Genomic DNA, 53,695 nt, shown 5'->3' on the forward strand with positions numbered 1-53,695 from the left:
ACCGCCACGACGAGTAACCACTTTTTTGCGGATAAGGCTATTAAGGGTTTCGGAACACTTACCCTCTGGCATGCCCGTCATCTCGCTTATGACGGATGCAGCGATCCAGTCTTCAGCTTTGTTCCAGCCATAAGTCATGCGCTCAATAACCCGGATGACGCGAGCCTCGCGACTTGTAAGAGGAGCGCGCATAAAAGCCTCTACGAGCGCATTGGCGGTTCGTGTGTATCCGTCTTCCACTTGGATACTCCTGCTCTCAGGCGCGGCTTGCTGCTGAGCCTGATAGCGTTCGTGGTCTGATATATGGGCTAGATTGCTCATGCCGAATCCTCCCTGCCGAAAAGCTCGGCCAGATCGACGCGATAGCACTCCATCCATGCCATAGCAGGCCAAGCCACCACCTCGCCATACCGTGGGCATGGAACCTTGTTCGGAACGATGTTGTTGGCCTTGCACCATTTTTTGAGCGGCTGGAAGCCTTGTTTGCCGTACTTGCAGCCCATCGCTTTCTCAACGGCAGTTACCGTTGCTTCTTCCGAATTTCGGCCTAGCTCACGCTCTAACTGTTTCATCTTGCGACTGGCAGCGGACAGCTTGCCCATTACCGAGGCTTCGCGGCTGCTGCTGATTTGCGCTTTAGTGGCAATGGCGTGTTCAATTTCGCGCTGCTGCTGCTCAATGCGCTCAGCTTGGTCGGCAGCAAGGCGTAGCGCTTCAGCCATTGAAGCGGGCAGGTGGTAGGGCTGCTCCTTGAGTTTCAGCTTTTCCAACACAGAGCGGCGGACGGCTTTTGACTCTCGCATTGACACCAATAGGCACTGATCGTGATTAAGTCGAAAACCTTGTGAAGGGCGGCCACCACTAGGCCCGGCAGGTATTACGAAAGTTTCGTAAAACTCCCCTTCCAGCTCATCAACGACGCGAGCATGAAAATCGTTGCGGCGAATAGCGCTTTGCTCATGCTCTTGGCGAGAAGCGTTAATCACATTGAGCAGATCGAGACTCGACATCGTTGGGCCGCTTAACACCATTGGCATATTCATGAGTCACCTCCCGCCCTACGGCATTGGCTTTCCAGACGGCGCAGCGCATTTCGCTCAATGCGACGAGCCTCAACAAAGGCCCTGTAGGCGTCGTCTGTTACTTCAAAAAAATCTGGCGCTTCTAGGGCGTCTTTCATCGATCGCCCGTAGTCGTTATCCGTAAGCCACTCATTGCGAAGCTCCACGTATCGCCGCCGCGCCTGTTTGCGCTCTAGCGCAGCATGGTGATACGCCATAGCGGCTTGACCGACGCTGACATAAGCGGCCATTAACTGGACGCTCGCCTGTGTTTCAGCTAACATTGCTTTACTCATCTGCAAGACCTCATCTGTATTTCAGATGGAAGAATCAACGCCCCGCGGTGCCAGCCGATCGGGGCGTTTTCTTTGGAAAAAGGACGGTAAATGACCATCCGAGCATGGTGGGCACGCCTCAAAGAGCGCTTTTGGGACAAAGAAATAGAAGAGATTGAACACCCACAAGTGGCGGGTTTCTTTGTTCGCACACCGCCGCTGCGCAGCGCATGGGAAAGCACCGCAAAATTGCTCCAGCGATGCCGAAGGTTTTGGCCGGATGTGCTGGTAGGTGTTCTGTCAGGCATTATCACTACCCTCCTGCTGCGCTGGGCGGGTCTCTAGCTCGTCAGCCATCTCCCGTAAGCACGCCACCTGCTCTGCACGCGACATGTCCGGCTTGAATAGAAAGCAAGGCAGCGGGTGAGCCCCCACGCCAGCACTTGACGTTTTGCTCGATGGCGCAGACAACCACCCCGCGATAAACGAGCCCGCTGCCACCCCGCCCATGGTCAGCAGCAATTCTGTTGTAATGCCGTCAATCATCATTGTTTAGCCACCGCCAAGCGAACGCCTGGATTCCGTCCCAGCACCTTCCGCTCAATCAGTGATCTCGTGCTCATTAGCGCTACGATCGCGTCGTCAATTTCCGTTAATGCCTCGTCAGCCATCGGCAGATCGTTAGGACTGAGCTTCTTGTCATGCAGCATGCGAGACATGACCGCCATCACGTCGCCCGTTTCACGGCTAATTGCGCCAAGGGCAGCAAAACCACATGCCATTTGATCGTCGCTGTCTGGACGCTTAACGCCCATGAAGCCGTGACGACGAACCAGCCCGACGCGAGCAAAATCGTCACCGAATGACTCAAGTGCGTCGCACCAGGGCTCTTCCAGCCACGACGGGAACTCCACCGCGCCGCTTGCCCACCGCTGAACCCGCTTTGCCCAGCTCATTACGGCGTGGTCGTACTCTTCGGAGACAGACGTGAAAGCGCCCAGGTTAGGCAGGTGCAGGGATTCCGCCTTGCTAGGGCATGAAGCAAACACCTGCCGATTCAATTCGCGAGCAAAGCGCTCGCATGCCACTCCCCGCTGTTCTTTGAGCTGGCCTAATGCATCGCGCAAGAGTGCGTCTCGGCTTGGGTGTCGGTAGCTGGACATAGAGATGTCTCCTACTGATATCTAAAGTGGTTGTTAGGCGGCGCTTAGGGGGAATACGTCATCAATAGAAACGTCGACGCCGCGGGCGCGTATTGCAGCAATAATCTTTTTCGCCACCTCAAAACTTGGAGTGCGAGTGCCAGATTCATAATTGGCAATTGCTGATTGGCCCAGGTCACAGGCTTCAGCGAGTTCCCGCTGTGTCATGTCGGCCTTGGCCCGGAGAATACGAATGTCCATGTCATCGCCTCAGGCTGTTTTAACCGAGAATATCACATTTTGTGGTTTCATCAATCACGAATCGTCGAGTGACTTAATCACGCAGCGTGTTAATAATGTGCGTTTAACGCACAAAGCAGCAGCGCAAGCAGAGCGCAAGCTTTATGAAAGGGGCTATGCAGTGGGGTCTATTGGCGAGCGCATAAAGGCTGCGAGGGTAAAGGCAGGCATGACCCAGCCAGATCTAGCTCGCGCCTGCGGCTGGGGAAGCCAAGGGCGTGTTTCTAATTATGAGCGCGGACTTAGAGAGCCAAAGAGCGGCGATGTCACGCTCCTGGCCAGGGCGCTTGGCGTTACAGAGGGCTATCTTTGGACGGGCGATCAGCTTAGCCATAATGAGCATTTGTCTAACTCAGGGGCGGAAGTCAATGTTGTCCCTGCAACCAATACAGCAGGAGCTTGCCCAGAAATCAGCTGGGTACAGGCTGGTGCGTGGTCAGAGGTTTGCCACGTTGAGAGAGACCCTGAGGCCATAACATGGCATCCACGGCCTACTGGCGCCTCAGAAACCACCTTTGTTTTGCGCGTAGTTGGTGAATCAATGGTGCCTGAATATATGCCTGGCACTCTTATTTATGTTGACCCCGAGCGCTCGGCGGAAAACGGCAAAGATGTAGTGGCGGTGCTAACAGAAACCGGCGAAGCGACTTTCAAGCGGTTTATTGAAGAGCCTGGTCACGGAAGAATGCTCAAGGCCCTAAATCCTGACTGGCACGAACCCTACATAAAGATTAATGGAAACTGTCGCGTAGTAGGCGTGGTAGTGGCCGATATGAGACTGCGCTAAAGGAGATCCACATGCCCTCGGATATTGAGCAGCTTAAGTCAGTCTGCGGGGATGCGCTGACAATCCCTAAAGACATCAAGGCGATACACCAACTGTTTTCCGAGGAAGGCATTCCCTGCTTAGAAGTAATTGAAACACCCAAGCTCAATGCTCATAGCCTTATCCATCCTAGAATTGATGCTGGTCTCGACATCATTGACCGCCTAAAGGGTTCGCCAGCTCAGAACATAAGCCTTGTGGTTATCGAGACGACCAAAACTTGCCCTGATGGATACGAAAATACCGCCATCGGCTACAATCCCGGCCACCATTTTAGCTTTTTCTTTGGCAATGACGCTCCAGAGAAGAGAGCTCGCGAAGAGCATCAGGCGTTAGCCAGCAAGCCATTAGGCATAGATATTTATCTGCTCTCTGCAAGCGGGCTTTGCTTCGCTTACAGGCGCTCTTCGTGGCAATCGCTTGTGCTCAGCCCAACCGATGAAGACCCTTTCATAGATGATGAATATGATGATCCGCTTTATGATGAGGCTGAAGAAGCGGCATACCAAGAACATCAAGAGAGAGTGGCGGATCTGGGGCAAGAGCTGGCCTACGCTTCAGGATGGGGATTGTGTAGCAATCATCAGCAACGTATTTATTTTGCAGGAAAATTCTTCATTGACCGCGACAGCGTCGAGCAAGACCATTTATATGGTGCAGTTGAGAGAGCAAAAATAATTTTTGATATGGAAGTTCTTCCCAAAAAAGTTGCTGACCTCCATCAGAACGGCAAGACCCCAAAGGAAATCGCCGCCGAAACGGGATGCAGCCAAGCCAAGGCAAAACGCATTATTGCATCAATGAAGGAAAGAGTTGACGGTTAGCGCCCTACTAGACAGGCCAGAAGCAACCATAAGCCACTACACCAACCCGCCAATCGGCGGGTTTTTTTGTGCGAGTAATTTAATGATTTTAAACACGTTTCGTTTTTTACATTCAAAATATCACGTATCGTGGTTGACAGATAAAACACAATGCGTGATATTTAACACACCGACGGGGCACACGGCTTCACCGGAAACGCTCTTTAAAAATCTATCACGCCCTCCCCTTGGCTTTGTAAGGGGGCACCTGTCCGGCCTCATGCCGGACAGGTGGGCACGCTGACCCTAGCGGGTCGTCGGGATAATCGCGGTGGAATGCCGTAGACCCTGGCGGGCGCCGGCAAGCGCGGAGGTAAGCGACTCCACAGCGTGCAATCAAGCTAAACGCGCTAACTGCGATAGTGAGATGAATGCCTGCCCGTTCGGCTTAGAATAGAGCGGGCATCCACGTAGCGACTGAGAAGATAGGGAAAGCCTGGCCGTAACCGCAAGGGCAGCCGCTACCTAGATGCGAAGATTCACGAATTGAGCGTGAGAACAATGAATGATTAAACGAACCTATTTCTATTCGGCAACACAGCGCACCAAAAGCGGTGCATACGCCTGGTGGCAAGGGACTTTGACGGTGACATCCTGGCTTCCCTTGCCCGCTGAAAATCTTGTTAAGCTAGCAAAGGAAGCGGCAATAGAAGGTCTTGATGGGGTTCGTGGCCCAGAAGATTGGCATGACGCCAGCCCTAGATTGGTTGCACTAAACAAGCTGTAAAAGGAACGCTTATGACCGACACACCCTACGAAGCGATTGGCCGCTGCAAAGTGTTACGCGAGCAAATCAATACACTGGAAGCCGAGCATTTTCGCCATATCGAAGCGCTGACCGCGTTGCTCGATAGCAGCAAGCGGCTAGCCAGCAATGTCGTTTACGAAATGGACACGGAGCGCGCGCACCAGTTATTGGCTAAAGCCGATGAAGCTAAAACCGCTGCGCTAGAGGCCGTTCGCGAGCTCAACCGCTGGGCATTGCAAGCAGGCGAAGCGCCTATTAAGGCAAAGCGACCCGGATAACGGGCAGCGCAGTAACTGATGACAAGCCACCCAAATGCGGTGGCTTTTTGTTGCCCGCCTGCTGCGGGCTTTTTTGGGCCTGTTATATGGCCAAGGAGATCGTATGGCGAAAAAAACAACTACCCCAGCTAAACCGGTCGGCGCGCTAAGTCAGCGAGAGCGTGAGCGGCAAATGGATGAGGGCGCTTCAGGTCGGTACCGGCTGCGGCTCGCGATTGATCAGTTCCGCGCCGATCTGACGCTACAACGGCAGCTTAAAGAGGTTTGGCATGAGTAAAGCTACCGGCGCAGCAATCGCAAGGGTCAAGGAAATCGACCCTCAAGAAGTTAGAAAGCAATTTAATTACAACGCCGAAACTGGCGAGCTTATATGGCGAGAAAGAGACGTTAACGCCAACCGGCACAATGCTAAGTGGAACAAAAGGTATGCCCATAAGCCTGCTGGCCACGTACGCGAATCCTCTTCAAGGTCATATATAAACGTCAGGTTCATGGGATCTGACTATGCAGCACATCGAATCATATGGGCATGGGTTACCGGTGAAAACCCGCCCTGGCAGATAGACCATGAAGACGGCGACTCGCTTAACAATGCGTGGATAAACCTAAGAGACGGAACCGGCTACATCAACAATAGAAACAGCAAGCTGCCCAAAAGCAACTCTTCCGGCTTTGTTGGGGTTGTATGGAGCAAGCAGTCTAATAAGTGGCACGCTCAAGCAAAAACAAACGGCAAGGTAAGGTTTTTGGGTGCCTTTAACGACATTAATGAAGCCGCTGCTGTATCTAAAAAATTTAGACTTGAAAATGATTTTAGCGAGCGTCACGGGGAACGGTCCTGATGCTCGCAGCACCTTCCACAAATACCAGAAGACCGCTTTTGCTTATGTGCAGACTGCGGTCTTTTTTATAGCACAAACCCATAGGTGAGCTGACATGCGAGTGAAAACACTTAGCGCTTTGGCCTTGGTGATTCTTGGCCTGGGCATGGTACTGGCGGCAAATCTAGGTGCTGCCGATAAAGAGAGCCTGCACCGGACGTATTGCGCCGAGGTAGCTGTTTGGGCTGCTGAGGAAGCGCGGGGCATTGGCCCTAACGACCGCACCGGTCATCCCGATTACCGTGGCATTGCTGAAGACCACTGCCCCGGCATGCGGTCAGCACCATGATGAAAGCGCGCATTGCAGGCATACCCTGCCAAGTCAGCGTTATCAACTATGAGCCCGCTACCCGTGGCGGCCCAGATGAGCCACCGAGTGGCCCTGAAATAGAGTACACGGTCTACGATCTTCGCAGCCGCAAGGCGGGTTGGCTGATGGCGAAAATCACCGACGAAGATGACCAAGCCATTCTTGAGCAATACGAAGCCAGCCTTCAGGCCAGTCGTGACGAAGCGTCCATTGACGCTTACATCGACTCACTAGAAGCCCGCGCCTGGGCATAAAAAAGGCCATTAATGATGATAGAAATAGATATCGAAATGGCCTCTCGCTGCCTTACATACAAGCCCAAAACAGGAGAGCTTGTGTGGAAAAAAAGGCCAGCATCACACTTCAAAACTCAACGCGCTGCATCTATCTGGAATGCACGGTTTCCGGGAAAGGTAGCCGGAAACAAAGAAAGAGCCGGAAGCACCTGGGTAATACGCGTAAAGCTAAATGGGCGGAGATACAAAGCCCACCGTATAGCCTGGGCTTTGAAGACCAAAAGTCAGCCGCCTGAAGAAATCGACCACGAAAACCGCGATGCAACAGACAACAGGTGGGTCAATTTAAGAGATGGCTCTTTGCTCAACCATGCCAATAAAAGCCTCCAGTCAAATAATACGTCTGGGGCTTGCGGGGTTAGGAGGAACAACAAAACCGGCAAGTGGGTGGCAAGAGCGACAAAAACGATAGATGGCAAGAAGCGTTATTTCTGGATAGGAGCCTTTGATACTCTGAATGAGGCAAAAAAAGCCTCTAAAGACTTCCGCAACTCCATTGGCTTTAGCTCAGGTCACGGCGAGCCACAGCCATACAAATAGGCCTCACTCCAGCGACAACTGAAGCGAGACCCCTACCACGATCCGTTACCCACGAATCAAAGAGAGAATACCCCATGACTACTACTGCTGAAAGCGCGGAGAGCATCGTCATTGACGAGCAAGCGCTACAGATTGCTGAGTACAAGCCCACTGCCGTCGCCCTGAAGAAGCTGGCAGACACATACGGCGGGCTGGTATTTGAAGTTACTACCACCAAGGGCATGAATGAAGCCAAGGCCGCCCGCAAAGAGGTGCGCGGGTACCGGACAGCGCTTGAAAACAAGCGCAAGGCGATTAAGGCCCCCGCCCTTCAGCGTTGCCGCGATATTGACGACGAGGCCAAAACGATCACCGCGGCCCTTCGTCAGCTTGAAGACCCGATCGACGAGCAAATCAAAGCGGAAGAACAGCGCAAGGAGCGTGAGAAAGAGGAGGCTGACCGCAAGGAGCGTGAGCGTGTCGAAAAGATTAAGGCCGGGATCGAGTACATCCGTTTAATGCCTGGCAAGTTGATCGGCGAATCAGTGTTAGAGATGACCGCTTCCGCCCACGCCTTGCGCACACATCCCATCGGTGAAGATCGCTTTGCCGAATTCACGCAAGAGGCATTAGCCGCTAAACAGCAGGCCATGCAGCAGTTGGGCAGCATGATCGACGCAGCCAAGGCTCAAGAAGAGCTTGCCGAAATGAAGCGTCAGCAGGCCGAAGCTGAAGCGACGCAAAAAGCGGAAGCCGCCAAGGCTGAGGAAGTAGAGATCCCGGCTCCCGCTGGTACTGAGGCAGAGCAGCCGGACATTGTCGAGCCGGTGACGGCACCTGCTAACCGTCCCATCGAAATGAGCCGTTTAAATGCCGCCGCAAGCGCTGGCGAGCGAAGCCGCACCGTCGTCAGTGTCGACATGGGCGCCCCAGGCGGCGACCAAACGGCCATCCAATCAACTCCCGCACCCAAAGCCGTCAGCCCTAGCGATGCGGTTGACGCTATTCGTGCCGACCTGATTAGCGAAGCCGATTTGTTTTCTTCAGCCGCTGATGCGGTTATCGCTGCCCTCTTAGCGGGTCGCATCCGTCACTTGATCATCCAGGAGTAACCACTATGTCAACGCTAACATTTGCAGACGCCCGCCAAGAGCTGATTGAAAACTACCGTGTTGCCACGCTGGGTATGCCTGAAGAGGTGTGGTTACAGCTTCGCGGGCTGGGTATCGGCGCGAGTGAAGCCGCCGCGGCTGTCGGTGCCAGCGAGCACCGCACCCCGTTCGAGATTGCCGAGCGCAAGCTTGGGCTTGCTGCTGACGATGCAGACGCCAACTATCGCCGCAAAATGAAGATGGCAATGGGCCATGTCATGGAGCCTGTCACGGCGTCACGCTTCGCTGAGTTCACAGGGCTCAATGTCCAGAACTTCAACTACATGCTCGCTCACCCCAAGCACCCCTTCATGATGGCCAACCTTGACCGCCGGATTGTGGGTGTCAGCGAAGCCCAGTACGCATGGATGGAGCTTCTATTCGGCAAGACAGTGAAAGGCCCCGGCGTTGCCGAGCTAAAGAACGTGGAGTTCTCGCAGGGCTGGGGCAAGCCGGACAACGTACACGGCACTGGTGGCCTATGTACAAGCGGCGAAGTGCCAGAAGACTACTTCATCCAAGTGCAACAGCAGCTAGCCGTTAGCGGTTACGAATGGGGCTTCCTTGTCGTCACCATCGCAGGCTGGGAAACACGCTGGTACCCAATCCTACGTGACGATGAGCTCATTGAAGACCTGATCGCGCTGGAGGGTGAGCTTTGGGACACCATCTGTCGCGGCGAAATGCCCGAGATTGATGTTGAGCATCCCAAGGCGATCGACTTGCTGAAGCGCCTTTACCCAGGCACTGATGGCCGCGTAGTTGAAATGAGCGACCTGGAGCACTGGAAGAAAGTGGAAGAGGACGCCAAGGCAGAAATCAAAGCGCTCGAAACCACCGCCAAAACTGCCCGTGCGCAGATCCTGAAGACCATGGGCAACGCCGCTGTTGCAGCTTTCGCTGATGGCAGTTGCTACCGCCGCAAGATCGTCAAGCGGGCTGGCTACGAGGTAGAGCCCACCAGCTACGTCGATTGTCGTGTAGCGAAGATCAGCAAGGCTGAGCGTGAGCAGCTTGAAGCCGATACCGAAAACCAAGGAGAAGCCGCATGAGCCAGCATCAGAACGTAGATCAATTCCAAGCCCCCTCGTCCTCCTCAGGTGGTGAGCCTGCCATTCAGACGCAGGAAGAAATGCAAAACCTTCTCTTCAACCATAACGCTATGAGCCAGCTTTATAACTTGGCTCAAGTAATGGCTAGCGGAAAATCAACGGTACCCAACCACCTACAGGGAAACGCAGGCGACTGTATGGCGGTAGTCATGCAGGCCGCGCAATGGCGCATGAACCCATTTGCAGTGGCTCAAAAAACGCACGTCGTTCAGGGCACGTTGGGTTATGAAGCGCAGCTTGTGAATGCTGTCATCACTACCATGGCCCCAACCACTGGTCGACTTGAGTACGAATGGTTTGGCGACTGGTCGCAAGTGATTGGCAAGTTTATCGATAAGCAGGGGCAGAAAGGCACGTACAAAGCACCTGGCTGGCAATCAAAAGATGAAGAAGGGCTTGGCGTTCGGGTATGGGCGACGATGAAAGGCGAAGAGTATCCGCGCGTGCTTGAGCTGCTGCTTACTCAGGCGCAGACGCGCAACTCCACCCTTTGGGCAAGTGATCCAAAGCAGCAGCTAGCCTATCTTGCCATCAAGCGCTGGGCGCGACTGTACTGCCCTGACGTGATTCTTGGGGTTTACACGAAGGATGAGCTGTCAGATCGCGGCGCAGAGGCTGGCGAGCGAGACGTAACGCCAAAGCCACAGTCAACGCCCGGTGCCCAGCCGCTGCCCAACACTGCCCAGGCGCGAACGCGTGCCAAGCTTGCAGAGAAGCGAGGAGGCAAGGCGCAGCCGAACGAAACCGCCGACCAGCTGCCCGATTCTGAGCAGCAGAGCGCAGGGCCTGGCGGTGAAATTACTTGCACCTACGTATGCGAGATAATCAAGAAAGCCAGCAGCGATGATGAGCTAGCCGAGGCCGCAGACATGGCGCGCCACCTACCCGAAAACGAGCAGCACATTGCCCGCGAAGCCTACAAGGGCCGATTGGCCGCACTGAAACAGCCTGCTCAGCAGCAATAACCCAATTGTAGTCGCACGCGATACCGCAGCGGATGGTCGGGGGTCGCGTGCCTGAAGGGGAATAACCACCGCAGTCTGCGCAGTGCCGGCCTTGTTGAGTACTACCCGGCGTTGGCGCGCCGGATGACTTGACCGCATAACGCGGGAGGGCTGTGAGCAGGCCGTATGCCCTACGAGACAGGGCTTCTAATTCATAAAGCTGACGCAGAGGTTGTCATGGAAATAGAAGCACGGCAGGCGTCACTCTCCACTATGGCAGTAACCATCAATGCGTTACACGTAAACGGCAAGCAGATGACGCTATCCGTTTTCAGACAACTTCCAATTGCACAGGAAGATGAGCATAGCGAAATATGGGGAGTGGTTAAGTATAAGATCAAGCACGAAGGAGAAATCTGGATTGTATTTTCTAAAGCAGGAATTTTAATGAGGCGAGCGCTCTCTTTTGAGTCCAGTAATGAATATTTCAATGAACACATAATAAAAACGGAAGACAAGATAAAGGATGCAAAGCGATCTTCAGCAATGGCGCTAAAAGCTGCCGAAATGATAGTAAACGCAAGAGCTGAGACTCCGAGCTCTTTTCCACCTAAGTGCGTCCTTTTGGCGTGCGGGGGGAGTGAAGAAAAGGCTCACCATGCCTGGGATGACTGGGTTGGCAAAGCATGGGAATCTTCAAAAAGACCTATGAGATGGCTGAGCAGACTGAGCAGTGAAAATCTCCCTCTTTGGGTTGAAGAAGAAAGAGATAGATATAGATCAGAACTTACACCGGATGAAGAAAAGCTAGCATCACACTTTGAGAAACTTTCTTCGCTTTATAAGTTAAAGCAAGAGTCTGCAGAGCGTCAGTTAGAAAAGATTATTTCTAACGAAGCTGATCGAAAAGCTCGCGAACATGAACTTGCCGCAATGCCACAGCTTTTCATCGCTGTTTAACCTACAGCACCTCCACAGCAACAGCGCCCCACCCCGGAGCCACCATCCATGATCGCCATTCACCACGGCACGCCGCAGGCCGTTGATGCGCGCCTGCGCGAAGCTTTTGTAGAGCACGTCTGTTTGGTCAATGACGAGCTGCTAACTGATAAAGAAGACCTGCTAGATGAGAAGGCTGCGCTAGCGGAAGAAAACGACGCGCTGGCAAAAGACAGCATCGCACTAAGACGCCTGAAGCATGAGGTTTACCAGTATGTCTTGGTTGAGCAGAAAGAAATGGCTCACCGCAGAAGAGGCGAAGAAAAACTAGCGCAGCTGAGGCCCCAAGCCGAAGCGCTGCACCGGATTGCAAGCTGCGTTGACGTGCCCGCCGGTGCTGACGTAACCACTGAAACCCTGCCTCGCGTAGCTGCCCACAAAGCCGACAGCGAAACGCTAGATCAAATCAACGCGATTGTTCACCGCTACCCAAGAAACTGTAACAGCGCTGCTCGGTTTGCCGAGATTCGCGCTGTGCTGCTGGGTTCGCACAACAAAAAGGAGTCCAGTAATGAGTGTTGCACTAATCAAGGCGCTTGAAGAGCGTCACCGCCAAGTCAACGAAAAAGGGTTCGACGCTGCCAACGATGATGCGTATGCACCAGGCGTTCTAGCGTCAGCCGCTGAAAGCTACGCCCGCGCCGCTTGCTGGACGCAGGTTCGCACCGATGAACTGCCCCCGCCGCCTACCATCTGGCCTTGGCACGACAGTACGTGGAAGCCCAGCGCTGACCCGAAGCGCAATATTGAGAAGTCGATCGCTCTATTGATGGCTGAGTACGAGCGCATCGTTCGCGCCGAAGCGGCAAGCAAGCCTGAAGAGGTAGACCAGGCAGTTGAAGTATGGGGATCTAACGAAAGCGACCCATTCAACACCTACGCGCTCAGCGAGCTTATCAATGAAAATGGCATTGAGGCTGGCAGCACTGTCTATGTAGGCACGCGCTCCGAGCCGCTTCACGGCAGCATCTACAGCACCGGCGCTTACGATGCCGTTACCGAGCAAATGCAGGCGGCGGCGGAAGGCGATGTTGGCGAGCTCGCAGAGGAATATCCCAACGTAACGCCAGCGCAAGGCGCCCTGCTGAAAGCGTTCATTGAGGCGTGGGCGGACGCTTACTGCAAGCCGAGCTTTTACCTGGTTGAAAACGTCCGAGAGTACGTCATCACCGCCAAAGACATTAGAGAAGCTGGCGACGGCGAATATGAAGCCAATGTGCTGCCCCTAGAAGGAAATCACCATGTCTAAAGAAATCCCTTACCAGCTATCGGTTAATCAGCTTGAAGATGCCCTTGACCACGTTATGCGCCTGGCCAAAGCGTCGCGCTCGCAGACAAAGCGCCTCAAAGTAATCGCCGCCCGGGCCGAAGCTGCGCTGAATGGCGAAGTATATGAAGGCAAAGACCTAAAGCTGTCCGAACCAGCCCGCACGCCAATCAGCTACGAAAATGAGATTCGCGTCACTAAGCGCGAGCTAATGGCCGCTTTGGAAAGAGAGCAGGCGCTGTCAGCAGAGTTAGCGGACATGCGGAATATATGGCTCTCCATAGACGACTGTGAGCAAGGTTCACACGAACAGGAGGTTCTTATAAGCCAAATGTTCACGCTGATTCGCGACAGCCATAACGACACCAGCCAATGCCTGGCCCGCCGCGATCTGCTGAAGCAAGCGGAAGCATTAGAAAGGCTGGTTGAACACCACATTTCAGACGCAGAGATGGCGGCAAAAATAGCCAGTGGAGCCGCTGAGCTACGCCGCCAAGCGGAAGGCGCGCAGCGGGAAGAGGATGCAGTCGCATGAGTATCACCCGCCTTACCGACCTACAGCAGCGCATTAACAATCACGCCACCAACGCCGGTTACCGCATGTACGAAGCCAGCGGCGGGCGCATGTGGTTCGCGCTGAAACACGCCCATCGCGTTGAGCATCGCTTTAGCACACGCGTTGCCGATCGCATGCACAGAATGGAGTTACTTAAATGACGGAAGGTTTTGTATGGCCTAGCGACATGGACCGGGCCGAAAACGAAGAGCTCAATCGCGTATGCGAAGAGCTTGAAGCGGTCGAGGATGAGCGAGCCTCGCTGCTTAGGCAGTTTATGCGCGCCTGCGAAGAGCTGACGGCGATGAAAGCAGAGCTCGTCAATGAAGGTGAAGATATTCCGATCGGCCCGTGCATTAGCCTGATTACCAGGCTCAAGTCGCAGCATGACGCCCTGGCAGCGTTTGCCCAAGAAGGCATTAGCGGCCTGTTTGAAAGCGGCATGGGCTGGGATGCTGATTGCATTGAAGAAAATGCACTCGCTTACGGCTTGATCTATGGCGAGTCCTATGACCCCGAAGGCAAGCACGCCAATAACCAGTGCGAAATAATCGAACCCGGCGATACGCTATTGCAAATGCAAGCCTGGTTAAGCGAAGCCGCGCAACGTGGAGAGCAGAATGAAACAACGCCCGATACTGTTTAACGCTGATATGGTTCGCGCGCTGCTTGATGGACGAAAAACGCAGACGCGGCGCCTAGTAAAGCCAGCCCCTGGAATGGTTACTAATAAAAGCATTGAGCCTTGGGAGGGTGACCCTAAAGCTCTTATGGCCTTGCTTGAGCGCAATAACCGCGGATGCCCTTACGGCAAACCCGGTGATCGGCTGTGGGTACGTGAAGCACATGCCTTGCTGCCGCGCACTGCTTATCGCGCAAGCGTTGGCACCGGGACTATCGAACAGGTTGAACATCCAACAGATGGTTACACCGCTGCTGTTTTTCGTGAAGGGTTCGACCGCTCTGGCGCGCCTAAATGGCGTCCATCTATCCACATGCCGCGCTGGGCTTCACGCATCACGCTAGAGGTCGTCAGCGTTCGCGTTGAGCGGCTGAATGATATTAGCGCAAAAGACGCACTGGAAGAGGGTATTGCGCTGTGTCAACAACCACAGGAAGCATTCCGGCAGCTCTGGGAATCTATCCACAGCCCTGAAGGTTGGAGCGCTAACCCATGGGTGTGGGTCGTTGAGTTCAAACGCCTGGAGGATACCGATGAACGATATCAGCGCATCGCCTCTTAGCTGGCCACCAGGAAAACCGCGAACGCCTGCGAAAGATCGCAAGCAAGGCCGCTTTGGGGTGCGTCGGCTGGCGGGTGTGTAGTTGGTAGTGCCAGCCACTACGCCAGGGCAGCCGGCAGGAGAAGAGCAGTGAAACCAATCCCTATCACAGCAGCCAAGCGCATCGCCCAGGAGTACGGCTACGACCAGGTGATCATCATCGCCCGCAAGGCTGGAAGCGACTCTGAGCCTCACGGCGAACACTGCACTACCTACGGCGTTACTAAGGGCCACTGTTCAGTCGCTGCGCACATAGGCGACTTCATTAAGCACAAGATCATGGGCTGGGCCCGCGAGGAGAGCGGCAGTTGAGTTCATCAGCTTGATCATCGTTGCGCGCAACAACGCCGCCGCCATTGAGCGGCTTTTTATTGCCCGGAGGGTTTATGTCACAACTCAGATTTACCAAAGGCACGCTTTACATTCGACGCTTCAAGGAAGGCGATCAGGCCGACTCTATCTTTGATGCTGTACGCATGGCAGCCAATCAACTGCTTAACAAGCGCAACGGTAAAGACCACTTCTACGTTGCTGTGCGTCGTGGGCATCCCGGCACTGTAGTGGCAACCGGGCGATGCAAGCGTGACATCCAGCGCCAGTTTATAGGGCGCTCCTGGCGAGGCACGCAGAAGTTCTTTCGTACGGCCAAGCGAGTGGAGTCATGACGCAGCAAGAACGCTTTGAGGCTGTTAATAACGTCATCTGTAAAAGCAACTGCCTGAACTGCGTTTATACGGCTGACGATCCTGACTTCTCCAACATGAGCGACCTGGAAGTGCCGCTTCTTGAAGAAGAGGAGGACGAATAGTCATGGGCACACCCAGCCCCAACAGCCCAAACGCTCTATGGGCCAAACATGGCTACGAGATTGAGCGAATCCCCCGCCGTGGCAGCGGTGGCCACCATCGTATTATTCGCGACCCTAGCGGTCGCGTTGTGCTTCAGGACGCTGCCCACGCGGACGAGCTGAAGTGGATCAACGATAACATTGAGACCATCCCTCTATGAACTACGGCAGTGTTTGCAGCGGCATCGAAGCGGCAAGCATCGCCTGGGAGCCACTGGGCTGGAAAGCTCAGTTCTTTTCAGAGATAGAGGCTTTCCCTTCAGCGGTGCTTAACCATCATTGGCCTGATACGCCAAACCTGGGCGATATGACCAAATTTAAGGAGTGGCCTGATGCAACTATCGATGTTCTCGTCGGAGGAACCCCGTGCCAATCATTCAGCGTCGCTGGACTTAGAAAAGGACTGGATGACCCGCGTGGTAACCTCGCCCTCACCTATCTTGCCATTACTGAGCGCCATCGCCCCCGCTGGCTGGTATGGGAAAACGTCCCCGGCGTCTTGTCCAGCAACAGGGGGGGGGATTTTGGAGCCTTCCTCGGGGGCTTGGGCAAACTCGGGTATGGGTGGGCCTACAGGATCCTTGACGCTCAGTACTTCGGAGTGGCCCAAAGACGCCGCCGTGTGTTCGTTGTCGGACACCTTGGAGACTGGCGACGTGCCGCAGCGGTACTTTTTGAGCGCCACAGCTTGTCGGGGGATTCTGCGCCGAGCCGAGACGCGAGGGAAAGCTTTGCCAGTAATGCTGGAGGCTGCATTAAGAGCCCAAGCCACTGGGAAGGTGGGCCCCATCCCACGCTAAGTCAGTCGCACAATGCGGGCGGAATTGGCGCAAGCAATCAGGAGTTGTTTAGCCAGCGCGGCGCGGGAATTGTTGGTCAGGCGATTGCGATACATCCCCATTGCATAGGAAGGGCTGCAACTTCCGGCCCTCAAGGTAAAGAGTATCTAGAAAGTGGAGCTGCTTACACCTGCGACGCGAGAGGCGTGTCCCAGGCAGTTGCCACGATTGCTTTTTCCTGCAAAGACGATGGCCGAGACTGCACTTCTGACCTTTCTCCGACACTTAGAGCCATGGCGGGCAAGCTACCTAACGGTGGTGGTCAATTGGCTGTAACCGTCGCTTTGCGTGGACGCGAAGGCGGTGCTACTGCAGAGGTAGGCGGCGAAGTGGCTACCGCGTTGCGCGCCTCTACTGGCGGTGGCGACAAACCTCATGTGCTGGCAACTCGCCAAGTTGCGCAGACCATAACGCAAAACTACGGCAAGCAGCCTGATAACAGCGATACAGCACTAGGGCCAAACTTGGCGCTTCATGACCTCGCCGTCCGCCGCCTAACCCCCATCGAATGTGAGCGCCTGCAAGGGTTTCCAGAAAACCACACATGCATCCCGTGGCGTAAAAAAAATGCCAAGGACTGCCCCGACGGGCCTCGCTATAAAGCTATAGGTAACAGCATGGCTGTACCTGTCATGCGCTGGATTGGCGAGAGAATTCAAGCCGTAGACTCAATATCAAACCCAAACGCCGCCCACTGAGGCGGTTTTTGTTTTCTGGAGAAATACTATGTGGTTCAAAAACATTCAACTCTACCGTCTACACGATCAGCAACTACTTAGCCCAGAGCAAATGGAGGTCATATTAGAAGAAGGCCGAGCCAAGCCACTGGGTGATGCCGATGCGCGCCGTATTGGATGGGCTGCCCCTGCTGGCCGTGTAGGAAGCGGTCAGATGATGCACGAAATACAAGGTCAGCGCCTTTTGAGCGCGCTACGTCAAGAGCGCCTGCTCCCCGCGCCGGTTGTGAAAGAAGAAGTTGAAGAGCGTGTAGCGGATATCGAGGCTGCCGAAGGCCGCAAAGTGACGCGGAAAGAAAAGACCGCATTGAAAGAGCAAGTGACTGAAGAGTTTATGCCGCGCGCTTTTGTACGTAGCCATAAAATTGACCTTTGGTGGGATACCAAGCGAGGCCTGATAGGTGTTGACGCCTCTAGCCGAAGCCGCGCTGAGGATGTGCTTGATCTACTGCGCGAAACCCTGGGGAGTCTCAAAGTTACGCCACTGGCTACGCAATCGCTGCCTATGCGAGCGATGACCACCTGGCTAAGTGATACCGCGTCACGGCCTGCCGATCTGCAACTTGGTGATAGCGTCGAGCTAAAAGCCAAAGGCGACGACGGCGTTGTAAAAGGCCGGCAAGTTGACCTAGACAGCGACGAAATGCAGCAGCTATTAGAAGGTGGGCGTCAGGCTAGCAAGCTAGCGCTCTCGCTTGAGGGCCAACTGTCCTTTGTCATGCACGACGATCTATCGCTGAAGTCGCTGCGCTTTGGCGACGCGCTGATTGAAGAGGCTGACCACTCTGACGATGGTGACGATGCCCTTGCTCGCTTGGAAACAGACTTCATCACTATGGCGGGGGCGCTGGGCAACTCAGTAGATCGGATCATTGAGTGGCTTGGTGGTGAAACAGTTAGAGCGGAAGCGTCAGACCCACAGTCCTCTCCGGACGACGCCGAAGATGCGCTGTACCCGCAAGCGGTAGCGTTTGTAACTAAGACCGGCAAGACCTCCATGGCAGCAATCCAGCGGCAGTTCAAAATTGGCTACAACCGCGCGGCGCGCCTGGTGGAAGCCATGGAGCAAAACGGGCTGATATCGCCGATGAATACCAGCGGCCAGCGTACTGTGCTTAAAGTCGCCTAGGGGAGCATCGCCCATGAGCACCAATCAAAACGAGCGCGCCACCCTAACCCTTACCATCGAGGGTGGCAGCTTTAACGACATGGACCTAGGTCGAACGGGTCAAATATTTGGCCTTCTCGGCAGTATTGCGGGCAAAGGTTCGACGCTTACCCAGTACGGCACGCACACCATTGTTGTTAAAGAGGGCTATCCAGGCAGCGCCTCAGAAATCAACGACGAGGAAGAGCCATGCAAGGAGGTCAATGATGCCTAGATACCAATGGCGGCAAAAGCCGCCAGCCCTCCAGGAAGTCATGGACGCAGGAGGCAGCGCCCACTACTGGGCGCGCGGCTGGAACTTCAACCGCCCTGTCATGGCTGAGGTGTCCGTCGCAACGCGCACCGTCCCGCTAGAAAACTACGTCAACGTGGTAACAGTCGGAGGTCAAGCCATCGACCAGCCGACTACTAGCCCGCGATTTACTAATCACGAAATGCTGCCCGGATGGGCGCCGCTGGAATGGGCAGGCCCTATCGCTAAGCCAAGTCCGCGCCGCTAAGCCTTACCGCCCTCATTGGCTACAAAAGGAAAACCGAAATAGCCGGGTAGGTAGATTCCAGTATAACAACCACTAGAGCTTACAAAGCCAACGGCCGCATTGTGCGGTTTTTTTGTGTCTGGAGAGAACCATGGGCGAAATGTTAATGAGCCGTGATGAGGCTGCTAAAGAACTTGCGTGCCACCCAGCAACCGTATCGCGCTGGGTTAAGGCGGGCACGTTGCCAGGGCTAAAGATCGGCGGCAAGACCTACGTCAACAAACAAGCACTCAAAGCGATGATTGCCGGAGATGCACCGGTAAGCGACACTACCGATGCACCCGGCGCGATAACGGGAGGAAAGCCATGCCGTATAAGCGCCCAGACTCGCCTTACTGGTGGGTCAAACTTACCCCGCCGGGAGGCGGCGAACAGGTTAGACGCTCTACTAGGACGACCGATAAGCAAGCCGCAGAGGCATTAGAAGGAAAATGGAAAGCTCAGCTTTACCGACAAGCCTACTGGAATGAAGCACCGGAACGCAGCTTTGCCGAAGTAGCAACAGAATACCTGCTAGCGAGTCAGGACAAGCGATCGCTCGCAGATATTCAAATGCGAACCGGCAAGCTCTACGACTTCCTTGGTGCCGACAAGGTGATGGGCACGTTAGAAGGCGCGGATGTCCGCGCCTTTATCGCTTTTCGGCAAAGTGAAGGCGTAGGACCCGCAACTATCAACAGGGAGCTGGCGATACTTGCGGCGATGATTACCCATGCAGTTACTCATATGGAGTGGCCACTACCCAACCCTGTGAAGGGTCGAATGCTAAAAGAGCCGCCTGGACGTGTTCGTTGGATCACGCGCAAGGAAGCGGACACGCTCATAGAAAAAGCCAAGTCGACGCGGGAAGGCGATCGCTTGGCTGACTTCATTGAGATGGCATTGAACACCGGTGCCAGGAAAGGCGAGCTATTAAAGTTGGAATGGCGGCGTGTGAATTGGGAGCACGCCTTAATAACCCTAGAGCCAGAGGATAGCAAAGGTGGCAAGCGAAGAACCATACCAATGAACGATTCCGCGATGGCGGCATTAACGCGTCGCCACCGATATTCACAAACCTACTGCGCCTCTTCGCCTTGGGTATTTTGCAAGCGAGACGGAAGTCGCTACGTCTACCCTAATCCAGTGTTTAAGAAGGCGTGCGGTTTGGCGGGCATCAAGGACTTCACCATTCACGACTTGCGGCATACCTGCGCAAGCTGGCTAGTGTCGGAAGGTGTGCCGCTGGCAGATGTAAAGGAGGTGTTGGGACATTCCACCATTAACATGACCGAGCGCTATGCGCATCTTGCGCCACACCGAGCAAGAGACGCGGTGGCCAAGCTCCAGTCACGTTCTGGTCACGCTAAAGAACCGGTGGATAGTATCGAGGCGTTACTAGGAAGAAAAAAGAAAGCCTAGAAACGAAAAAAGCCCCGTAAAAACAGGGCTTTATAAGCTTGGTGGCGGAGGGACAGGGATTCGAACCCTGGATAGGCTATTAACCTATGCCGGTTTTCAAGACCGGTGCATTCAACCGCTCTGCCATCCCTCCGGCTTATGGGTGCGTATAATAACAGCTTTCCCTTGGAAGTCAACGCCTTTAGTACAAACGTAACCCGACACGGGTAATTTTTCCGCCTTCCATATCGCTGACTACCCAATGAATACCGTGCCAGTCTACGTCATCCCCGACTACCGGGTGCCCACCCACGCGTAGGGCAATAAACTCAGCTAGGGTCATATTTTGCTCACCGGGGCTTAGTGTTAAGCCATAGGCCTGGGCGATATCCTGCATTTGCGCGCTGCCATCCAGGGTAAAGGTACCGAAGAAGGCACGCTCCTGCTTGAGCTTGGCATCGCCATTAAACAGCCGGTTAAGGGAGTACAGATCCTCTGAACGGCCGATAACGCAAATCACGTCACCAAGTTTTAAGCGCGTGCTGCCCTTGGGGTGAAGCATGGTGTGGTTGCGAAACAGCGCCGAAATCAGCGCCCCGGATGGGAAGCGGAGAAGCCGGATAGGCACGTCTTCCAAATCCTGGTTCTCTACGCCGTAAACAAATAGCTCAAAATCGTTTTCTGGCAAAATACCTAGCGGGCCGCGTCGGTTAGGCACGGTGCCTACCGGCACTTCTACCTTCAACCACTTGGCCATCAGCGTTAGCGAGCCGCCTTGAATCAGCAGCGACATCAATACCACGGCAAACGCGACGTTAAAGTAGAGCGAAGCGTTTTCGACGCCACCAATCACCGGGAAGATAGCCAGCACGATAGGTACCGCCCCTCTTAAGCCCACCCAGGCAATGAAGAAGGTTTCCCGCCAGCGGAACTTAAAGAACGGCTTAATGGTAATCAGCACGGCCAAGGGGCGCGCAATAAAGATAAGCGCCAGCGCCACCAAGCCGGCAGGCAATGCTACATCCCACAGCTCACTCGGCGTCACCAGCAGGCCGAGCACTAGGAACAGACCAATCTGGCTAAGCCATGCGAGGCCATCGTGAACAGGGAGGATAAAATTGAGATGGCGCCCCGGCTGATTACCAATCATCAAACCGGCCAAGTAGATGGCCAGGAAGCCGCTGCCACCCAGCACGCTGGTTAGGCCAAACACACTGAAGCCAAGCGCTAATGCCAACATCGCATATAGACCCGGCGCCAAGTCTAGCCAGCGCAACAGTTTAGCGCTTAGCCAGCCGCCGCCAAGGCCAACAATCAAACCAATACCAAACTGAGAAATGAAAAACAGCAGTGTTTCGGTAGGGCCACCAATATCGCCAACTAACAGCTCTACCAGCATTAAGGTGAGGAAAATCGCCATCGGGTCGTTGGTACCCGATTCAATTTCAAGCGTGGCCCCTACCCGCTCGTTAAGATTGACCCCGCGGCCACTGAGCATGGAGAACACCGCAGCGGCATCGGTAGAACCAACAATGGCGCCGACCAACAGGCCCTGCACAATGGTGAGATCAAAAATCCACATCGCGATTACGCCAACAATGGCGCTGGTGATAAAGACCCCAAAGGTCGCGAGAGAGAGCGCGGGCTTAAAACCAACCCGAAAGGTTTTGAGGCGGGTGCGTAAGCCACCGTCTAACAAAATCATGGCGAGCGCGAGATGGCCGATTGCAAAAGCCATGGAGTAGTCATCAAACACAACACCTAGCACGCCTTCTTCACCCGCTAGCATGCCTAGCCCAAGGAAGATCAGAAGTAGTGGCACACCCATCATTGACGATAAGCGGCTGGCCAAAATACTGAGCGCCATCAGTGAGCCGCCTACCAAAAAGAACATATAAATTGCGTCCATGACTCTCCGTCTCTACATCAATACAGCGCTATTATTACATGTAACTGTTGAATTTACTGTGTCTTCTCCGCGCGCCCTTGTGGTTAAAGGGCTAGTCAGAAGCTTTCCTAGGCGGCTACACTTCGCCGTTACAGCATTTGGAGTTACTGACTATGTTGCGCTGCCTGTCATGCTATTGGCCCCCTGTCCTGCTGAGCCTAATCTTTACGTTATTATTTTTTAATTCAGCTAGTTACGCAAATGAAGAGAGCGAAAAAAGCAGTCAAGAAACCGCCCCCCTAACGTTAGATGCCGACGTTGAGGTGCCGGATGGCCTATGGCGACCCGTTGAAAGTGATATCGAAGCAGCGCCCACAATGGCACTTGCCCCGGCCCCGCCTCTTGAGCCACCGCCGGTTAAACACCTGACGCTGATGCTGGATTGGTACCTAAGCCCACAGCACGCTGCCTTGGTGATTGCGAAAGAACGAGGTCTGTATATTAACCAAGGGCTTGAGGTAGAGATTCAGTCACCGGCCGACCCTTCCATCGCCATCAAACTGCTAACCGCAGGCGAGGTTGATCTAGCGTTAACGCGCCAGCCGCTGCTTCATCTACAAGCCCATAACGGTGCGCCGATTATCCGGATTGCGACACTGATTGAAACGTCGCTTACGGCGGTCATTGTGACGGGGGAAGAACAAGCGGAAACTGAAAATACCTTGGCAGGGTTACATTACGGTTATACCACTGGCGAAGGCCGCGACCTGAGTATTCCTCGGTTACTACCCCGCTCAGTTCAGCAAACCGATGATTTCGCAGCACCGGTCAACCTACACTTCGACCCAATACGAGCAATGCGGGAAGGCCAAATCGACGCAGTCTCGGATGGTTTTTATCACTACCTTCCTCAGCAGCTAGCAACGGAAGGGATTAACACCCACATCATTCGTTTCGATGAGCTGGATATTCCCCGTAGTGACGGCTTAGTAGTGCTGGCCAATAGCGATACCCTTGCCCGCCGCGCCGATACGTGGTCTCGCTTTGTGCTTGCCCTTGAGCAGGCGAGTCACTGGATCGTCGACAATCCTGATGCTGCCTGGGAGCTGCTCATTAGTACCCACCCGGTGCTCGATAATGATATTAATGCTGGGGCCTGGGAGGACATCCTGCGACGCATGGCGCTTAACCCAGCAGCACTAGATAGCCGACGGTATGCCGCCTTTGAAACTTTCTTGCAGCAAACGGGCATTACCAGCGATGTGTTGCCGGTATCGCGTTTAGCGGTAGATCCGCACACGTTATAACCACATACCGCTTATCATCCCATACCTATAGCTCTCTCACTACGTTGGCGACGCATGAGCGAAACAGCATTAATCTTTGTCGATGTTGAGACCACCGGCACCCGGGCAACCCGCGACCGAATTACCGAAATCGCCGCCCTGAAAGTTGTTAACGGTGAGCTGGTCGAGCGCTGGTCGAGCTTGATATACCCAGAATGCAAAGTGCCCGCGCAAATCACTCAGCTCACAGGGATTCGTGACGATATGCTGAGGGAGGCGCCACGGTTTACCCACATCGCCGAATCACTGCGTGAGTGGCTGGGCGACGGGCAACTGATTGCTCACAATGCGCGCTTTGACTACAGCTTTTTGCGCAATGAGTTTAAGCGCGCGGGGCAGGATTTTCGCGCCTCGTTGATATGCACGCTGCGTTTATCGCGGCGTATAGCGCCTCAGGAGCGTCAGCACAATCTGAAAGCGCTACTTAACCGCTACGGCATTTCACCTATCCGCCACCACCGAGCTGGTGATGATGTGGATGCCCTGTGGGCACTCTGGCAAACGTGGCAAGTTGAGCACAGTGAAGAAGCATGGCAGAACCTTCTAGGTGATGAGCGCCGCCATCGAACACTGCCCGCCCATTTAGACAGCGCTCAGCTTGAAGGGCTGCCCACCTGCCCTGGTGTGTACCTGTTTTACGGTCACAATCGGCTGCCGTTGTATGTGGGCAAAAGCGTCAATCTACGCAGCCGCGTACTAGGCCACTTTCAGCGTGATCACCAGGACGATAAAGAGATGCGCCTAGCTCAGCAGGTGCAACATATCGAATGGGAAGAAACCGCTGGCGACTTAGGCGCCCAGTTGCGTGAGGCGCAACTGGTGAAAACGTTAATGCCGATTATGAACCGGCAGCTACGCAAGCAGCGCAAGCTGACCACCTGGCACTGGGAGGCAGAAGCCGACCATCCGGAACTGCTCAGCGGAAGCGCCATGAGCCTGCCAATCAGTGGCACACTGTACGGTTTGTTCCGCAATTCACGAGAGGCTAAAAACACATTAATTGCTGTTGCTGAAGAGCAAAAGCTCTGCCCGCGAGTGCTGGGGCTTGAAAAAGGTAAGGGCCGCTGTTTTGCCAATCAGGTGGGTAAGTGCCTTGGGGCATGCAATGGACAGGAGTCGATAGCAGCACATACCCAGCGGGCACAGGAAGCACTCACCCAGCTACAGGTCAATGTGTGGCCCTGGCCGGGCAGTATTGCTATTGAGGAGAAGTCAGCGGGCGCTACAGCGTCTGCATGGCACGTGGTTCGCCAATGGTGCTACCTGGGCAGTGCGGCAAGCCTTAAAAAGGCCGAAACCCTGGCCGATGCGTCCGCAAGCTTTGATATAGATAGCTACCGTATATTGAACCGTTTTTTGCGCTCCCCGGAACAACATGGCCTAACGGTCATCCCGCTCGGTTAAGACTGCCCTATTGAGCGTCAATGAACGCCATGACGGCTTGCTGGAACGCTTCTGGCTGGTCAGCATGTAGCCAGTGACCGGCGTTCTTGAGCGTTACCACGCGGGCACGGGGCAGCACGTCGCGCAATGTAGGTAGCATATCGTCTGCCACGTAGTGAGAATCGCCACCCCGCAACACCAGCGTTGGACCTTCGTAGGGCTGCTCGCCATCCGGCACGCCAATAATGTCACTATAGCCCTGTTTGATATGATCCAGCCCAACGCGTAGCGCCATCACGTTGTCTTCATTGCGTATCAGGTTGGTGGCTAAAAACAAGCGTGTCGGTCGGGAATCGACATGTTCGCCCAGCAGGTCATCGGCTTCACGGCGATTTTTGGGCTGCCCTTGCCGCACGTTATCCAGCGCGGCAAACACATCATCGTGACCGTGCTCATAAGCCACCGGCGCAATATCGGCCACCATTAACGATGCCACTCGCTCAGGCGCCAAGCGCGCCAAACTGATCGCCACCTTGCCGCCCATGGAGTGGCCAAGCACATGCGCGCGCTCAATCGAGAGCTTATCCATTAGCGCAAGCACATCATCCACCATAGTGGCGTAACGCATTCCCTCGGCATGGGGTGAGCGGCCATGGTTACGTAGATCAAGCGCAATCACTCGGCGGCTACGCTGCCAGACTTTTAAATGCGAACGCCAATTATCGGCACTCCCCAGCAAGCCATGTATCACGACTAGCGGCGTGGCATCCGTCGCGGCATCGTCGGCGGGCATATCGATAAAGTGCAAATCAACAGTGGCAACGTTCATCATGCTTGCTCCTAAGCCTTGGCGATTATGGTGGGCTTTATACGATTAGGCCGTACGGGGTGCAGTATCCATTTGACCTGTCCAGACCACCAAACGGCGCGTCAGCCAGGCCAGCAACAAACCATACAGCGGCAGGAAGAACAGCAGACTAATGGCGAGTTTGATTGCATAGTCCACGGCAGCAATTTCCATCCAATTCGCGGCCATAAACGGGTCTGGGCTGTTATAGAACGCTGCCGAGAAGAATGCAAAGGTATCCGCCAGATTACCCAGCACTGTCGAACACACAGGCGCCACCCACCAGGCCCACTGGCGCAAGCGGTCAAACACCTGAACATCCAGTAATTGTCCAATCACATACGCCAAGAAGCTGGCGAGCGCGATGCGGGCGACAAACAGATTCCACTCCGAAAGCGCTTCAACCCCGGCAAAGCTGCCACGGGGGAATACCACCGACACCACATAGGAGACCAGCAACGCAGGTAGCATAACGCGCAGAATAATCGATCGAGCCGGCCCTTTACCAAACAGGCGAACCGTTAGGTCGGTGGCTAGAAAGATAAACGGGAAGCTAAACGCGCCCCAGGTGGTATGAAAGCCAAACAGCGTAAACGGCAGCTGAACAAGATAGTTACTGGCGGCAATAATGCCAATATGAAAAGCCACCATTACCAGGAGGCAACGGCGGTGCTGAGTCTCACTCAATGCAAACATGCGGATCGACCTTTTTTTAACAGATAAGAGGGGTTAGGGAACCCTCGAGGTAGTAAGCACATCGCTAGATCAGTTTTAACTAGCGAACGCTATTCTGGGGAGCGCATTATACGGCTTCTGCAGGGTATTAAAAGTCAGGCTATTAAAAGTCAGGTTATTAAAATTCAGAGCATAAAAAGGCCGAAAGATGAAAGCCGCCCTCACTATCGGGCGACTTGTGCTTATGAATCGTTAATCCAGCGGCGTGGCTTTGTCTGCAGCGCCTACCGAGCGTTCGCGCATGGCGGCATGAACATCCGCTAGGCTGGTGGGGTCATCAATAGTGGAAGGAATACCAAACTCTTTACCATCGGCAATCGTGCGCAACAGCTTACGCAAAATCTTGCCCGAACGGGTTTTGGGCAAGCGGTCGACCACTAATACCTGCTTGAAGCAGGCAATCGGACCAATATGCTCACGAACCCGCGCAATCAGTTCAGCCTCCAGTGTCGCTTCATCGCCATCAAAACCATCTTTAGGAATCACCAGGCCGATCGGCAGCTGCCCTTTCAAGTCATCATGAATCCCAATGACCGCGCACTCGGCAACGGCAGGATGAGCGCCGACTACTTCTTCCATTTCACCGGTCGAGAGTCTATGCCCTGCCACGTTAATGACATCATCGGTGCGGCCCATAATGAATAGATAGCCCTGCTTATCAAAATAACCGCCATCCCCGGTTAAATAATAGCCGGGGAATGCCGCCATATAAGCGCTATGGAAGCGCTTCGCGTCGCGCCATACGCCCGTCAGGCAACCAGGCGGCATGGGCTGCTTGATGACCACACTGCCCTGCTCCATAGGTTTAGCCTGCTCGCCATCACGGTTGAGCACCTGAACATTGAAGCCTGGAACGGGGAACGTCGCCGACCCCGCTTTGGTCGGCATCGGTTCGATACCTGGCAAGTTAGCCGCGATGGGCCAGCCGGTTTCGGTCTGCCACCAGTGGTCGATCACCGGCACGTCAAGAAGATCATCCAACCAATGAAATGTAGGTGGATCTAGCCGCTCACCGGCCACATACAGATGTTTGAGGCTGCTGATGTCGTAGTTCTGCAGCAGCTTGGCGTCAGGATCTTCTTTTTTAATTGCCCGGAAGGCCGTCGGCGCGGTGAAGAAACTCTTTACCCGATACTCCTCTATCAAGCGCCAGAAGCTGCCCGCATCGGGCGTTTTGACCGGTTTGCCTTCGTATACCACCGTGGTGCAGCCCAGCAACAAGGGGGCATAGACAATATAAGAGTGCCCGACTACCCAACCCACATCAGAAGCGGTGAAGAACACTTCACCTGGTTCCATGGCGTAGATCGCTTGCATCGAGTAAGCCAATGCCACCGCATAACCACCCGTGTCGCGCATAACGCCTTTGGGCTTACCCGTGGTACCAGAGGTGTAGAGAATATACAGCGGGTCGGTGCCCTTCACGGGCATGCAGTCGGCAAACGGCGCCTTAGCGACCAGCGCCTTCCAATCGTGATCGTTCGCCCCCAACGCTGCATGGTGCGCTTCACGCTGATAAACCACACAGGCATCCGGTTTATGGGCGCTTAACGCAATGGCTTGATCCACCATCGGCTTATACGGCAGCACTTTGCCTAGCTCGATACCACAAGACGCAGCCACCACCACTTTGGGCTCGGCGTCTTCGATGCGTGCGGCCAGTTCGTGAGGCGCAAAACCACCAAACACCACCGAATGGATGGCCCCTAGCCGGGCACAGGCGTACATAGCCACCAGCGCCTCGGGGATCATTGGCATATAAATCACCACGCGATCACCCTTCTCCACCCCTAACTGCGTCAACGCCCCAGCAAAGAAAGCCACTTTGTCGCGCATATCCCGGTAGCTAATGGTGAGTTTGGCCTGGGCGGCGGGGGAGTCCCAGAAAATAGCCGCCTGGTCACCGCGGCCATTTTCAACGTGGTAATCAAGTGCAGCGTAGCAAAGGTTCATTTCACCATCGCTGAACCATCGAGCATGCTGCTGCTCATCGTAATGTAGGATAGTTTGAGGTGGCGTATACCAAGGAATTCGTTTGGCTTGCTCGGCCCAAAACGTTTCTGGATGCTCTATCGACTGCTGGTAGGTATGCTGGTAGCGGCTCATGGTGTCTCTGTCTTTATTGTAATGACGATACGAGATAATTGTTGACACTGTATAAAGTAAATCTACGCCTCACCCTCATACTATGGGCTAAAAAGCGACTAAAGTAGCAGCCTGGCCAATAGCATTGTCGACAAGAAAGTGGCTATCTGCCTACCATTGATTAATCGTTAAACAGCGACTTGGACAAAACTCGCTAAATTAATGATCATTGAACAACTTGATCCTCGCGACGCGACGATGCCACTACAACGTATAACAATGCTCATAAAAACGCTGAAGTAACAGTGTAGGCAAGGAGATCATTATGTCTGCTTCTACAAGCGCCGCTACACGTCTGCTTGAACATAACTGTCGCGCTATTGAGGCAGGGACTAACCTGCTAAAAGCGCTGGCCAACGAAAAACGCCTGCAAATACTCTGCCTACTTGCCGAAAAAGAACTGTCAGTGACGCAGATTAATCAACAACTTGCATTAAGCCAGTCGGCACTTTCACAACACTTAGCCATTTTGAGACGTGATGAACTCGTCGATACACGGCGGGAGTCACAAACCATCTATTATTCGCTGAGCAGTGAGAGCGCCAAGGCGGTGATTGCTACCCTGGCACACCACTATGCTGCATAAGGCTCTTTATAGTTTTCAACAGCGCTAATAGTCATACAATAACCATAGCTGTTAACCATAGTTATTAACCATCGCCCAGAACGATGCTCAGCGCCGCTGCCAACCAGCGGCGTCGATCAAGCCAAGCGCTTTGAGGACTGCTTTTTCAACGCCTTCCGACACTGCCAAACCAAGTTTACGAGTCACTGTTTTAGGGGGCTCAAGCTTGACCACAAAGACGCGCGCCTCGGCCATACGCTCGACCAGATAAGCTTCGCTGGTACCCACGCTGTCAACAAGCAGCTGGGGCAAGGCCTCGCTGCCATACCAAATCTCACCTGTCGCAATCGTTTCTATGTCCATGGCGGGACGACGCTCAGCCACATAGCTTTTGAATAAGTGGTGAGTATTCTCTAAATCTTCGAGGAACTTTGCTTTTCCCTCTTCGGTATTTTCACCCAACACGGTCAAGGTGCGTTTGTATTTACCGGCGGTGAGGAGCTCCACGTCAATATCGTGGCGTTTTAGCAAGCGATGAATATTAGGCACTTGCGCCACCACGCCAATAGAGCCGATCACAGCGAAGGGGGCTGCCTTGATATGCTGGGCGGTACAGGCCATCAAGTAGCCACCGCTTGCTGCCACCTTATCAATACATACGGTTGTGGTGAGTCCTGCCGTACGCAAGCGGTCTAACTGTGCGGCTGCCAACCCATAAGCGTGTACCAGGCCACCGGCAGATTCGAGGCGAATCACCACCTCGTCATTTTCGGCGGCAACATCAATAATAGCGGATATTTCCTGACCAAAGCGCTCAGTTTGCGATGCCTTCAGATCACCGTGAAAATCGAGCACCCAAACCCGTGGCTCATGGGTAGACTCTTGGTTAGCTTTTTGCGCTTTATGGCGTTTTTTGTCTTCGTTGCGGAACACCTTTAGCAGCTTTTTGCGGGCACCTGGTAACGTAGCCGTCAGCCGCAGACGACGACCGCGACGGCGGCGTTGCTCATTCAGCGGCTCAATGTGAAGTTTCAAGTCGCTCTCTTTGTCTTGTTTCGTTCGCGCCATCAAAAGCAAACCAATGCCTATCAGCAACATAACGATGGTGGTTTGCACGACAAACGTACCTATTTCCGCTATCCATTCATTCATCGACGTTCTCCATTGGTAAGCTTGAGTCTTTTAGGGTGGGCGCTCTGCCCAGATAAGATGTTGCGAGTTTGACCACGACTCTTGATTGAAACGCGTGTATGAAATAATCTCGCTCGCCATCACGATTGTTTCTTTGGGCTATTATCGCTAGCCTGAGTCTGATTTACCTAATTGAGAGAAATGTTATGTCTAACAACACCCTTGAGAAGTTGAAAGCGCGCTTTAATCCTGAAGCGGCAAAGGGCATGAACGAAGTGTTCCAGTTCCACTTCTCAGACGCGGGCAGCTACTACTTAAATATCCAAGATGGCACGCTGGATGTGCAAGAGGGTGAGCACGATGATCCTTCCGTTAGCTTAAGCCTAACGACTGACACGCTAAAAGGCATCATGAGTGGCGATATCAATGGCATGACGGCATTCATGACCGGCAAGCTAAAAGCAACCGGCAATGTCATGCTGGCCACCAAGCTGACCAGCCTATTCCCTAGCGAGTAATGACATATCGGCACGCGGCGATGTTTAGCGCCAGCGTGCCAAATGAGTTTCGATTAGTTCGCGTGAAATTGAGTAAGGTGGCGGTAGTGATGGTAGCTGGCGAGGTGAAAACCATGCAGCATCGCTAATCTCTACCCCGTCAATGCGAATACGCCGGGTTGTCGCTTCAGCGAAGTAGCCAAACATCAGCGAGTGGGGAAACGGCCAAGCCTGGCTCTGGTGGTAACGCAGTTGGTCAACATGCACGCCCACTTCCTCAAACACCTCCCGGTGAACGGCCTCTTCGGCGGACTCGCCCGGCTCAATAAAGCCGGCCAAGGTTGAATAACGGCCTGGCGGAAAACGCGGGCTACGCGCTAGCAGCATCGCCTCGCCGCTAGTCACCAGCGTAATAATGCAGGGCGAGATACGCGGATAATTGCGGTGCCCGCAGGCATCGCAATGCATTGCAAATTCCGCGGTAAGCTTGGTAGCGGGCGCGCCACAGCGGCCACAGAAACGGTGATTCTCCAACCAGGCACCCACCTGCAACGCCGTTGAAAGTAGGCTGAACCAAGCGGTAGAAAGCTCGCTCATCCACTGTCGACCATCAATCCAGCCACTTTCCGCCTGGGACTCAACCAACAGAGCGACCGGCTCATCATCCCAATAACACAGCGGCTGCATCTGCTCTGTCCAGGGCTGAAAGGGTTGTAGCGGGGTTAGCTCCTCGCTACCGCTTAGCGGTGCAGGCGCCAGCATACTGCGCGATAGGCGAATAACTCGCCCGGCCTGTTCATGATGGGGAATTTCTCGCCTAAGCATCGCTTGCCATACCTTTAAACCAATTCAATTGATGCGCTTCACACTTGGCTTTATGGGCCACCTGCTCCTCGTCAGTTGGGCGCACGACGCGCAACTGACCTGGAGTAAGCGTCATACGTTGAATCGACAGACCTTCACTGGAGGTATCCGCCTGCTCCCGCTCTGCTGCAGAGGCTGCGTCTAACGTCAGTGCGGTTTGCCCGCCGGTCATCGCCAAATAAACTTCAGCAAGAATTTCAGAGTCTAGTAGCGCGCCGTGCAGTACGCGGTGACCGTTATCGATATCATAACGTTTGCACAATGCATCCAGGCTATTGCGCTGACCGGGGTGCATGGCCCGGGCCATCGTCAGAGTATCTAATACCGCACAGTGATCGCGCACTGGCCCCAATGCGGGTGTTTTACGCTGCTGATTAAGCATACCCAATTCGTGGTCGATAAAACCCACATCGAAGGGGGCGTTATGAATCACCAGCTCGGCGCCTTCGATAAAGGCCCAAAACTCGTCAGCTATTTTCGCGAAAACCGGCTCATTGGCGACTCTAGCGTCGTCAATCCCGTGAACGGCAACGACTTCTGCGTCGATATGGCGTTCAGGGTTGATATATTGGTGGTAGGTGCGGCCAGTAAAACGGCGGTTGACCATCTCAATCGCGCCAATTTCGACTAAGCGATGACCATCTTTAGGGTCGATACCCGTGGTTTCAGTATCTAGGATCACCTGGCGCATCATGCTCTCCTCTTGTGATGCTCATCAATGGCTTCATTGGCTAACGCGTCGGCGCGCTCATTGCCGGGATGGCCGCTGTGCCCTTTCACCCAGTGCCATTCTATTGTGTGTCGCTGAGTCTCTTCGTGCAGGGTTTTCCACAGCTCAGCATTTTTGACGGGTTGCTTGGCGGCGGTTTTCCAGCCACGCTTTAACCAGTTATGAATCCACTGAGTAATGCCCTGTCGCACATATTGTGAATCGGTCCATAGCGCGACTTCACAGGGAGTGTTTAGCGTTCGCAGGGCCATGATCGCAGCCATCAACTCCATACGGTTATTAGTGGTATCTGATTCATAGCCTTTCAAGGTTTTCTCATGCTGGCCGCTCGCCAGCACCACACCCCATCCGCCAGGGCCTGGGTTGCCCCGACAAGCCCCATCGGTATACACCGTTACCCGAGGCAGTTGCCCGGCAGCCTCTTTAGTCAAGTTCTTGATCCTTTGATTGATGCGTCTGAGCTTGTGTTGGGAGCTCTTGATAGGGTTGAAAGTGAGCCGATGAACCTGAGCGAGTAACGCCTAATGAAGCGGGAGAAACAGGCGCTTTCAAACCAAACTTCATACGTTGCACTGGCGCTTGGCGTTGACGCCTGCGGGCTTGAATCATATAGCTCTCACCTAGCGGTAAGTTATGCCTACGCCCCAGCGACTCCCAATATTCACCGCATTTAGCACTCATCCGCCCACGAAAACAGCAATAGTCTACGCGTTCCACCTCGAAGTCGACAAACGCCAACCAGTCGCGCAGGCGACTAACAGAACGCCAAGTGCCATCCCAGGGAAACTGCTGCTGGCGTTTTCGCCATTGGCGGGCAAGCCCACCCACACCGATCGGATTAAAGCCAAACAATACCAATATCCCATTGTCAGCGGTGACCCGCGCGGCTTCCTGAAGGGTGAAATGGGCGTCGGTTAAATACTCCAGCCAGTGATGAATAACCATTACATCTAAGCAGCGATCTGGCAGCGCTAATTGATCCGGCGGGCATATCAAGGTGCTCTCATTCTCGGCCATTGGTCTTGTGGGTGACCATCGAATGGAATGAGGAATCGCCGACATGGTCATTAAAGCTGGCCCCATGCTCAATTCCAAACTGTGGCCGCCCACGCGCGATTCCACCACGGGCCCTAAGCAGGCACGCTGTGTTTCCCATAGCGAGCGCCCGGCCTCAGACTGCCAATACGGCTGGCAACTTATTAAGCGCTTGGCGAGTGTCGTGGCCGTGGTCGAATTTGACATGAACAGCGCTTCCCTCCACAGTAACGGCTTTTCAACGCCTTGGTTACACCGATTTAGCGCTACTATTTAAGAAGCGCGATGTTTTGCGTGTTTACGCATGTTGGTCACTGAATTCTGTATTTTCGCAATTTAAAGGATCTCGCCGATGATGAGCGTGACACCGATCCCAGCTCTAAGCGACAACTATATTTGGCTATTAAGACAAGATACCAGCCAAAGCGTTTGCGTGGTGGATCCAGGTGAAGCGGCCCCTGTGATCGAGTTTCTTGAACGTGAGTCGTTAACTCTAAAATGCATTCTGATTACCCATCATCATCATGATCATACCGGTGGTTTAGCGGAATTAATTAAACGCTACTCCCCTCACGTTATCGGCCCGGCCAACCCCAACATTGAAGGGATTGACGAGACCGTTGGCGACGGCGATGAAGTCCGCATTATGGGCCGTTTATTCGACGTAATAGCGACACCGGGCCATACGCTGGACCATATCAGCTACTTCACAGCGGGCATCCCTGCCCTTCTTTTTTGCGGCGACACTCTTTTTTGCGCCGGTTGTGGCCGTTTATTTGAAGGCACCCCAGAGCAAATGTTTGCCGCGTTGAACAAATTTGCGGAACTACCTGAAGATACACTGGTCTTTGCAGCCCATGAGTATACACAAGCGAACCTTACGTTTGCTCGTGCTGCGGACCCTGAAAACGAAGACGTTAAACACGCCTTGCAGGAGTGTGAAAAGGCGCGGGCATTGGATCGCCCCACCTTACCCAGCACGATAGGACGCGAGCTGAAAATTAATCCCTATCTGCGCGTGGGCACAGATAGCGTGCGCCAAGCAGCAGGCACCCAGGGTGTTAATGATACTGATCTCGCTACGTTTACCACTCTGCGCGAGTGGAAAAACCGTTTTTAAGAACGCTATCGAAACCAAACGAATGCAACTATGACCTATCGAACGATTCGCCAGCGCTTAATGCTGAGCGCTGGCAGTACCGTAATTATGGGCCTAATGTTAGCCGCTGCGGCAAGCTCACAAGCCTCTGCCCCAGCCTATGAAACGACTGCAAATGCGACAACAGCCTTACCTAACGCTGCTACCACGTCGCCATCCGATACAAAGCCCTATCCTACGCCTTTCCAAACCCATTTTTGGGAGGCGCTAGAACTTGAACCCCAGGATGCCTGGACGACTCTGCGTAAAAGCTTCCAGTGGCAAGAGAAAACATTGCCAGTAGAAGCGCAAGCCAGAGTGGATGAGTGGATTGAACACTACCGTTCAAGCCCTGAAAACATTGTCACCATCACCGAACGCGCCACCCCCTGGCTTGCTTGGATTACTCAACGAGTAAGTGAGCGCGGCTTACCGGGTGAAATTGCGCTCATTCCGTTTGTCGAAAGCTCTTTCGACCCAGGTGCACGAAGCCACCGCGGGGCGGCAGGTCTCTGGCAATTTATGCCCGGCACCGGGGATGCATTAGGGTTAGTGCGTAATGGTAATTACGATGGCCGCCTGGATGTTCTGACCTCTACCGAGGCCGCACTGGACTACCTGGAAATGCAGGCCGACCAATGGTACGAAGGTGACCTCATGCTTTCTCTGGCCGCTTATAACGCAGGCGCTGGCACCGTCAATCGCGCTCAGCGTCAGGTACAGGGTCAAGGGTTAAGTGGCGACTATTGGGATCTATCTTTACCGTCTGAAACCATGCAGTACGTTCCCAAGCTGAAGGCGATCGCTACGATCATTAACGACCCTGAAAAGTACGGCGTGAGCTTACCTGAGATTCACATCGACCCCGCCTTCGCAAAAGTTCAGTTGGCCCACGCAGTGAGTCTTGCTGAAGCCTCGCAAATGCTGGATGTCAGCAAAATGGCGCTAGTTGAACTGAATCCAGGGTTACTAAACGGCAGTATCGATCCACGCAGCGCACAGACACTGCTGGTGCCTGAAGAAGTCGATAAACAAGTGCTGGCTCAACTATCACAGGGCAATAGCCAAGCGCTTGCGCAAAATAACAGCGCAGATACGCATCGCGTTGAAAGGGGCGATAGCCTCTCAGCGATTGCGGCCCGTTATAATATCGACCAGCAAGACTTGATACGCTGGAATTCGCTTGACCGCCCCAGCGCTTTACAACCGGGGCAGTTACTGACACTTTCAGGGCGTTGAAACCGGGTTTACTAGTTGGCTTTGTTCACATGGGATGTCACCAATGCCGCGAGGTCTGTTTTTTGCGAAAGCGTTTCTACTCATCAGTGGCTTGTTAATAACGGTATCGATACTGGCTTCAGAAGCAACGCCCCCTATCGATTCATCCCAACGCCCTACCGGCAACAACGTGGTGGGCGATTTAAATACAGATGCAAACAATGTGGTGCCGATTGAAACGCTTCACGGGTTATCACTTTACGATAGCCCAGAGCTACAGGCAGACTTCGCCTACTTTCCCCATGTAAACCCCCAGGCCCCCAAAGGCGGCACTATTACCCATACCGCCGTGGGGGGCAGTTTTGATTCAACGAATCCGTTTATTATCCGCGGCACACCGGCCACCGGCGTTTCGCAAATTTATGACACTTTGATGGCCAGCAACCCCAATGAGCCCTTTAGCCTTTATGGTTTATTGGCTGAAGGCGTGCGCCTGGACCCCGAGCGGAAATGGATTGAGTTTGACCTGCGTCCTGAGGCACGCTTTCAGGACGGCGAACCCGTCACCGCCTATGATGTGGTGTTCTCACTTAATCTGCTGCGGGAAGAGGGCAATCCGTTTTATGCCAGCTATTATGCGGGTGTGGACGAAGTGATCGCTCTTAACGAACATCAAGTGCGCTTTACCTTCAGCGATACCAACTCTCGAGAACTACCGTTAATCGTTGCTCAACTGCCCATTCTCCCCCGCCATTATTGGGAACCCCGGGAGTTTACATCCCCCACTCTGGTGGCACACCCAGGCTCTGGACCTTACCGGATTAGCGAAGTAGACCCTGGCAGACGAATTGTTTATCAACGCGATGAAGATTACTGGGGTAAAGATTTACCCGTTAACGTTGGCCGATACAATATTGACCGCATCGTTTACGACTACTATCGCGACCGCGATATCGCCTGGGAGGCGTTTAAAGCGGGCCTGACAGATTTTCGTACGGATGCCCGCGCGGCCACCTGGGCGATTGGCTACGACTTTCCTGCTTACGAAGAGGGCTTAGTGAAGCGCTTAACAGTGCCCGATGTAAATCCCTCCATGATGCAGGCGTTCGTCTTCAACCTGCGCAAAGAGAAGTTTCAAGACCCTCGGGTACGCGAAGCGTTAAGCCTTACGTTCGATTTTCCCTGGCTTAATACCAATATTTTCTACGATACCTATCGACGCACTGAAAGCTTTTTTCAAAATTCGGAGATGGAAGCTACCGGGCTACCTTCACAGGAAGAATTAGCGCTGCTCGAACCGTTTAAGGAAGCATTAATCGCTTCCCATGGGTCTGACCGACTGTTCACCGAACCACTGCCGATTGACCAACCCCTCAACCTACGCGAGCGCCTACGCAAGGCACTGGCTCTTTTGCGCGACGCGGGCTATCGCGTTGAAGAGGGAGTGCTGGTCAACCAAGCCACCGGCCAGCCACTCAGCCTTGAGGTACTGCTCTACGATTCAGGGCTGGAGCGAGTGGTTCAACCCATGCTACGCAACATGGCCCGCCTGGGGGTCCAGACCTCGCTGCGCATCGTTGATATCAATCAATATTTAAATCGGCAGCGCAATTACGACTATGACATAGTGATTAGTCATTTTCCCCAGTCGAACAACCCGGGTAATGAGCAGCGTGATTTCTGGACCAGCGCCGCCGCCGAAGCGCCGCAAAGCCGCAACCGGATGGCGCTCGCCCACCCAGCGGTCGATGCGTTGGTGGAAGCAATCATTAGTGCCGATGGTCGTAAGGAACTGGACACCGCCACGCAGGCGTTGGACCGGGTGCTGCGCTGGGGGTTTTACGTCATTCCTCACTACCACTCCGGCGAAACCCGCATCGCGATCTGGGACAAGTTCGGCTATCCCGAACCCTTTCCTGAGTATGCGATGGATCTGGATGCATGGTGGGTGGATACCGAGCGTGAAGCAGAACTGCAGCGCCAGCGCCGCTGAGACGGGCTTTATTACAGCGACTTATTCGCAACGGCTTATCCTCAACGGTTTCATTGTCATAAACCTCGGAGTGTTCTGTGGCCCGCTACACCCTACGCCGACTGCTGCTAATGATTCCGACCCTTTTTGGGATCATGCTACTCAATTTTATGATTGTTCAGGCGGCGCCGGGCGGGCCGATTGATCAGATGCTGGCACGTTTTGAGGGTGCCGACGCCATGGCCAGCACGCGCTTGGACATGGGCGGTGCCGATGTACAGGTAAGCGACGATTCTCGTGGCGCCAGAGGCATCGACCCCCGCTTTATCGAACAGCTAGAACAGCAGTTTGGTTTTGATAAACCCGCCCACGAGCGCTTTATCGGCATGATGGCGGACTATCTCACGCTTGATTTCGGCACCAGCTTCTTCCGCGACCGCCCGGTGACCGAGCTGATGATCGAACGGTTGCCGGTGTCCATTTCGCTGGGGCTGTGGACCACGCTGCTGGTCTACCTGATCTCGATTCCGCTGGGTATTAAAAAAGCGCTGCGCCACGGCTCCCGCTTTGATGTCTGGTCATCGGGATTGGTGATCGTCGGTTACGCCATTCCCGGTTTTCTGTTTGCGATCCTGCTGATTGTGCTATTTGCTGGCGGCACCTACTGGGACCTGTTCCCCCTGCGTGGCCTGACGTCGCCCAACTTTGATCAACTATCGGCCTGGGGCAAGGTCAAGGACTACTTCTGGCATATCACGCTGCCGGTCATTGCCGCTGCGATCGGCAGTTTTGCCACACTCACCATGCTGACCAAAAACAGCTTCCTGGATGAAATTCACAAGCAGTATGTGATTACCGCTCGCGCCAAGGGCGCCGATGAGCGGCGGGTGCTCTATGGCCATGTGTTCCGCAACGCTATGTTGATTATCATCGCGGGCCTGCCCGCCGCCATGATCGGCATTTTCTTTACCGGTGCGCTATTGATAGAAGTGATTTTCTCCCTGGATGGCCTCGGTCTGCTCGGCTTTGAAGCGGTGATGCAGCGGGATTACCCGGTTATTTTCGGCACGCTGTTTTTGTATACCGTGATCGGTCTGATCCTCAAGCTGATTTCCGATTTGACCTACGTGTGGGTTGACCCACGTATCGACTTTTCGACCCGGGAGTCATGATCATGGCCTCTCTTTCTTCTTATTTTTCGCCCATTACCCGCCGACGGTTGGCGGCCTTTAAAGCCAACCGCCGTGCCCGCGTATCGCTTTGGCTGTTTACGGCACTGTTTGTGTTTAGTCTGTTTGCCGAGCTGGTCGCCAACGACAAGCCCATCATTATGCAGTACGACGGCCAGTGGTACGTGCCGCTGCTGGTGGATTACCCCGAAACCGAGTTTGACGGGTTTCTTCCCACGCGTACCGATTATCTGGATCCGTTTATTCAGCAACAGATTAAAGAGCACGGCTGGGCGCTGTGGCCAGCCATCCCGTATTCCTACCAAACCCTGGACATGAACATGACCCGCCCTTCCCCAGCACCGCCGGATAGCCGCCACTGGCTGGGTACCGATGATCAGGGCCGTGATGTATTAGCGCGTGTCATTTATGGCTTTCGCCTCTCGGTTGCTTTTGCACTAGTGCTCACTGCGGGCTCGTTGGTCATCGGCGTTGTGGTTGGTGGTGTGCAGGGCTACTTTGGTGGCAAGATTGATTTGATCGGTCAGCGAGTGACTGAAATATGGTCGGGCCTTCCGGTGCTGTTCCTGCTCATCATTTTAGCCAGCTTTGTTCAGCCGGGGTTCTGGTGGTTGCTGGGGATCATGCTGCTCTTCTCATGGCTTGGCCTGGTCGATATCGTGCGCGCAGAGTTTCTGCGTGCGCGTAACCTGGAGTACGTGCGTGCCGCCAAGGCGATGGGATTGCCCTCGCGCCTGATCATGTGGCGCCACGTGCTGCCCAATGCCATGGTCGCGACGCTAACCTTTATTCCGTTTCTGTTTACCGGTGCCATCGGCACGCTGACCGCGCTGGATTTCCTCGGTTTCGGCCTGCCCCCCGGCGCGCCCTCGCTGGGCGAACTGGCAGCGCAGGGCAAGAACAACTTACATGCCCCCTGGCTGGGCATCACGGCGTTCATGACCCTGGCAATCATGCTTTCGCTACTAGTGTTCATTGGCGAAGGCTTGCGCGACGCCTTCGACCCCCGTCACGTACAACAGCGCCAGGCTGGCCCTGCCCAGGAGACACAAAATGCCTAACCCGCTCCTGCGCATCGAGAATCTCAACATTGCCTTCGATGATACGCCCGTGGTGCATGCGCTATCACTCACCCTCAATGCGGGTGAAACCCTGGCGATTGTCGGGGAGTCCGGGTCGGGCAAATCAGTCTCTGCGCTCGGGATGATCAACCTCTTGCCCAGCAATGCGACTATCAAGGGCGAGCGTTGGCTGGGTGATACCGATCTGTCGACATTGACCCAGGACCAGTGGAACGACGTGCGCGGTAATCGTGTCGGTTTTATTTTCCAGGAGCCGATGACGTCGCTTAACCCGCTCCATCGAGTTGGCAAGCAGATTGGCGAAGCATTGCGTCTGCATCAGGGCTTGCGCGGCCAGGCGGCCCGCCAACGCTGCAAAGCGCTACTCGAACAAGTGAAACTGCCGCGCCCGGAAGAGCTGCTGGATGCTTGGCCTCATCAGCTTTCGGGCGGACAGCGCCAGCGGGTGATGATTGCCATGGCGATTGCCAATAATCCCTCACTGCTGATTGCCGATGAGCCCACCACCGCCCTGGACGTGACGGTGCAGCAGGAGATACTTGCCCTGCTGCGTGAACTGCGCGACCACCACGCCATGGGCATGCTGTTTATCAGTCATGACTTGAACCTGGTGCGCCGTCACGCGGATCGCATCTGCGTCATGCATCAGGGGCGGATACAGGAAATCGGGCCAGTTGAACAGGTCTTTCAACACCCGCAAAGTGATTACACCAAAGCGCTGCTCGCCGCCGAGCCGGAAGGCAGACCCCAGGCCATTAAGCAAGCGCCACCGCTGTTAACGGCTCGTCAGTTGAGCGTAAGCTTCAAGCGCCCCAAGACCGGCCTGTTCAAACGCCAGCCGCCTGCGTTTGTGGCAGTTCAGCCCACCGATTTTCAGATCACGCCGGGCGAGACCCTGGGCATTGTAGGGGAGTCAGGGTCGGGCAAAACCACGCTGGCGTCGGCCGTCATGCGGCTGGTCACTAGCCAAGGCGATGTTACCCTTGGCAACGATAAATTAAGCTCCCTGTCCGGTGATGATTTGCGACGCCAGCGCCACCGTTTTCAGATGGTGTTTCAGGACCCCTATGGCGCCCTTTCGCCACGCATGCCGGTGTTTGATATCGTTAGCGAGGGGCTGCGCTTTCATTACCCGCACCTGACTGACAAAGAAGTCACCCAGCGGGTTAACCAAACCCTTCAAGAAGTGGGTTTGCCCGCAAGCTGTGCTGCGCGCTACCCCCATGAGTTTTCCGGTGGTCAACGCCAGCGCATTGCCGTGGCCCGAGCGATCATTCTGGAGCCAGAACTGCTGGTGCTTGATGAACCCACTTCTGCATTAGACCGCACGGTACAGAAGCAGCTTGTTACCCTGCTGCGCGACCTTCAGGCCCGTAGGCAGTTGAGTTATCTGTTCATTAGTCACGATCTTGCCGTTATTCGCGCTATGGCCCATCGCATTATGGTGCTCAAAGATGGCGAAGTCGTCGAACAAGGCCTCTGCCTGGACGTGCTTTCCGCGCCCAAACACGCCTATACCCAAGCGCTGATTGCTGCTGCTCACCTAGCCCCTTAAAGTTAAGCCCCTGAAAATTCAGCTCCTTAATACTTATCGCATTAATACTTATCATCTTAGTGCTTAGCAACGGTTAACCGCTATTGGCGGTGGTCGTTCTAGCTTGCGACCTTTCTTTCGGAGTGGCACAAAATTTGGGTATTTCTGAAGTTAAAATAACAAGATAACGGTATAAATATTTAGTTAAAATAAAGCCGCTTACCCTTCCAGGCAGCGGCTAAAGAATACTTACTAAGTATTCAGAACAGCGCAATTTCGTCGTCAGTCAACTCACGCCACTCGCCGGGCGCAAGGTTAGCATCCAAGGCTAAATCACCGATGGAGCTGCGGTGCAGAGAGTTCACATGATTCCCTAAGGCGGCAAACATTCGCTTTACCTGGTGGTAGCGCCCTTCGGTAATCGTAAGCTCCGCCTGGGTGGGCGATAGCAGCCGCAGCGTCGCGGGCTGGGTCGGGGTTTCTTCGCCATCCAGCATCAGGCCATCCGCCACCTGGCCAATCGCCCACTCAGCCGCTGCACCCTCCATGGGCTCAGCAAGCTCTGCGATATAGACCTTGGCGCAGCGGTGGCGCGGCGAGGTCACACGGTGCGACCACTGGCCGTCATCGGTTAACAACAGCAGGCCCGTCGTATCCACATCCAAGCGCCCCACCGGCTGTAAGCGTTCGGCTTTGGGCAGATCAATCAGGTCGATTGCGCGCTGGTAAAGGCCACGGCGGGCATTACACTCAACGTCCACCGGCTTGTGCAGCATAATATAGCGTACGCCTACCAGCGCCAGCCGCTCGCCATTAAGAACAACCACATCGTTATCGGTATCGATTTGAGTAGCCGATTGCTTGATCGGCTCACCATTGAGGGTGACTTCGCCGTTCTTCAGTGCTCGCTTGGCGAGGCTACGGGTTAACGGTGAGGTTTCACTTAAAAAGCGATCAAGGCGCATCATTAACCCACTCCTGGCAGCAGCTTAAAATGGTCGGCATCTTGCCAGGCAGGAAATTTTTCACGAAAAGCATCAAGGGCAGTTTTATCCAGCGTGCCCGTCTCTATAAACGGGGTATGGGCAGGTTGATCAATTAACGGTTCGCCTTTGAAGTCGACCAATAAGGAGTCGCCGCTATAGGCCAGCCCTTTGGCATCCTCTCCAACGCGATTAACGCCAATCACATAGCTTAGGTTCTCTACCGCACGGGCCTGTAGCAGCGTACGCCAGGGGTGACGACGCGGTGCTGGCCAATTGGCGATACACAGCAGCGCATCATACTCGAAATGCTCACCTTCTGCTGGCTGCTGGCGCATCCACACCGGAAAACGCAGGTCATAGCAAACGCTTAACAGCAGCTTAAAGCCGTTGAGCTCCACCACTTTGCGTTCACTGCCCATGCCGTAACGCTCGTGCTCGCCAGCCATACGGAATAAGTGGCGCTTATCGTAGTAGGTTAAGTCGCCCTCCGGCGTTGCCCATATCAAGCGATTATAAAATTCGCCATTCTCTTCGATCGCCACGCTGCCAGTCATCACGCAGTTTCGGGCCTGCGCCTGAGTCTGCAACCAAGTCACACTTTGGCTTTCGGCCATTGGCTGAGCCATTTCACGCGAGTTCATGGTAAAGCCGGTGGCAAACATTTCAGGCAAAACAATAAGGTCGGTATCACGGCTATCCAGCTCACCGAGCAACTCCTCAAGATGAGCGTGGTTGGCTTTTGGGTCTTCCCAGCGCAGATCGCACTGCACCAAGCTGGATCTAAGTTTAGTCATTAAACACCTCCGTTCCGCCAGTGTTATTGCAATGTTTATGCTAGATTAGCATCTTTAAATAATGAGGCTGCTATGCTTCCTACTCCAACACGCGATCCCGACGCAGTCAAAGGCGTTATGTTTGGGCTAACGGCCTATACGATGTGGGGCTGTTTTCCGCTCTTTTTTGCCTTATTTGACGGCGTTCCCGCCTTTGAAATATTGATTCACCGCATTATCTGGGCCTGCCTGTTTTTGGTGGGTCTGATTACCCTGTTACGCCGCTGGCCTCCCGTTGTTGCTGCTTTGGGCGAACCAAAAAAGCTTGGACGTGTACTGGCCTGTGCGCTATTGATCGCGTTCAACTGGGGTCTCTATATCTATGCGGTGGAATCCAAGCAGGTCTTGCAGGCGAGTTTAGGCTATTTCCTGACGCCGTTGGTGAACGTCGCACTCGGCATGCTGGTGTTGCGAGAAGTGATGGCAAAACTGCAACTGGTGGCGCTGGGGCTAGCAAGCATTGCGATTGCCACCCAGTTTGTAATGCTTGGTGAACTGCCCTGGATCAGCTTGCTGCTGGCGTTAAGCTTCGGTAGTTACGGCCTGTTTCGTAAGCAGGTGCCGCTAGACGGCCTATCAGGACTGTTTGTGGAAACCCTTTTGCTATTCCCCCTCGCCCTGATCGCCTTGAGTTGGTTAAGCTGGAACGACACCTCACATTTTTTACAGAACACTTCAACGACCAGTTTACTGGTCGCCAGTGGGGCTTTAACCGCGCTGCCACTAATGGCCTTTGCTGGCGCGGCCCGCCGGTTGCGTTTGGCGACCCTGGGCTTTTTGATGTATATCAACCCGAGTATTCAATTTCTGATCGCGTTAACCGTTTTCGGTGAGCCCCTGGGGCTTATCCAGTTAGCGACCTTTGTGCTTATCTGGATTGGGCTTGCGCTCTATTCCTGGTCAGCGTGGCAGTCACGCCCGCGCTACGCGACGGCTAGTTAAGGCAAGTGGTGGTGAGTCGGTGTCTGCGGCGGCTTTCAGCGTAGGCGTCGATGTTGTATCCCGTTCCGGCTGATAACCTACGCGGAAGCCACCCCAATGCTTGCCCTGCACATACACTGGCACTGAAAGGTCGTGCATGATTTCTCCGGTGTCCCGCTTGTAGGTCTGCAGCAACAGCGGTTTCTCATGGGCGCCACAGCGGCTACCGGTCGGGTCATCGAATATCCGCTTACTACGGCAATATTTGAGATCGTGAGCGTAGTCACCGGTTGGCTCACGGCTGACTGCCTGATTATGGGTCGGCACATAGCCTTTACGGTCGCAGGCAATGGCGTAACTCAGACCCAGCTGTTTCAGCATTGGTTCTTGCAAAGTGGGTAGGTGCTTATCGGTAAAGGTATCGAAACCGGTTTTATAAAGTGGCGGCTGGGTACCGGGGATTTGCTCGTAATGGGGCTGGAACAGTTTAGTTTCTGACAGTTCACCACTGGCAATCGCTTTTTCGAGCATCTTGCCCAACTTATCGGCAGTTGATCGCGCGGCATGAAACACCTGCTGGTGTCGCCCTTCTAGATGCTGTTGAGCCAGTTCCCCATCAACCCCTTCAGCGGCTTCCATCAACGCCCGGGCCTGCTCAGCCAAATCGTGCATATTACGGTTGCCTTCATCAACGTCATCTTCCAGTTGGCTCAGGCTGTCCGCCACGGTTTGGCTGTGTTGACGAGTATTTCCCATGGCATCGGCGACGCGAGTGATTTCACTCTGTACCTGATCAAATTCTTTCGTCATCGTCCCCAAGCTATTGCCAACTACTTGTAATCCTTTCGAACGCTCGCTGATACGGGTCATTAAATGGCCCATAGTGGCGACCACTGACTGGCCGCTCTCGTGCATGTCTTTCACCAGCTCATCGACACTTTGCGTCGCGGTGGAGGTTTTTAACGCCAGGTTGCGTACTTCGCCAGCGACTACCGCGAAGCCGCGTCCATGCTCCCCCGCCCGTGCCGCTTCGATGGATGCATTAAGCGAAAGGAGGTGGGTTTGCTCGGCGATATCCTCGATCATTGAGGTGACGTTACGCACACGTTCAATTTTTTCGTTCAGAGCGGTCAGCATGTCCAGTGCCTGATTAGAGCGCTCGGCGACATCACTCATGTCCTGGATAATATCGTCCAGCTCGGCATGGTTGTGATGGCTGGCTTCCCGGGCGCTCTCTGCCAGCGCCGCCACTTGGCTGGCGCTGGCACTCACCTGCATAATGGCTGCATTAATCGCCGTCATGCTCGAGGAAGCCTCACGGGCCATGGCCTCTTGTTTGGAAAGGCGCTGATCCATCAGATCGGCATAGTGCGACACTTCTGCCGAGGCTATCGCGGTGCTGCTGGCGCGGTTCATTAACCGGTAGGCCATGGCACGCAGCGAGCGGTAATCACGTAGCGGTTTAAAGCCACGCTGCCCCTGCTCAAGGCGACGTTGGTCGGCCCGGTATACACCTTCCAGCGCATTGAGCAGCACAGTGCCACCGCCTAATGCGGCCAACAGGAGCGCCAGAAAACTCCACAGACCACCTTGCAAGGCAAGTCCTATCGACAGCGCCAAGAACAGTACCGGAACTAATAATTGCAGTAAGCGCATGAGCAGTACTCGTTTTATTAACGTTATTGAGTATCAAAAACCCTACATAAGGGGGGGCTTAACTCCCCTTTGTGGCTAAGCTTAGCGTGTTACGCTAATGAAAGAAGTAGCACTTTGGGGGAAGACGCGAAGTATTAAGCGCTTCGTCATCATAGAGTTACCGCCGTGCAAATGAATATAAGCACTGCAATGAAATGGAATATCCCTTACTCTCTTTGTTCTGCCACTCTTACACCCTATGGAATCCATGCTAAAGCGCTACTTGCCGATCCTGACGTGGCTCCCCCACTACCATAAACGCCTGCTGGGGGCCGACCTTTTGGCGGGTTTGATCGTCACGGTGATGGTCATTCCCCAGTCGCTGGCCTACGCGCTGCTAGCCGGGCTACCCGCCGTGGTAGGCCTGTACGCTAGCATCCTGCCACAACTGGTCTATACCCTGTTTGGCACCAGCAAAACCCTCGCTGTCGGGCCGGTGGCAATCATCGCGCTGATGACCGGTGCCGCGCTCTCATCAGTGGCGGCCACAGGTACCGAGACCTACTTACAGGCAGCGCTCATCCTGTCACTGCTTTCTGGGGGCATGCTGGTCGTGATGGGGCTGCTGAAAATGGGCTTTTTCAGCAATTTTTTAAGCCACCCGGTTATCTCCGGTTTTTTAACGGCGTCGGGTATTTTGATCGCAGCTAGCCAACTTGGCAGTTTGCTGGGGGTTGAGAGTAGTGGCTTTACCCTGGTGGAGCGCCTTATTACCCTGGTGCCCAATTTAGCCACCTTTAACTTACCCACTTTGCTGATTGGCAGTGGAACCCTCCTGTTTCTGATTGCTATGCGACGCAAAGGTAAAGCCACCCTGCACAAGATGGGCCTGCCAAACACCCTGGCGGACTTGATCGCCAAAGCGGGGCCAGTTTTTGCGGTAGTGATTACCACCCTGGTGACCTGGCACTGGCAGTTGGCCGATAAAGGCGTCGACGTAGTGGGATCCATTCCCGGTGGGTTACCCGCGTTGAGTTTCCCCTGGGGGGACTACTCGCTGTGGCGAGCGCTACTAATCCCAGCGCTGCTGATTAGTCTGGTCGGCTTTGTGGAGTCGGTTTCCATGGGCCAGATGTTGGCCGCTAAACGGCGCCAACGCATCTCTCCCAATCAGGAGTTAGTAGGCCTGGGCGCCAGCAATTTAGCCGCCGGGCTTTCCAGCGGCATGCCGGTAACCGGAGGGTTATCACGCACTGTTATTAACTACGATGCAGGGGCGCAAACGCCTGCGGCGGGTGCCTTTGCAGCGCTGGGCATTGCACTGGTCACCATGTCGTTTACCGGTTGGCTCTACTATCTGCCCATCGCCACCCTGGCCGCGACAATCACCGTTTCGATTTGGACGCTGGTAGACATCCCCATGCTGCGCCAAACCTGGCGCTACTCCCGCAGCGACTTTGCCGCCATGGCAGTTACAATTCTGCTCACGCTGGGCGAAGGCGTTGAAGCTGGCATCATCAGCGGCGTAACCCTCTCTATAGCGCTGTTTTTGTACCGCACCAGCCGCCCGCATAGCGCCTTGGTAGGCCGCGTGCCCGGTACCGAACACTTTAGAAACACCACCCGCCACGATGTCGAAACGGTCAATACCGTTGCCCTACTGCGCATCGATGAGAGTCTCTATTTTGCCAATGCCCGCTACTTGGAAGACACCGTTTATAACCTAGTGGCGAGTCATCCGGAGCTTGAGCACGTGGTGCTGATCTGTTCGGCGGTTAATCTGATCGATGCCTCGGCGCTAGAGAGCTTGGATGCGATCAATGCGCGCTTAAAAGACTCCGATGTAAAACTGCATCTATCCGAGGTCAAAGGTCCGGTGATGGATCAACTCAAGAAGAGTGACTTCCTTGAGGCGCTTACCGGACGAGTATTTTTAAGTACTTATGCCGCTTGGCGTGAATTTTCCTAACCATCTTGCCGTAACGTGCCATTAATTGGTGGCCGAGAAAATCAAAGTAATGACAATTCGTCTGCTAGCTTTAACTAACGCTCGTTTGAATGTATCATAGACTTCTAAACAAGCGCATCGATACCAAGAGCGCCAAGGAGTGGGGATGCCAAGCGAGTGGATAGCGCGTCATGATCAAACAGTCACCCTTAAAGGCGAGTGGACGCTTGCCAATTATCGCCATATTAAAGCGGCGCTTCAGCACAGTGAAACTCGAACTGAGCCTGGCAAGCCAACGGATGCGACGGTTTCACTAGACGCAATAACGCGCCTTGATACCGCTGGTGCCATACTCATTGTGGAGCTGATTGGCGTTGAGAAAGCGCAGGCGGTAGCGGATTGGGCAGCAGAACTGCCGAAAGAGCAGCAGGCGCTGCTGGTGCGTATTGCCGAAGCCATGGAAGCCCCGCTTGACGTTGATCCCCCAACCTATTCGCGTATTAGCCAAGCGCTTGCCAGCGTGGGTCAACAAATGGTGGGGCTTTGGTCTCAGCAGCGCCAACTGCTGGCCTTCATTGGTCTCGTCGTGGCCACCCTCTTCCATCTGGTATTGCGGCCACGCCACTGGCGCTTAACGGCCACCGTGGCCCATATTCAGCAGAGCGGTCTTAATGCTGTACCCATCGTCGCACTACTCACCTTTATGGTGGGCGCCGTTGTGGCTTTCCTTGGCGCTACCGTTTTGCAGGATTTTGGCGCCACGATTTATACCATCGATCTTGTTGCGTTCTCATTCTTGCGAGAGTTCGGCGTTCTGCTTGCTGCGATCCTACTGGCGGGACGAACCGCCAGCGCCTTTACTGCCCAAATTGGCGCCATGAAATCCAACGAAGAGATTGATGCCCTGCAGGCCCAAGGGCTAGATCCTATCGAGCTTTTGGTGCTTCCACGGGTAATGGCGATGTTGATTAGCCTGCCTATGCTCGCCTTTGTAGGTATGCTCAGCGGGTTAGCGGGAGGCGCTATGGTCACCTCCCTATCGCTGGATATTTCACTTACCCAGTTTATGGCCACACTGCAAAAAGACGTGTCGGTGACGCATTTTTTGGTAGGCCTTAGCAAAGCACCGGTGTTTGCCTTTGTGATCGCCGTGATCGGCTGCCTTGAAGGCTTTAAGGTCAGCGGCAGCGCGCAGTCGGTGGGGGAACACACGACGTCCAGCGTCGTTCAATCGATTTTTATGGTGATTCTGATTGATGCCGTCGCCGCACTATTCTTTATGGAGATGGGCTGGTGACTGAATCAGATAAACCAACAGAGCAAAACAACCAAGCGGTCATTAAAGTTCGAGGCTTGGTCAATCGCTTTGGCACTCATGTTGTTCACGAAAACTTAGATTTAACCCTCGAACGTGGGGAAATCCTCGGCGTTGTAGGCGGTTCGGGTACCGGTAAATCAGTGCTATTACGCAGCATCGTCGGTCTGAAGCGCCCCAATGACGGCACGGTTGAAGTCCTCGGCACAACCCTTAACGAGCTTGACGATGCACAGCGCAGCCAAATAGAGCGGCGCTTTGGCGTGCTGTTTCAGCGCGGTGCGCTGTTCAGCTCGTTGAACCTGCAAGAGAATATTGCCCTACCGCTAATTGAACACGCCAGGCTACCCCGTGAAGACGCCGAGCATCTTGCCAGGGTCAAGCTATCGTTGGTCGGGCTTCCACCACAGGCTGCGCTGCAGTTTCCTGAGTCGCTATCTGGCGGCATGGTCAAACGCGCCGCCCTCGCCCGCGCCTTAGCGCTTGACCCTGACATCCTGTTTCTTGATGAGCCCACCGCTGGGCTTGACCCTATTGGCGCGGCGGCCTTCGATCAGTTGCTGGTCACCCTTCGCGATGCGCTGGGGTTCAGCGTATTTCTGGTTACCCATGACCTGGATACGCTCTACGCCGCCTGCGATCGGGTCGCCGTGCTCTCGCAGAAACGCGTGTTGGTGGTGGATACCATCGACAAGGTCGCGGAGACCGACGATGAATGGGTTCAAGATTACTTTCATGGGCCGCGTGGTCGAGCCGCGCAAAGTGCTCATACTGCCACTTCAACGAATGCTTACACACAGGAGTGAGGGTAGATGGAAACCCGCGCGCATCACGTGTTAATCGGTTTATTCACGCTGGGCACCGCCGCAGCGGCGCTGCTGTTTGCGCTATGGATGAGCTATGCAGCAGGCGAACGTAGCTACCAGCCTTACCGTATTCTTTTTGAGCGCAGCGTCAGCGGCTTATCGGTCGGCAGCCGAGTGCAATATAACGGTATTGAGGTGGGGGACGTTACCGAGCTGAACCTCAATCCTGATGACCCACGGCAGGTGATTGCCCATATCCGCGTCTACGATGACGCGCCGATTAAAACAGACACCCGGGCAAAACTAGCCTTTGCCAGTATTACCGGCAGCATGTCTGTGCAACTCCACGGGGGTACCCCGGAAGCCCCGCTGCTGATTGACGAAACCGATATCGAAGCGCCGTTTATACGCGCAGACCCTTCGCCCATCGCCACGCTGTTCGATGAAGGCGAAGATATGATCGAGAACATCAACTCAATTCTGAAAAACGTTAACGAGCTGTTTGACGATAATAACCGTGAGCAGGCAGGCAGTATTTTAACCAATATTGCTCAGATCACCGAAATGATTGCCACCCAGCAGGACGCTCTAGACCAAAATATGGCGCTTTTCGGCGAGGCGACCCGCCAGGCGACGACCACACTTAACAGCATCGACGCACTTAGCCAGGAAGCGACGCAGTTGCTGCGTCAAGATGGCCGGCTGGTAATGCAGAGCGCCGCCGAGGCGAGCGATGATGTGGCCCGTGCTGCTCAGCGTATTGAGCAATTAGTAGAGACTAACGCTGGCGCCATCGAAGGCAGTCTGCAGGGTGCGCAGGATATTGCCCCAGCGCTCTCTTCGCTGCGCTCCACGCTCGCTACGCTGGATCGTATTACTCGTCAGCTAGAGGAGAGCCCAACGGACTTTATCCTGGGCCGTGATCAAGTAGAGGAGTTCCGTCCATGACTTTGCGCCCCACCGCTATCGTTTTAGTTTGCGCTGCGTTGCTATTCAGCAGTGGCTGTTCAATATTGCCCGAAAGTGAACCAGCGACGCTGTATCGTCTGCCCAGTAGCGATGTGCAGCCCGTTACCCCGTCATCCGATGCTATAATAACCCGTCAACGCCTCGCGGTGGCTGCTCCCCAGGCGGGACATTTACTGAGTAGCAACCGCATTGTGGTCTACCCAGAGGGCAATATCGTTAATGTGTATGAAGGTGCCCGCTGGCAGGAGGACGCCCCTGACTTGCTTCAATCGCGTTTGATCACGGGGCTACAGCAGAGCCGCCTATTTGCCAGCGTGGGGAGCGATAGCCTGCCTTCAGAACGACTGCTGCTGAGCGAACTACGTCACTTTCAGAGCGACTACGCTACCCATCCGCCCACGGTGAAAGTTCAGCTTGATGTTCAGCTCGTCAGCACTCAAAACCGCGCTTCAATCGCGACTCAAAGCTTCACCACTAGCGCGCAATCAATAAGCACCGATATACCTGATGTGGTTAATGCGTTTGGTATCGCTAGTGACGAGCTTGCTGAAGAACTGGTCAACTGGCTGGCTAATCAGGAGGAAGCTCATACACTTGAGTAAGCTAGCATTGACTAAGCCAGCGTGATTAGGAGGTTTTTTCCCTTCGGACATACTCCCGCGGGTCGCGGGGGTAGTAGCGTTCGGGTTGGCTTTCAAGATGAGTAAAGTAACGGGTGTCTTTGTAGGGCATCTTCATGTAGCCCGAGACGCCTAGGCCCTCTATCTGGTCTACCGAGGCGAGAATGCGCGCCAGCAGCGTGCGGAACTCGCCCTCTCGAGCCGGATCCAGCAGGCGGTAGTAGCTATGTATTTTGAGGTGCTGTGGAAGCGCTTCAAAAATGATCATGCCGGTGTGGTGAATATCATTGAGCTGCTGCAGCACATGCATAATCGCCTCGGGCAGTACCAAAAGCTCTTCTGGGTCGGGGCCATCTTCAAAGTAGCTGTGCTGACGGGTGCGATCCTCGAGCTCCGGTACTGCGCTCAACTCGTAGCCTATCGCCATTCTGGGTTCGCTAACGAAGGCTTCATCCACGGAAGCTCGTTCTAAGTGCAGTGTTTGGCGCGCGTTAAACAAGCAGCTTTTAAACACGCCCTGGCGGTGAATTGCCCGCGCCAGGTGCACCATATTGTTAACCGCTTCGATAAAGGCGGGCTTCAGCGTCGGGTCGTGTAAATTTAACGACGAGTCGATATATACCCCTTCTCGCTCCCAGCGTACCGCCAAGCCCCCTACCACCGGATATTTGCCCAAGCGGCTCACCGACGCCAAAAAGGCCTTTTCGGTTTCACCCATACCCTGCATAAACTGCTTGTAGTAGCGATCTAACTGCACATCATTGACATCATTCAGGGTTTCTTGAGCATGCTCTTCCTGTGAAAACGCTTCGCGCAGGAAGGCTTTGCGCGAGCTATAGACCACGGTATCGATCTCCTGATGCGCGGGGCGCGCCCATACCGGCACCAGCGGTACATTGTGCGATGCGGGCAGATCGATCATTACGACTCTGGCCATACGCGGCATGTGGTTTAGAAAGTAGTCGCCTGCTTTGCGCCGCACCTGAGGGTCGGGGTCGAGCATTCCATCCAGGGTGCGGGCAAACTCCATCGGTAACCCCAGCGAACAGGCGGGAATGGCTCGATGGCCAAATCGACACGACTGCGCCGATGCCAGCGCATACAGGGTGCCTGCTGCTCCCTGCTCATCGAACCGCGGCGATGAGAGCGCGCCGTTTAACTGCTCTTCGCCAATAAAGTAAACATCGCCCAATCGGGCATTGGTTTGCTGCAGATTATCCGACATCAGCTCCATGACGTTCGCGCCCACAAACTGCAGTTGAGCATCCAATTGGGCAAATACCGATGAGCCCCAGTCGATTAGCGCAATAGACTCCTGCTCGGCGTCATACACCAAGTTAGAAGGCTTAATATCGCCATGCACTACCGGCCGTGCCTGGGGGCCTGACTCCCGGCGCAGGGTAAGCAGGATGTCGGCCAACTGCGCCGCCATGCGCACAATCAAGCGGGGTGAGAGGCGCCCCTGTTTAAGCGATACCTGCTCTAGATTCCAGCCGGGGGCACGCTCCATCACCAGAATGGACTGCCCCCGGGAACGCTGGTAGGCAATGAGACCTGGAATGCGAGGATGGGACACCTGCTCGAGCATAAACGCCTCCTCTTCGAGGCGTTCCTGCAAGTGCGTGGGTAGGGTAATGCGCGAGAATTTAAAGACATAGTGCGCTACAGCACCTTGGTGGACGGTACTGCCAGCAAATACAAAACCGTAGGCGCCCTTGCCAATCAGCTCGATGCCCTTATAGCCCAACTGGGAGAGCTGCGCCTGGCACAGCGCCACCCAGTCTTTAAGCTTGCGGGCATCGTGATGACTCAGCAGATAAACCGACTGCTCTTCGGGTATGTAAAACTGCTGAAGCGGTGCCTGGGACATAAGTCGCCTTACTAGCCCAAGTGAAGCAGCATGGTCTCTGGGGCTTCCAGAAAGCCCTTCCAGGCATTACAGAAACGCGCAATAGTACCACCGTCGATAAAGCGGTGATCGCCCGCCCAGGTGATGGTCATAATCGCGCGGCGCTGTACCTCACCCTGCTCATCAAAGCGC

66 protein-coding genes, 1 tRNA gene and 1 pseudogene (2 of these 68 running past the window's edge) are annotated in these 53,695 nt (G+C 54.5%); 47 read left to right on the forward strand and 21 right to left on the reverse strand.

Features of this window, described 5'->3' with window-relative positions:
- The 3 genes in view from V8L71_RS08040 to V8L71_RS08050 are tightly spaced (each overlapping or abutting the next) and all read right to left on the reverse strand, a layout consistent with a single transcriptional unit that may run on beyond the window.
- On the reverse strand, positions 1–321 hold the 5' end (the start) of the coding sequence (locus V8L71_RS08040; protein ID WP_336273758.1) for a replication protein. 615 nt of this gene lie to the left of the window's left edge; only the first 321 of its 936 coding nucleotides appear in the window; the start codon lies at positions 319–321; its stop codon lies off the left edge, out of view.
- Positions 318–1,043, reverse strand: coding sequence for a Rha family transcriptional regulator (locus V8L71_RS08045; RefSeq protein ID WP_336273759.1), 726 nt, complete (start codon positions 1,041–1,043; stop codon positions 318–320). Before V8L71_RS08045 ends, V8L71_RS08040 begins: the two co-directional genes overlap by 4 nt.
- Complete coding sequence (locus V8L71_RS08050; RefSeq protein ID WP_336273760.1) at positions 1,040–1,345, reverse strand: hypothetical protein; 306 nt, start codon at positions 1,343–1,345, stop codon at positions 1,040–1,042. Before V8L71_RS08050 ends, V8L71_RS08045 begins: the two co-directional genes overlap by 4 nt.
- 102 nt (positions 1,346–1,447) lie before the next feature.
- On the opposite strand from V8L71_RS08050, the gene V8L71_RS08055 reads away from it, so the two are divergent.
- Positions 1,448–1,681, forward strand: coding sequence for a hypothetical protein (locus tag V8L71_RS08055; RefSeq protein ID WP_336273761.1), 234 nt, complete (start codon positions 1,448–1,450; stop codon positions 1,679–1,681).
- Here V8L71_RS08055 and V8L71_RS08060 read toward each other — a convergent pair.
- From V8L71_RS08060 to V8L71_RS08070, 3 genes are read right to left on the reverse strand one after another with little or no spacing between them, the layout of a single operon-like run.
- Positions 1,637–1,885 carry a hypothetical protein gene (locus tag V8L71_RS08060; RefSeq protein ID WP_336273762.1) on the reverse strand — a complete coding sequence of 83 codons (249 nt, stop codon included), beginning with the start codon at positions 1,883–1,885 and terminating at the stop codon, positions 1,637–1,639. The genes V8L71_RS08055 and V8L71_RS08060 overlap by 45 nt on opposite strands.
- Positions 1,882–2,499, reverse strand: coding sequence for a DUF8585 domain-containing protein (locus V8L71_RS08065; RefSeq protein ID WP_336273763.1), 618 nt, complete (start codon positions 2,497–2,499; stop codon positions 1,882–1,884). The genes V8L71_RS08060 and V8L71_RS08065 overlap by 4 nt, the downstream gene beginning before the upstream one ends.
- Positions 2,500–2,532: 33 nt before the next feature.
- On the reverse strand, positions 2,533–2,739 hold the full coding sequence (locus V8L71_RS08070) for a helix-turn-helix transcriptional regulator (RefSeq protein ID WP_336273764.1): 207 nt from the start codon (positions 2,737–2,739) through the stop codon (positions 2,533–2,535).
- Between V8L71_RS08070 and V8L71_RS08075 the strand changes: the two genes are divergently transcribed.
- The 30 genes and pseudogenes from V8L71_RS08075 (at position 2,732) to V8L71_RS08215 (ending at position 20,342) form a co-directional block, all read left to right on the forward strand.
- The gene (locus tag V8L71_RS08075; protein WP_336273765.1) at positions 2,732–3,565 is read left to right on the forward strand and encodes a LexA family protein; all 834 of its coding nucleotides are present in this window, start codon (positions 2,732–2,734) and stop codon (positions 3,563–3,565) included. The genes V8L71_RS08070 and V8L71_RS08075 overlap by 8 nt on opposite strands.
- Positions 3,566–3,576: 11 nt before the next feature.
- Entirely contained in the window at positions 3,577–4,428 is an 852-nt protein-coding gene (locus tag V8L71_RS08080; RefSeq protein ID WP_336273766.1) for a hypothetical protein, read from the forward strand.
- Between the two features lie 544 nt (positions 4,429–4,972).
- Positions 4,973–5,194, forward strand: coding sequence for a hypothetical protein (locus V8L71_RS08085; protein ID WP_336273767.1), 222 nt, complete (start codon positions 4,973–4,975; stop codon positions 5,192–5,194).
- 11 nt (positions 5,195–5,205) lie between these two features.
- Positions 5,206–5,493: a hypothetical protein gene (locus V8L71_RS08090; RefSeq protein WP_336273768.1), complete on the forward strand. Its 288-nt coding sequence runs from the start codon at positions 5,206–5,208 to the stop codon at positions 5,491–5,493.
- Between the two features lie 103 nt (positions 5,494–5,596).
- A complete protein-coding gene (locus V8L71_RS08095; protein ID WP_336273769.1) occupies positions 5,597–5,770 on the forward strand; it encodes a hypothetical protein in 174 nt (57 codons plus the stop codon).
- Entirely contained in the window at positions 5,763–6,335 is a 573-nt protein-coding gene (locus V8L71_RS08100; protein ID WP_336273770.1) for an HNH endonuclease, read from the forward strand. Before V8L71_RS08095 ends, V8L71_RS08100 begins: the two co-directional genes overlap by 8 nt.
- A gap of 94 nt (positions 6,336–6,429) precedes the next feature.
- Positions 6,430–6,663, forward strand: coding sequence for a hypothetical protein (locus tag V8L71_RS08105; RefSeq protein ID WP_336273771.1), 234 nt, complete (start codon positions 6,430–6,432; stop codon positions 6,661–6,663).
- Positions 6,660–6,938: a hypothetical protein gene (locus V8L71_RS08110; protein ID WP_336273772.1), complete on the forward strand. Its 279-nt coding sequence runs from the start codon at positions 6,660–6,662 to the stop codon at positions 6,936–6,938. The genes V8L71_RS08105 and V8L71_RS08110 overlap by 4 nt, the downstream gene beginning before the upstream one ends.
- A gap of 12 nt (positions 6,939–6,950) precedes the next feature.
- Positions 6,951–7,520, forward strand: a complete 570-nt coding sequence (locus tag V8L71_RS08115; RefSeq protein ID WP_336273773.1) for an AP2 domain-containing protein — start codon at positions 6,951–6,953, stop codon at positions 7,518–7,520.
- 74 nt (positions 7,521–7,594) lie between these two features.
- Positions 7,595–8,611, forward strand: a complete 1,017-nt coding sequence (locus tag V8L71_RS08120) for a hypothetical protein (RefSeq protein WP_336273774.1) — start codon at positions 7,595–7,597, stop codon at positions 8,609–8,611.
- Between the two features lie 5 nt (positions 8,612–8,616).
- The gene (locus V8L71_RS08125) at positions 8,617–9,702 is read left to right on the forward strand and encodes a YqaJ viral recombinase family nuclease (protein ID WP_336273775.1); all 1,086 of its coding nucleotides are present in this window, start codon (positions 8,617–8,619) and stop codon (positions 9,700–9,702) included.
- The gene (locus V8L71_RS08130; protein WP_336273776.1) at positions 9,699–10,727 is read left to right on the forward strand and encodes a RecT family recombinase; all 1,029 of its coding nucleotides are present in this window, start codon (positions 9,699–9,701) and stop codon (positions 10,725–10,727) included. The genes V8L71_RS08125 and V8L71_RS08130 overlap by 4 nt, the downstream gene beginning before the upstream one ends.
- A 165-nt stretch (positions 10,728–10,892) precedes the next feature.
- Positions 10,893–11,666: a hypothetical protein gene (locus tag V8L71_RS08135; protein ID WP_336273777.1), complete on the forward strand. Its 774-nt coding sequence runs from the start codon at positions 10,893–10,895 to the stop codon at positions 11,664–11,666.
- A 48-nt stretch (positions 11,667–11,714) separates the two neighbouring features.
- Positions 11,715–12,245, forward strand: a complete 531-nt coding sequence (locus V8L71_RS08140) for a hypothetical protein (protein WP_336273778.1) — start codon at positions 11,715–11,717, stop codon at positions 12,243–12,245.
- On the forward strand, positions 12,217–12,954 hold the full coding sequence (locus V8L71_RS08145) for a hypothetical protein (RefSeq protein ID WP_336273779.1): 738 nt from the start codon (positions 12,217–12,219) through the stop codon (positions 12,952–12,954). Before V8L71_RS08140 ends, V8L71_RS08145 begins: the two co-directional genes overlap by 29 nt.
- Positions 12,947–13,507 (forward strand): hypothetical protein, encoded by a 561-nt coding sequence (locus V8L71_RS08150; RefSeq protein WP_336273780.1) that lies wholly within the window; start codon positions 12,947–12,949, stop codon positions 13,505–13,507. Before V8L71_RS08145 ends, V8L71_RS08150 begins: the two co-directional genes overlap by 8 nt.
- Positions 13,504–13,689: a hypothetical protein gene (locus V8L71_RS08155; RefSeq protein ID WP_336273781.1), complete on the forward strand. Its 186-nt coding sequence runs from the start codon at positions 13,504–13,506 to the stop codon at positions 13,687–13,689. The genes V8L71_RS08150 and V8L71_RS08155 overlap by 4 nt, the downstream gene beginning before the upstream one ends.
- On the forward strand, positions 13,686–14,174 hold the full coding sequence (locus V8L71_RS08160) for a hypothetical protein (protein WP_336273782.1): 489 nt from the start codon (positions 13,686–13,688) through the stop codon (positions 14,172–14,174). The genes V8L71_RS08155 and V8L71_RS08160 overlap by 4 nt, the downstream gene beginning before the upstream one ends.
- Complete coding sequence (locus tag V8L71_RS08165) at positions 14,149–14,772, forward strand: hypothetical protein (RefSeq protein ID WP_336273783.1); 624 nt, start codon at positions 14,149–14,151, stop codon at positions 14,770–14,772. Before V8L71_RS08160 ends, V8L71_RS08165 begins: the two co-directional genes overlap by 26 nt.
- Positions 14,773–14,901: 129 nt before the next feature.
- Positions 14,902–15,123, forward strand: coding sequence for a hypothetical protein (locus tag V8L71_RS08170; protein ID WP_336273784.1), 222 nt, complete (start codon positions 14,902–14,904; stop codon positions 15,121–15,123).
- A 74-nt stretch (positions 15,124–15,197) separates the two neighbouring features.
- On the forward strand, positions 15,198–15,476 hold the full coding sequence (locus V8L71_RS08175; protein ID WP_336273785.1) for a hypothetical protein: 279 nt from the start codon (positions 15,198–15,200) through the stop codon (positions 15,474–15,476).
- Positions 15,473–15,619 (forward strand): hypothetical protein, encoded by a 147-nt coding sequence (locus V8L71_RS08180; RefSeq protein WP_336273786.1) that lies wholly within the window; start codon positions 15,473–15,475, stop codon positions 15,617–15,619. Before V8L71_RS08175 ends, V8L71_RS08180 begins: the two co-directional genes overlap by 4 nt.
- A 2-nt stretch (positions 15,620–15,621) precedes the next feature.
- Complete coding sequence (locus tag V8L71_RS08185; protein ID WP_336273787.1) at positions 15,622–15,819, forward strand: hypothetical protein; 198 nt, start codon at positions 15,622–15,624, stop codon at positions 15,817–15,819.
- Complete coding sequence (locus V8L71_RS08190) at positions 15,816–17,195, forward strand: DNA cytosine methyltransferase (RefSeq protein WP_336273788.1); 1,380 nt, start codon at positions 15,816–15,818, stop codon at positions 17,193–17,195. The genes V8L71_RS08185 and V8L71_RS08190 overlap by 4 nt, the downstream gene beginning before the upstream one ends.
- A gap of 28 nt (positions 17,196–17,223) precedes the next feature.
- Positions 17,224–18,147 (forward strand): annotated as a pseudogene (locus V8L71_RS08195) (recombination-associated protein RdgC); the annotation flags it as partial.
- A gap of 36 nt (positions 18,148–18,183) precedes the next feature.
- Positions 18,184–18,363 (forward strand): DNA translocase FtsK, encoded by a 180-nt coding sequence (locus V8L71_RS08200; protein WP_336273844.1) that lies wholly within the window; start codon positions 18,184–18,186, stop codon positions 18,361–18,363.
- Between the two features lie 13 nt (positions 18,364–18,376).
- Positions 18,377–18,616 carry a hypothetical protein gene (locus V8L71_RS08205; protein ID WP_336273789.1) on the forward strand — a complete coding sequence of 80 codons (240 nt, stop codon included), beginning with the start codon at positions 18,377–18,379 and terminating at the stop codon, positions 18,614–18,616.
- On the forward strand, positions 18,606–18,902 hold the full coding sequence (locus tag V8L71_RS08210; RefSeq protein ID WP_336273790.1) for a hypothetical protein: 297 nt from the start codon (positions 18,606–18,608) through the stop codon (positions 18,900–18,902). Before V8L71_RS08205 ends, V8L71_RS08210 begins: the two co-directional genes overlap by 11 nt.
- Before the next feature lie 145 nt (positions 18,903–19,047).
- The gene (locus V8L71_RS20740) at positions 19,048–19,365 is read left to right on the forward strand and encodes a helix-turn-helix domain-containing protein (RefSeq protein ID WP_431313171.1); all 318 of its coding nucleotides are present in this window, start codon (positions 19,048–19,050) and stop codon (positions 19,363–19,365) included.
- Positions 19,248–20,342, forward strand: coding sequence for a tyrosine-type recombinase/integrase (locus tag V8L71_RS08215; protein ID WP_336273791.1), 1,095 nt, complete (start codon positions 19,248–19,250; stop codon positions 20,340–20,342). Before V8L71_RS20740 ends, V8L71_RS08215 begins: the two co-directional genes overlap by 118 nt.
- A 42-nt stretch (positions 20,343–20,384) precedes the next feature.
- Here V8L71_RS08215 and V8L71_RS08220 read toward each other — a convergent pair.
- Positions 20,385–20,475, reverse strand: a tRNA-Ser gene (locus V8L71_RS08220).
- Between the two features lie 48 nt (positions 20,476–20,523).
- Complete coding sequence (locus V8L71_RS08225; protein ID WP_176302201.1) at positions 20,524–22,230, reverse strand: potassium/proton antiporter; 1,707 nt, start codon at positions 22,228–22,230, stop codon at positions 20,524–20,526.
- Positions 22,231–22,382: 152 nt separating this feature from the next.
- On the opposite strand from V8L71_RS08225, the gene V8L71_RS08230 reads away from it, so the two are divergent.
- Together V8L71_RS08230 and V8L71_RS08235 are read left to right on the forward strand one after the other, a co-directional pair.
- On the forward strand, positions 22,383–23,516 hold the full coding sequence (locus V8L71_RS08230; protein WP_431313170.1) for an ABC transporter substrate-binding protein: 1,134 nt from the start codon (positions 22,383–22,385) through the stop codon (positions 23,514–23,516).
- Between the two features lie 54 nt (positions 23,517–23,570).
- Entirely contained in the window at positions 23,571–24,959 is a 1,389-nt protein-coding gene (locus V8L71_RS08235; protein ID WP_336273793.1) for a 3'-5' exonuclease family protein, read from the forward strand.
- A gap of 7 nt (positions 24,960–24,966) precedes the next feature.
- Here the strand turns inward: V8L71_RS08235 and V8L71_RS08240 are convergent, their stop codons facing one another.
- From V8L71_RS08240 to V8L71_RS08250, 3 genes are all read right to left on the reverse strand, one after another.
- The gene (locus tag V8L71_RS08240) at positions 24,967–25,770 is read right to left on the reverse strand and encodes an alpha/beta fold hydrolase (RefSeq protein WP_336273794.1); all 804 of its coding nucleotides are present in this window, start codon (positions 25,768–25,770) and stop codon (positions 24,967–24,969) included.
- A gap of 42 nt (positions 25,771–25,812) precedes the next feature.
- Positions 25,813–26,481, reverse strand: a complete 669-nt coding sequence (locus tag V8L71_RS08245) for a 7-cyano-7-deazaguanine/7-aminomethyl-7-deazaguanine transporter (protein WP_176302205.1) — start codon at positions 26,479–26,481, stop codon at positions 25,813–25,815.
- Positions 26,482–26,712: 231 nt separating this feature from the next.
- Entirely contained in the window at positions 26,713–28,626 is a 1,914-nt protein-coding gene (locus V8L71_RS08250; protein WP_336273795.1) for a propionyl-CoA synthetase, read from the reverse strand.
- 304 nt (positions 28,627–28,930) lie between these two features.
- Here V8L71_RS08250 and V8L71_RS08255 point away from each other — a divergent pair, with 304 nt between their 5' ends.
- On the forward strand, positions 28,931–29,251 hold the full coding sequence (locus V8L71_RS08255; protein ID WP_008956925.1) for an ArsR/SmtB family transcription factor: 321 nt from the start codon (positions 28,931–28,933) through the stop codon (positions 29,249–29,251).
- 87 nt (positions 29,252–29,338) lie between these two features.
- On the opposite strand, the gene sohB is transcribed toward V8L71_RS08255, so the two are convergent.
- Positions 29,339–30,382: a protease SohB gene (gene sohB / locus V8L71_RS08260; protein WP_336273796.1), complete on the reverse strand. Its 1,044-nt coding sequence runs from the start codon at positions 30,380–30,382 to the stop codon at positions 29,339–29,341.
- Positions 30,383–30,567: 185 nt separating this feature from the next.
- On the opposite strand from sohB, the gene V8L71_RS08265 reads away from it, so the two are divergent.
- Entirely contained in the window at positions 30,568–30,879 is a 312-nt protein-coding gene (locus tag V8L71_RS08265) for an SCP2 sterol-binding domain-containing protein (protein WP_035555706.1), read from the forward strand.
- 24 nt (positions 30,880–30,903) lie between these two features.
- Here V8L71_RS08265 and nudC read toward each other — a convergent pair whose 3' ends face one another.
- Genes nudC through V8L71_RS08285 form a run of 4 tightly spaced genes read right to left on the reverse strand, consistent with a single transcriptional unit; the run spans position 30,904 to position 33,694 of the window.
- Complete coding sequence (nudC, locus tag V8L71_RS08270; RefSeq protein WP_336273797.1) at positions 30,904–31,683, reverse strand: NAD(+) diphosphatase; 780 nt, start codon at positions 31,681–31,683, stop codon at positions 30,904–30,906.
- A complete protein-coding gene (dnaQ, locus tag V8L71_RS08275) occupies positions 31,676–32,413 on the reverse strand; it encodes a DNA polymerase III subunit epsilon (RefSeq protein WP_336273845.1) in 738 nt (245 codons plus the stop codon). The genes nudC and dnaQ overlap by 8 nt, the downstream gene beginning before the upstream one ends.
- A complete protein-coding gene (gene rnhA, locus V8L71_RS08280) occupies positions 32,413–32,883 on the reverse strand; it encodes a ribonuclease HI (protein ID WP_008956920.1) in 471 nt (156 codons plus the stop codon). The genes dnaQ and rnhA overlap by 1 nt, the downstream gene beginning before the upstream one ends.
- The gene (locus V8L71_RS08285; RefSeq protein ID WP_336273798.1) at positions 32,876–33,694 is read right to left on the reverse strand and encodes a class I SAM-dependent methyltransferase; all 819 of its coding nucleotides are present in this window, start codon (positions 33,692–33,694) and stop codon (positions 32,876–32,878) included. Before V8L71_RS08285 ends, rnhA begins: the two co-directional genes overlap by 8 nt.
- A 145-nt stretch (positions 33,695–33,839) precedes the next feature.
- Between V8L71_RS08285 and gloB the strand changes: the two genes are divergently transcribed.
- The 6 genes from gloB to V8L71_RS08315 all read left to right on the forward strand — a co-directional run bounded on the left by gloB (position 33,840) and on the right by V8L71_RS08315 (position 41,642).
- Positions 33,840–34,607: a hydroxyacylglutathione hydrolase gene (gene gloB / locus V8L71_RS08290; RefSeq protein ID WP_336273799.1), complete on the forward strand. Its 768-nt coding sequence runs from the start codon at positions 33,840–33,842 to the stop codon at positions 34,605–34,607.
- 30 nt (positions 34,608–34,637) lie between these two features.
- Positions 34,638–35,864, forward strand: coding sequence for a transglycosylase SLT domain-containing protein (locus V8L71_RS08295; protein WP_336273800.1), 1,227 nt, complete (start codon positions 34,638–34,640; stop codon positions 35,862–35,864).
- A 43-nt stretch (positions 35,865–35,907) separates the two neighbouring features.
- Positions 35,908–37,836 (forward strand): extracellular solute-binding protein, encoded by a 1,929-nt coding sequence (locus V8L71_RS08300; protein WP_336273801.1) that lies wholly within the window; start codon positions 35,908–35,910, stop codon positions 37,834–37,836.
- A 77-nt stretch (positions 37,837–37,913) separates the two neighbouring features.
- Positions 37,914–38,987: a microcin C ABC transporter permease YejB gene (locus tag V8L71_RS08305; RefSeq protein WP_336273802.1), complete on the forward strand. Its 1,074-nt coding sequence runs from the start codon at positions 37,914–37,916 to the stop codon at positions 38,985–38,987.
- A 2-nt stretch (positions 38,988–38,989) separates the two neighbouring features.
- Positions 38,990–40,066, forward strand: a complete 1,077-nt coding sequence (locus V8L71_RS08310; protein WP_336273803.1) for an ABC transporter permease — start codon at positions 38,990–38,992, stop codon at positions 40,064–40,066.
- Positions 40,059–41,642: an ABC transporter ATP-binding protein gene (locus tag V8L71_RS08315; protein ID WP_336273804.1), complete on the forward strand. Its 1,584-nt coding sequence runs from the start codon at positions 40,059–40,061 to the stop codon at positions 41,640–41,642. The genes V8L71_RS08310 and V8L71_RS08315 overlap by 8 nt, the downstream gene beginning before the upstream one ends.
- Positions 41,643–41,881: 239 nt before the next feature.
- Here the strand turns inward: V8L71_RS08315 and V8L71_RS08320 are convergent, their stop codons facing one another.
- The gene (locus V8L71_RS08320) at positions 41,882–42,586 is read right to left on the reverse strand and encodes a pseudouridine synthase (RefSeq protein ID WP_101147051.1); all 705 of its coding nucleotides are present in this window, start codon (positions 42,584–42,586) and stop codon (positions 41,882–41,884) included.
- A gap of 2 nt (positions 42,587–42,588) precedes the next feature.
- Complete coding sequence (locus V8L71_RS08325) at positions 42,589–43,401, reverse strand: amidohydrolase (protein WP_336273805.1); 813 nt, start codon at positions 43,399–43,401, stop codon at positions 42,589–42,591.
- A gap of 72 nt (positions 43,402–43,473) precedes the next feature.
- Here V8L71_RS08325 and rarD point away from each other — a divergent pair, with 72 nt between their 5' ends.
- A complete protein-coding gene (gene rarD, locus V8L71_RS08330; RefSeq protein WP_336273806.1) occupies positions 43,474–44,382 on the forward strand; it encodes an EamA family transporter RarD in 909 nt (302 codons plus the stop codon).
- On the opposite strand, the gene V8L71_RS08335 is transcribed toward rarD, so the two are convergent.
- Positions 44,353–46,017 carry a methyl-accepting chemotaxis protein gene (locus V8L71_RS08335; RefSeq protein WP_336273807.1) on the reverse strand — a complete coding sequence of 555 codons (1,665 nt, stop codon included), beginning with the start codon at positions 46,015–46,017 and terminating at the stop codon, positions 44,353–44,355. The genes rarD and V8L71_RS08335 overlap by 30 nt on opposite strands.
- 247 nt (positions 46,018–46,264) lie before the next feature.
- Here V8L71_RS08335 and V8L71_RS08340 point away from each other — a divergent pair, with 247 nt between their 5' ends.
- The 5 genes from V8L71_RS08340 (at position 46,265) to V8L71_RS08360 (ending at position 51,636) form a co-directional block, all read left to right on the forward strand.
- Positions 46,265–47,965, forward strand: a complete 1,701-nt coding sequence (locus V8L71_RS08340) for a SulP family inorganic anion transporter (RefSeq protein WP_336273808.1) — start codon at positions 46,265–46,267, stop codon at positions 47,963–47,965.
- Positions 47,966–48,110: 145 nt separating this feature from the next.
- A complete protein-coding gene (locus V8L71_RS08345) occupies positions 48,111–49,241 on the forward strand; it encodes an MlaE family ABC transporter permease (RefSeq protein ID WP_336273809.1) in 1,131 nt (376 codons plus the stop codon).
- Positions 49,235–50,065: an ABC transporter ATP-binding protein gene (locus V8L71_RS08350; RefSeq protein ID WP_336273846.1), complete on the forward strand. Its 831-nt coding sequence runs from the start codon at positions 49,235–49,237 to the stop codon at positions 50,063–50,065. Before V8L71_RS08345 ends, V8L71_RS08350 begins: the two co-directional genes overlap by 7 nt.
- 6 nt (positions 50,066–50,071) lie before the next feature.
- Entirely contained in the window at positions 50,072–51,013 is a 942-nt protein-coding gene (locus V8L71_RS08355; RefSeq protein WP_336273810.1) for an MlaD family protein, read from the forward strand.
- The gene (locus V8L71_RS08360) at positions 51,010–51,636 is read left to right on the forward strand and encodes an ABC-type transport auxiliary lipoprotein family protein (RefSeq protein WP_336273811.1); all 627 of its coding nucleotides are present in this window, start codon (positions 51,010–51,012) and stop codon (positions 51,634–51,636) included. The genes V8L71_RS08355 and V8L71_RS08360 overlap by 4 nt, the downstream gene beginning before the upstream one ends.
- A gap of 25 nt (positions 51,637–51,661) precedes the next feature.
- Here the strand turns inward: V8L71_RS08360 and V8L71_RS08365 are convergent, their stop codons facing one another.
- Together V8L71_RS08365 and V8L71_RS08370 are read right to left on the reverse strand one after the other, a co-directional pair.
- Complete coding sequence (locus V8L71_RS08365; RefSeq protein ID WP_336273812.1) at positions 51,662–53,524, reverse strand: protein kinase domain-containing protein; 1,863 nt, start codon at positions 53,522–53,524, stop codon at positions 51,662–51,664.
- 11 nt (positions 53,525–53,535) lie between these two features.
- Positions 53,536–53,695 carry the 3' portion of a 2-oxo acid dehydrogenase subunit E2 gene (locus V8L71_RS08370; protein ID WP_336273813.1) on the reverse strand. It continues 1,091 nt past the right edge of the window, so 160 of the gene's 1,251 nt are visible here — the last part of the coding sequence; the start codon falls outside the window, past its right edge — the gene reads right to left on this strand; the stop codon is at positions 53,536–53,538.

Origin of the sequence: Vreelandella indica, from assembly GCF_037070225.1 — a bacterium.
Classification (GTDB): Bacteria; Pseudomonadota; Gammaproteobacteria; order Pseudomonadales; family Halomonadaceae; genus Vreelandella; species Vreelandella arctica.

What these genes read in the sequence shown, in the direction of transcription:
- V8L71_RS08085 (WP_336273767.1), top strand. Translation starts at nt 4,973, where the DNA reads ATGATTAAACGAACCTATTTCTATTCGGCAACACAGCGCACCAAAAGC.
- V8L71_RS08225 (WP_176302201.1), bottom strand. Translation starts at nt 22,230, where the DNA reads ATGGACGCAATTTATATGTTCTTTTTGGTAGGCGGCTCACTGATGGCG.
- V8L71_RS08135 (WP_336273777.1), top strand. Translation starts at nt 10,893, where the DNA reads ATGCCCTACGAGACAGGGCTTCTAATTCATAAAGCTGACGCAGAGGTT.
- V8L71_RS08185 (WP_336273787.1), top strand. Translation starts at nt 15,622, where the DNA reads ATGGGCACACCCAGCCCCAACAGCCCAAACGCTCTATGGGCCAAACAT.
- V8L71_RS08235 (WP_336273793.1), top strand. Translation starts at nt 23,571, where the DNA reads ATGAGCGAAACAGCATTAATCTTTGTCGATGTTGAGACCACCGGCACC.
- V8L71_RS08110 (WP_336273772.1), top strand. Translation starts at nt 6,660, where the DNA reads ATGATGAAAGCGCGCATTGCAGGCATACCCTGCCAAGTCAGCGTTATC.
- V8L71_RS08055 (WP_336273761.1), top strand. Translation starts at nt 1,448, where the DNA reads ATGACCATCCGAGCATGGTGGGCACGCCTCAAAGAGCGCTTTTGGGAC.
- V8L71_RS08310 (WP_336273803.1), top strand. Translation starts at nt 38,990, where the DNA reads ATGGCCTCTCTTTCTTCTTATTTTTCGCCCATTACCCGCCGACGGTTG.
- V8L71_RS08355 (WP_336273810.1), top strand. Translation starts at nt 50,072, where the DNA reads ATGGAAACCCGCGCGCATCACGTGTTAATCGGTTTATTCACGCTGGGC.
- V8L71_RS08045 (WP_336273759.1), bottom strand. Translation starts at nt 1,043, where the DNA reads ATGAATATGCCAATGGTGTTAAGCGGCCCAACGATGTCGAGTCTCGAT.
- V8L71_RS08060 (WP_336273762.1), bottom strand. Translation starts at nt 1,885, where the DNA reads ATGATGATTGACGGCATTACAACAGAATTGCTGCTGACCATGGGCGGG.
- V8L71_RS08155 (WP_336273781.1), top strand. Translation starts at nt 13,504, where the DNA reads ATGAGTATCACCCGCCTTACCGACCTACAGCAGCGCATTAACAATCAC.
- V8L71_RS08295 (WP_336273800.1), top strand. Translation starts at nt 34,638, where the DNA reads ATGACCTATCGAACGATTCGCCAGCGCTTAATGCTGAGCGCTGGCAGT.
- V8L71_RS08245 (WP_176302205.1), bottom strand. Translation starts at nt 26,481, where the DNA reads ATGTTTGCATTGAGTGAGACTCAGCACCGCCGTTGCCTCCTGGTAATG.
- V8L71_RS08345 (WP_336273809.1), top strand. Translation starts at nt 48,111, where the DNA reads ATGCCAAGCGAGTGGATAGCGCGTCATGATCAAACAGTCACCCTTAAA.
- V8L71_RS08115 (WP_336273773.1), top strand. Translation starts at nt 6,951, where the DNA reads ATGATGATAGAAATAGATATCGAAATGGCCTCTCGCTGCCTTACATAC.
- V8L71_RS08180 (WP_336273786.1), top strand. Translation starts at nt 15,473, where the DNA reads ATGACGCAGCAAGAACGCTTTGAGGCTGTTAATAACGTCATCTGTAAA.
- V8L71_RS08250 (WP_336273795.1), bottom strand. Translation starts at nt 28,626, where the DNA reads ATGAGCCGCTACCAGCATACCTACCAGCAGTCGATAGAGCATCCAGAA.
- V8L71_RS08120 (WP_336273774.1), top strand. Translation starts at nt 7,595, where the DNA reads ATGACTACTACTGCTGAAAGCGCGGAGAGCATCGTCATTGACGAGCAA.
- V8L71_RS08285 (WP_336273798.1), bottom strand. Translation starts at nt 33,694, where the DNA reads ATGTCAAATTCGACCACGGCCACGACACTCGCCAAGCGCTTAATAAGT.
- V8L71_RS08230 (WP_431313170.1), top strand. Translation starts at nt 22,383, where the DNA reads ATGTTGCGCTGCCTGTCATGCTATTGGCCCCCTGTCCTGCTGAGCCTA.
- V8L71_RS08140 (WP_336273778.1), top strand. Translation starts at nt 11,715, where the DNA reads ATGATCGCCATTCACCACGGCACGCCGCAGGCCGTTGATGCGCGCCTG.
- V8L71_RS08215 (WP_336273791.1), top strand. Translation starts at nt 19,248, where the DNA reads ATGCCGTATAAGCGCCCAGACTCGCCTTACTGGTGGGTCAAACTTACC.
- V8L71_RS08320 (WP_101147051.1), bottom strand. Translation starts at nt 42,586, where the DNA reads ATGCGCCTTGATCGCTTTTTAAGTGAAACCTCACCGTTAACCCGTAGC.
- V8L71_RS08105 (WP_336273771.1), top strand. Translation starts at nt 6,430, where the DNA reads ATGCGAGTGAAAACACTTAGCGCTTTGGCCTTGGTGATTCTTGGCCTG.
- V8L71_RS08145 (WP_336273779.1), top strand. Translation starts at nt 12,217, where the DNA reads ATGAGTGTTGCACTAATCAAGGCGCTTGAAGAGCGTCACCGCCAAGTC.
- V8L71_RS08365 (WP_336273812.1), bottom strand. Translation starts at nt 53,524, where the DNA reads ATGTCCCAGGCACCGCTTCAGCAGTTTTACATACCCGAAGAGCAGTCG.
- dnaQ (WP_336273845.1), bottom strand. Translation starts at nt 32,413, where the DNA reads ATGCGCCAGGTGATCCTAGATACTGAAACCACGGGTATCGACCCTAAA.
- V8L71_RS08255 (WP_008956925.1), top strand. Translation starts at nt 28,931, where the DNA reads ATGTCTGCTTCTACAAGCGCCGCTACACGTCTGCTTGAACATAACTGT.
- V8L71_RS08050 (WP_336273760.1), bottom strand. Translation starts at nt 1,345, where the DNA reads ATGTTAGCTGAAACACAGGCGAGCGTCCAGTTAATGGCCGCTTATGTC.
- V8L71_RS08335 (WP_336273807.1), bottom strand. Translation starts at nt 46,017, where the DNA reads ATGCGCTTACTGCAATTATTAGTTCCGGTACTGTTCTTGGCGCTGTCG.
- V8L71_RS08360 (WP_336273811.1), top strand. Translation starts at nt 51,010, where the DNA reads ATGACTTTGCGCCCCACCGCTATCGTTTTAGTTTGCGCTGCGTTGCTA.
- V8L71_RS08165 (WP_336273783.1), top strand. Translation starts at nt 14,149, where the DNA reads ATGAAACAACGCCCGATACTGTTTAACGCTGATATGGTTCGCGCGCTG.
- V8L71_RS20740 (WP_431313171.1), top strand. Translation starts at nt 19,048, where the DNA reads ATGAGCCGTGATGAGGCTGCTAAAGAACTTGCGTGCCACCCAGCAACC.
- V8L71_RS08130 (WP_336273776.1), top strand. Translation starts at nt 9,699, where the DNA reads ATGAGCCAGCATCAGAACGTAGATCAATTCCAAGCCCCCTCGTCCTCC.
- V8L71_RS08175 (WP_336273785.1), top strand. Translation starts at nt 15,198, where the DNA reads ATGTCACAACTCAGATTTACCAAAGGCACGCTTTACATTCGACGCTTC.
- V8L71_RS08205 (WP_336273789.1), top strand. Translation starts at nt 18,377, where the DNA reads ATGAGCACCAATCAAAACGAGCGCGCCACCCTAACCCTTACCATCGAG.
- rarD (WP_336273806.1), top strand. Translation starts at nt 43,474, where the DNA reads ATGCTTCCTACTCCAACACGCGATCCCGACGCAGTCAAAGGCGTTATG.
- V8L71_RS08100 (WP_336273770.1), top strand. Translation starts at nt 5,763, where the DNA reads ATGAGTAAAGCTACCGGCGCAGCAATCGCAAGGGTCAAGGAAATCGAC.
- sohB (WP_336273796.1), bottom strand. Translation starts at nt 30,382, where the DNA reads ATGAATGAATGGATAGCGGAAATAGGTACGTTTGTCGTGCAAACCACC.
- V8L71_RS08190 (WP_336273788.1), top strand. Translation starts at nt 15,816, where the DNA reads ATGAACTACGGCAGTGTTTGCAGCGGCATCGAAGCGGCAAGCATCGCC.
- V8L71_RS08125 (WP_336273775.1), top strand. Translation starts at nt 8,617, where the DNA reads ATGTCAACGCTAACATTTGCAGACGCCCGCCAAGAGCTGATTGAAAAC.
- V8L71_RS08150 (WP_336273780.1), top strand. Translation starts at nt 12,947, where the DNA reads ATGTCTAAAGAAATCCCTTACCAGCTATCGGTTAATCAGCTTGAAGAT.
- V8L71_RS08210 (WP_336273790.1), top strand. Translation starts at nt 18,606, where the DNA reads ATGATGCCTAGATACCAATGGCGGCAAAAGCCGCCAGCCCTCCAGGAA.
- V8L71_RS08095 (WP_336273769.1), top strand. Translation starts at nt 5,597, where the DNA reads ATGGCGAAAAAAACAACTACCCCAGCTAAACCGGTCGGCGCGCTAAGT.
- V8L71_RS08315 (WP_336273804.1), top strand. Translation starts at nt 40,059, where the DNA reads ATGCCTAACCCGCTCCTGCGCATCGAGAATCTCAACATTGCCTTCGAT.
- V8L71_RS08065 (WP_336273763.1), bottom strand. Translation starts at nt 2,499, where the DNA reads ATGTCCAGCTACCGACACCCAAGCCGAGACGCACTCTTGCGCGATGCA.
- V8L71_RS08240 (WP_336273794.1), bottom strand. Translation starts at nt 25,770, where the DNA reads ATGATGAACGTTGCCACTGTTGATTTGCACTTTATCGATATGCCCGCC.
- V8L71_RS08340 (WP_336273808.1), top strand. Translation starts at nt 46,265, where the DNA reads ATGCTAAAGCGCTACTTGCCGATCCTGACGTGGCTCCCCCACTACCAT.
- V8L71_RS08265 (WP_035555706.1), top strand. Translation starts at nt 30,568, where the DNA reads ATGTCTAACAACACCCTTGAGAAGTTGAAAGCGCGCTTTAATCCTGAA.
- nudC (WP_336273797.1), bottom strand. Translation starts at nt 31,683, where the DNA reads ATGCTTAGGCGAGAAATTCCCCATCATGAACAGGCCGGGCGAGTTATT.
- V8L71_RS08075 (WP_336273765.1), top strand. Translation starts at nt 2,732, where the DNA reads ATGTCCATGTCATCGCCTCAGGCTGTTTTAACCGAGAATATCACATTT.
- V8L71_RS08160 (WP_336273782.1), top strand. Translation starts at nt 13,686, where the DNA reads ATGACGGAAGGTTTTGTATGGCCTAGCGACATGGACCGGGCCGAAAAC.
- V8L71_RS08080 (WP_336273766.1), top strand. Translation starts at nt 3,577, where the DNA reads ATGCCCTCGGATATTGAGCAGCTTAAGTCAGTCTGCGGGGATGCGCTG.
- V8L71_RS08090 (WP_336273768.1), top strand. Translation starts at nt 5,206, where the DNA reads ATGACCGACACACCCTACGAAGCGATTGGCCGCTGCAAAGTGTTACGC.
- gloB (WP_336273799.1), top strand. Translation starts at nt 33,840, where the DNA reads ATGATGAGCGTGACACCGATCCCAGCTCTAAGCGACAACTATATTTGG.
- V8L71_RS08300 (WP_336273801.1), top strand. Translation starts at nt 35,908, where the DNA reads ATGCCGCGAGGTCTGTTTTTTGCGAAAGCGTTTCTACTCATCAGTGGC.
- V8L71_RS08325 (WP_336273805.1), bottom strand. Translation starts at nt 43,401, where the DNA reads ATGACTAAACTTAGATCCAGCTTGGTGCAGTGCGATCTGCGCTGGGAA.
- V8L71_RS08070 (WP_336273764.1), bottom strand. Translation starts at nt 2,739, where the DNA reads ATGGACATTCGTATTCTCCGGGCCAAGGCCGACATGACACAGCGGGAA.